Origin of the sequence: Neoactinobaculum massilliense (assembly GCF_900604955.1) — a bacterium.
In the GTDB taxonomy this organism is placed as follows: Bacteria; Actinomycetota; Actinomycetes; order Actinomycetales; family Actinomycetaceae; genus Neoactinobaculum; species Neoactinobaculum massilliense.
Map to the genome: position 1 here is coordinate 920621 of NZ_UWPE01000001.1, position 57671 is coordinate 978291.

Genomic DNA, 57671 nt, shown 5'->3' on the forward strand with positions numbered 1-57671 from the left:
CCGTCGCGAGCGTCGTCGGAGAGAAGATTCTCCACCACACTCACCATGTTTGTTACACGCGTGCGCGCCACGGCCTTCGTGGCCGCCTGCGTATCCGTCCCGTTCGGCAGTCCCGCCACGTCGTCCTGGGCTGTTTGCAGCGTCCGGAGCACAACCATGAGCGCATCAATAACGGCGTCGGGAAGCTGCGCCAGCCGCCCCTCCGGCACCTCCTCAACGGCCTTCCCAAACGCGGTACCGGCCTCCTCAAGATGAACCGCCTCGATCTTTGAAGCGCGTAACACCCGCGCCAGGCCCGCGAGTTCGCCGCGTGAAATACTCACGGTGAGCTGCGAGGTCACGCGGTCCGCGAGCGCGTGCGCCTCATCTACCACGACGGCGTCCGCGTCCGGCAGTACCGGGGTACCGCCCGCTTGCACGCCCAGCATGGAATGATTGGTCACCACGATATCGGCGTCCGCCGCTGCGGCCCGAGCTGCCATGGGGAAACAGGCGTCGCGCAGTGGACACTTCGCTCCCACGCACTCCGTTTTATCAATGGACACCTGCCGCCAGGCACGGTCCGAGACACCGGGCACCATATCGTCTCGATCCCCGGTATCCGTACTCATCGCCCACTCGCGCGCACGCACCACCTCGGTGCCGAGCGCCGAGGCACCAAATTCGCCCTCATCGCGGGAGAAGAGTGCATCCTCCTCCGGATAGCCGCCTCCTGCCTTCCGCAGACACACGTAGTTGTTCCAGCCCTTAAGCACGGCAATCTCCGGGCGCTTACCGGTTTCCTTCTCTACCGCGTCGGCCACACGCGGCCCGTCACTGAGCTGGATTTGACGCTGAAGCGCCAGGGTTGCCGTGGAGACAATGGCGCGCTTCCCCGTCCGGGTGGTCCACTCTGCCACCGGCGCAAGGTATCCGATGGATTTTCCGGTGCCCGTACCGGCCTGGACCAGGAGATGGCCCTCGTTTTCCAGCGCATCACTCACCGCGTGCGCCATCTTGTCCTGGCCTTCGCGGCGCCGCCCGCCCAGTTCACTCACGATGGCATCCAGAATCTGGTCCACCGCGTTATCCGCTACCGGGTTCCCGCTCGTCTCCGTGCCGGGTTCGACGTCGTCCGCATTCGCGTCTGTACTCCGCCCGGCGTCCTGGCTCTCACTCATGGATCATCTCGATGCCGGCCTCATCGAGCGCACCGGCCAGAGCGGGCGTGAGATAGGCATGAATAAGCGTGCCGTCGCTCTCGTACGTATCAGCATCGAGCAATTCGCCCTCCTCGTGGATGCGCGAGATAAGGTCACCACGATTGAAGGGCACCACCGCGCGCACTTCGACCGCAGGCCGGGGCAGGCGCTCGTCAATCGCTTCCTCAAGTGCGTCGATGCCCGCACCGGTGACCACCGAAACCGGCATGGTATGCGGGAACGTAGAGCGGAGCGCGGCAACAGCCGCTGCCGGCGCAATGTCAATCTTGGAGGCAACGATCAGCTCTGGCACATCGAGGGCGCCGTCCACACCGGCAAGTACCTCATGGACCGCTGCCACCTGTGCCATCGGGTCCGCATTCGAGGCATCCACCACGTGCAGCAATAGGTCCGCACCGGCCACTTCCTCCAGCGTGGAGCGGAACGCCTCCACCAGCTGGGTGGGGAGATTGCGCACAAATCCCACGGTGTCCGTGATGGTGTATTCCCTGCCCGACGGCGAGGTGGTGCGCCGTACGGTCGGATCCAACGTGGCAAATAGCGCGTTCTCCACCAGCGCGTCCGAATGCGTGAGCGTATTGAGCAGCGAGGACTTACCCGCGTTCGTATATCCCACCACTACCACGGACGGCACGCCCTGGCGCACGCGCTCGGCACGCCGAGTATCTCGCGCAGGCTTCATCTTCTTAATGTCCCGGCGGAGCTTGGCCATGCGGAAGCGAATACGGCGGCGATCCAATTCGAGCTGAGTTTCGCCGGGGCCACGGGAGCCGATACCGGCACCGCCTGCCACCTGGCCGCCCGCCTGCCGGGACATCGATTCGCCCCAGCCGCGCAGCCTGGGGAGTAGGTACTCGAGCTGCGCTAGTTCCACCTGCGCCTTGCCCTCCCGAGACTTGGCGTGGTGAGCGAAAATATCGAGGATGAGCGCGGTACGATCAATAACTTTAACGCCCACCACGTCCTCCAGCCCGCGGCGTTGGGAGGGCGCCAGTTCGGTGTCCACGATGACCGTATCCGCCTTTTCGCTTGCCACGAGGTCCTTGAGTTCCTGGGCTTTGCCTTTCCCCAGGTAGGTGGCCCGGTCCGGCACCTCGCGACGCTGAATGACGCCCGCAAGAACCACGGAACCCGCCGTATCAGCAAGAGCCGCCAACTCCCGCAGCGATTCCTCGGCTTTCTCCCGCGAATCGGCGTAAATGCCCACCAGGATCACGCGCTCCAGCCGTACCTGGCGGTATTCAAGCTCAATGCCTTCCTCGCGCTCCACACCAGCTTCGAGTCCCTGCACGCGCTGAAGGGAGGAGCGTTCCTCCCTGTCGAGGGCATTACCGGCCCACCGGCCCGCATAGGCCGGATCTGCCTGTAATGCCGTGCCGCGCCGACTCCGAATATCCACCGATTCGTTCTTCGTTTTCATACCGTCCTATCGTCTCATGTCTACTACCCGCCACGCAGGGCTGTTCCACCACGGATCCGCCGTGAAACGCGCCGCCGCCCGCCGCACCGCCAACGTCCATGGTGCCGTTCGCTCAGCAGCATTGCCGTTCACCGCCCGCCACGCCGGTACACTGACCCCGTGTCGCACTATTTCTCCGAGCATCCTGACGCTCCCTCACATCCCCACTCGTATCCGGTGACCCTGCGTGGCAACGTCTACCAGGTGACGGGAGACACCGGGGTGTTTTCCGGTCACCGACTGGACCGAGGCACCGAGGTGCTCCTGCGGAAGGTACCGGCACCCGGTCTGCCCGCCGGCGGTATCGCGCTGGATCTCGGGTGCGGCTGGGGACCAATTACGCTGGCCCTTGCCGCCGAACTTCCCGCCACCGCCGAGGTATGGGCCGTGGACACCAATGAGCGCGCCCGTCATCTTGCCGCCCAGAACGCCGCCGCGGCCGGCTTTTCGCCGGTGGTGCTTGATCCCGATAGCGCTTTGGATCGACTTGGCAACCGCCGCATCTCACTCATCTGGTCGAATCCGCCCGTGCGCATAGGTAAGGAGGCCCTCCACAAGCTTCTGCTCACCTGGTTCTCCCGTCTTTCCGACGACGCCGAAGCGTACTGCGTGGTCCAGCGCAATCTAGGTTCCGATTCGCTTGCCTCCTGGCTCACCGATCAGGGCTACCCCACCGAAAAACTGGCCAGTCAGAAGGGCTTCCGAGTACTGCGCACGGTGCGCGGTTAGAGGCCAAGCCGGCGGCCACAGTGGACCACCCGGTGCTCTAGACCCTTGCCCGCCGGCCGGCAGCGCGGCTCGACCGGTGAATCCTCGCCCCGGCCGCCTCACACACTGCCAGCCCTGAAATAGCATCACCGTCCTACGCCAGGCGCTCGGCTATCTGTTCCGCCGGATTCCCTCTTTCCGGATTGATCCATTCAATACGCGGATCCGCACCAAACCACGTTCGTTGTTTCTTCGCCAGGCGGCGCGTGGCCCGCGAAATGGAGGCTCCCGCCTCCTCTATGCTCATACGTCCATCGATAACGGCAATCGCTTCCCGGTACCCGGTGGCGCGGGCGGCTGTCGGTGCGGTGCGAAGCCCGCGATCCAGCAGTGCATGCGTCTCTTCAATAAGCCCACCCGCCAGCATCTGTTGCGTGCGTGTGGCGATGGCCGCCTCCAGCTCATCTTTTGGCCGGTGAATACCAAAAATTCGCACATCCGGATAATGGAAAGTATGCCGCGGGAATACGGGAGTGAAACGTTCCCCGGTCAAGCGAATGACCTCCAGGGCCCGAATCACTCGGCGCGGGTTGCATAGATCCACACGGCGATAGGCCTCGAAGTCTGTGGCGCGCAATTCAGCTCGCAGGGCCGCCGGATCGTCCTCCCATTCCCGCTCAAGCTGCCCACGGATGTCAGGATCCCAGCCCGGAAAACGAAGCTCATCGAGTAGTCCCGACACATAGAGCCCGGAGCCGCCCACCACCAGTGGAGTGCGACCCCGCTTCTCAATGTCGGCGAGATCTTTCCGAGCGTGACGCTGATAGGCCGCGACGGAGGCGGACTCAGAAATATCCAGCACATCAATCTGATGGTGCCGTATACCCCGCGCCTCGCTAGCCGTCACCTTCGCCGTACCCACATCCATGCCGCGGTAAAGTTGCATGGCATCCGCCGAAATGATCTCTACGCGATCCCGTCCTCCCAGTAGCTCGGCGAGCGCTATGGACGCACCCGTTTTTCCAGAGGCCGTGGGCCCAACAATTCCGATAATGGTCATGCCCAGCCTCCTGCCATGCCGCTATCACCACGTTCCAGGTTTTCTCTGGCCTGCCGAAGCGCCGCGCTAACCAGAGCGGGTGCGAAGCCGCGCCGCGCCAATGCGGCGAATGTACGCCGCTCCAACGTGTCCGGGTTGCCTGAAGCGATACGGAGTTTCTTTTCGGCAATCGATACAGCCGCATCAAACTCTGCCTCGGGCTCCACTTCCTCCAGCGCGGCTTCGATGATGCCGCGTTCTACGCCTTTCCGTGCCAGTTTCTGCCGCAGGGCGCGACGCGAGGTGCGTGAGATATGCATGTGCACAAAGGAACGGGCAAAGCGTTCATCGTTCACCAGGTCCGCGCGTACGAATTTCGCGAGGATTTCCTCACGAACGTCCTCGGGTACCTCCCGGCGTTTGAGTGCACCATCAAGCTCCGCACGGCTGCGATCCATGTCCCCCAGCTGCCGGTAGACGATGTCCCGAGCCTTTGCCAATTGCTGCTCTCGCGGCAAATCGGCAATACTCCGGCGGGTGCGGCGCCGCCCGCGCCGTGCCCTGTCCGGATCGAAGAAATCAGTCACTTAGAAATCCACGGTTTCGGTAGTTTTCTGCCCGGTAGCACCCTTCGCAGGCGCCTTGGCCGCGCCTTTGGATTTCGCACTTCCTGTACTCGGTTTCGCAGCGGACTTCGCATTCGAGTTGGCGGTACCCGCCTTCTTAACGTCCTCCTGGTCCGTGGCTTCATCGCCCCCGCGGATACCCACGGCACGGAGAATCTTATCCTCAATCTCCGCGGCAAGATCTGGGTTATCGCGAAGGAACTGGCGGGACTTTTCCTTACCCTGACCTAGCTGATCGCCCTCGTAGGTGTACCAGGCACCAGACTTACGTACCACGCCCTGTTCCACGCCCATATCCAACAGGCTGGATTCACGCGAGATACCTTCCCCGTAGATCATGTCAAATTCGGCCTGCTTGAAGGGCGGCGCCATCTTGTTCTTCACCACCTTGACGCGGGTGCGATTACCAATGGCCTGGCCACCATCTTTAAGCGTCTCAATACGGCGCACATCCAGGCGTACCGAGGAGTAGAACTTGAGCGCCTTACCACCGGTGGTGGTTTCGGGATTACCAAAGAATACGCCAATCTTTTCGCGCAGCTGATTAATGAAGATAGCCGTTGTTCCGGTGGACGAAAGCGCGCCGGTCATTTTACGTAGTGCCTGACTCATCAAGCGAGCCTGAAGACCCACGTGGGAATCCCCCATTTCGCCTTCAATTTCCGCCTTTGGCACCAGCGCGGCCACCGAATCGATAACCACAATGTCAATAGCGCCGGAACGAATAAGCATATCCGCGATCTCCAGGGCCTGTTCACCCGTATCCGGCTGGGACACGATCAGCGCATCCGTATCCACTCCAAGCCGCTTGGCGTATTCCGGATCCAGTGCGTGCTCCGCGTCAATGAACGCGGCGATCCCTCCGGCCTTCTGCGCATTGGCCACGGCATGCAATGCCACCGTAGTTTTTCCGGAAGATTCCGGGCCGTAGATTTCCACCACGCGGCCATGCGGCAATCCACCAATGCCCAGTGCGATATCGAGGGCGATGGAACCCGTGGGAATGACGGCCACACGCGCATGCGGGTGATCGCCCAGACGCATTACGCTTCCCTTGCCGAACTGGCGATCGATCTGCGCCAACGCGGCATCCACCGCCTTCTGGCGGTCTTCTTGCTTCTTCTCAGCCACCGGAGCTCCTTCCAGAACATGAACAGTCCAGGTCCTTTAATAAGGCCGGCCCTCTCCGAGCCACCTCAAGATTCACGTTATGCCCGACCTGCGACATAAAACCGCTCCGTCGCTCCCCTGTGGGAAACACATGCACGGCAGAATCTGTGCATAAGTCTAAACCGAACACTTGTTCGAGTGCGAGCCTCATACTCACGACGCTCATCACCGCTACTCACCACGGCGCCGGAAACCGCCCGGTTCGGTGCCAATGCTTACTACATTCCCAGTTCCTGGCGATCCTCAGGTTTTAGCCGATGAATGAACCTGTAATGCTCAGGAAGATCCTGCACAGCCACGATCGCATCCCACACGCGTTGGGGATCAACGCCGTCGTCCAGGGCCTGCTGAGGCGAGCGTTCGCCGAGGGCAGAGAGCACCAGATCCTGCGCCAGCGAACGTCCACGCCCACGCGGGTACACATAGTCGATGGCGGCCCAAAACTCTGACTCTCGCATGTCTCTCCTTCTCACCATCGCCGACGGCGGCACCACGCCCGGATCCTAGAGTAGGCGACATATCAGTGCAAGCAGAGGGGTGTGGGCGAGACTCGCGAGTCTCGCCCACACCCCTCCACGAAGCGATCCCAATCGCTGCCTTTACTAGCGCGCGTTCAACCATCACACGCCCAATACCAGCAGCGAGCAACGCTTTAGTTCAGCGCCGCCATCTCCGCCTGCACCATGGAGTCCGGTACAGAATCCGGCACGCGCATATACGGTGGGACCCGTCCTTCAGACAGATCCATACGATCCGCCACCAGGCGAAGCACGTGGCTGAGTGGAACATTAAGGGCCCGCGCGATCGAGGCAAGGAGCTCCGAGGATGCTTCCTTCTGACCACGCTCAACCTCTGAGAGATACCCCAGTGACACACGGGCATCCGAGGAAACTTCCCGCAGCGTACGTCCCTGGCGCTGTCGATAGCTACGCAGTACCTCACCCAGTTCCTCACGCAGGAGCGCCTGGTGAGATCCACGCGCCACATACGTGCGGCCGGTCAGCTCATTCTTCCGGGTAACGCCGGTACGTTCTTCCATTGTCATCACTTACCACAACGCTTCTATATCAATTTTGTTCCCCAGCTAGCGAACACGCCGCCGCCCGGGTTGATTTCCAGTTGTTATTAATACATCCCCGCCTGAAAGTTTTCTGGATATGTTCCGCATAATGGCCCTACTTTTCCTACTGCTCAGCTTTCCTACTGCTCTGGCAGCATGAGATGTGTACCGAGCAGCCGGAACGCCTCGTTCACGGTGTCCCGCCTAATTTCGGATCGGGAACCGCTGAGACGCAATAGCCGGGCCTCCTCCCCCAAGCTGCCCGCTATGGCAATCCACACGGTGCCGGCAGGTTTACCCTCACTGGGCCCCGGTCCCGCCACGCCCGTGGTAGCAAGCGCCACGTCAGCAGAGAGCACACGGCAGGCGCCGCGTGCCATGTCGAGGGCCACCTGCCCATCAACGGCACCGGTCTCCCTGAGCCGCTCCACCGATACACCCAGCACAGAGGCCTTGATATCCGTGGCGTAGGAAACCACCCCACCGCGGAAAATCGCCGAAACCCCAGGAACGGTCACAATGCTGGCCGCCAGTAAACCACCCGTGAGCGATTCTGCACACGCAAGCGTAATCTCGCGCTCCATGAGCCGCTTCATGAGCGCCTCTACCACGTCACTCATGTCACTCCTCATTCTCCGCGAATACGGCGTGCATCCCGCGTGTATTCCACCGCGGATACCAGTGACATATATAGCGATACGCCCACCAGAATCCACCCAATCCACAGGCCCAGCTGGGTGAGCCATTCCCAGGGCCAGGCATACTGCGGGAAAATTAGGCACCCGGCCCCGAGGCACTGAAACGCCATTTTCACCTTGCCGTGCCAGCCGGCCGCCATGACCTCTTTTTTCACCACTGAGAGCCGCATGGCGGTAATGAACACTTCACGAGCAATCACCAGAATGGTCACCCACCACCACAGCATGCCGTGAACCGACAGCATAATGAGCGCCACCGCGATAAGGCCCTTGTCCGCAATGGAATCACCGAGCTTGCCAAAATCTGTGATGAGGTTCCGCGAGCGCGCCAGCTGGCCGTCCACCTTATCGGTCCCGGCGGCCAGTGCGAAAATCGCAAACGCAATCAATCCGCGCCCCACCGGCTCCGGCTCCCAAAACGCCCAGATGAACAGCGGGATCAGTATCACGCGAACCACCGTCACCATGTTGGCGATGTTCCACGTTGGCGCCTGCTCCCCCGGCTTCACGCGCCAAAAATTACCCTGCGGATCACTCATGCATGTCAGCCTACCTGTGCTGACTCGACTCCGGACGCGTCAATTACCTGGCCGCACCCGATCCCGCCTACCGACGCCCCGTTAATTGCCAGGCGTCTTCTCCGCTAGATCCCTCCGCACCCGGATCGTCATACCAGGTATCCTCCACGTCCGTTTCGTGCTCCGCCAATGGGTCTTCGGCGTACCGGTCATAGGACGCCCCACCGTTCCCGGCACCGCCACCCTTGCTGTCGTCCCCGTTTGCAGCCGCAGCTACAGTGCCGTCCCCGCCGGTACGTTCTTCTTCCGCGCTACCGGAGGTCGGGGTGCCGCTGGCGGCGTCGTCGAAAATGTCTTCCTTCTCCCCGCGCAATACGGCGAGCGCATCCTCAAGGTATTCGTCGGTCACCAGGACATCGCGCGCCTTGGAACCCTCGGAGGGCCCCACAATTCCGTACTGCTCCAGGAGGTCCATCATGCGGCCGGCTTTCGCGAAACCGATACGCAGCTTGCGCTGCAGCATGGAGGTGGAACCGAACTGGGTGGTGATAACGATTTCGGCGGCCTGCAGGAGTGTGTCGAGGTCGTCGCCGATCTCCTCGCGCTGCTTTTTCTGCTGCTTGGATGCCTCCACCGTGGCCTCAAAATCGGGGCGGTACTGGGGCTGAAGCTGATCGCGCACAAAATTGGCGACGCCCTCAATCTCATCCTCATCCACCCAGGCGCCCTGGAGACGAATCGGCTTCGAGGCGCCGGCCGGCATAAACAGCGCATCCCCCTGGCCAATCAGCTTTTCCGCACCAGAGCCGTCCAAAATGGTGCGCGAATCCGCCAGGGATGAGGTCATGAACGCAAGCCGCGAGGGAATATTCGCCTTGATAAGGCCTGTCACCACATCCACCGACGGCCGCTGCGTAGCGAGCACCAGATGGATACCAGCTGCACGCGCCAGCTGGGTGATGCGCTGAATCGAAGCCTCGACATCACGGGGAGCCACCATCATGAGGTCGGCCAGCTCGTCCACCACCACGAGGAGGTAGGGGTAGGGCGCCAGTTTGCGATCCGGATCCTTCGGCGTCACCTTTCCGGCACGTACAGCGGCATTAAATTCCGCGATGTTCTTGAAGTGGTAGGTGGCCATGTCGTCGTAGCGCGCGTCCATTTCCTTTACCACCCATTCGAGGGCCTCGGCCGCCTTTTTCGGGTTGGTGATAATGGGTGTAATGAGGTGCGGAATGCCCGCGTAAATAGAGAATTCCACGCGCTTGGGGTCCACCAGGATCATGCGCACCTGATCCGGTGTAGCGCGCGTCATGATAGAGACGATCATCGAATTGATGAACGAGGACTTGCCCGCGCCCGTCGCACCGGCCACCAAAAGGTGGGGCATCTTAGTCAGGTTGGTGAGCACGAATTTGCCTTCGACGTTCTTGCCCACAGCCACCGTCATCGGGTGGCGGTCCTTCTGCGCCGGGCCCGAGCGCAGCACATCGCCCAGCAGCACGGTTTCGCGGTCCGAATTCGGAATCTCAATGCCAATGGCGGACTTCCCGGGAATCGGGGAGAGAATTCGCACGTCCGCGGACGCCACCGCGTAGGCAATATCCGCCGAGAGCTGGGTAATCCGTGACACCTTGGTGCCCGGCCCCAGTTCCACTTCGTACTGAGTAACCGTCGGGCCGCGCGAGAAACCCACCACCTGGGCATCCACGTCAAAGTCCGTGAACAGTTTCGTCAGTGATTCGACGACGGCGTCGTTCGCGGCCGTGTGCGAAGCCGACGGCTGTCCCTTCTTCAGTAGTGACAGCGGTGGAAGCTTGTAGGACACGTTGGAATCAAGGACCAGTTGCTGTCCCGCGGCGGGCAGTTCCGACGTCGCCGGCGCGCTTTCCTGCGGATCCACGCCCGCAAGAGGTTTCTTTGCCTTTGCCTTGACGGGTTTGGGAAGCACCCTGGTGGCGGCGGGCAGCACCTCGGTGGGGGCGGCCGCTTCCGCCGCGTCATCGCCGGCCTTAGCCGCAGCATCTTTGAGGTCCTTCATAACCTTCGTGGCGGCGCTGTCAGCAGCCTTGGCCTCGGCTTTTGCGGCGCGCTTCTGGCGCCGGCGTTCCAGGAGGGAGGGCTTCACGCCCACATCCTCGCCATCCGCTCCCCGATCCTGGACCGACTTATCATCGGCATCCTCAATGATTGCGGCCTTCTCATAGGGCTTGGAACGGGCCGCCTCGGCGTCCGCAGCATCAATACGCCTGGCCTCGCGCTCCTGCTGGTGGCGCCGGGCGCGGTCCGCGAAGCCACTAAACAGGTCCACGAGGGAAATACGGAACATATACAGCACAGCGAACACGATGAGGAGCACCAGCACAGGTACGGCTCCCCATGGGGAGAGCAGCTGCGTCAGTGCGCCACCCACCAGCCAGCCAAGCAACCCGCCGGCATGCTCAACGCCCATGATGTCCACGCCCGGGCTGACCGGTTGAATAATTGCGTGGATAACGCCCGTGAGGCCGATGAGCGTGAGGAGAAGCCCACGCGCGGCGCGGCTGGAGGCCGCCCATAATCCCGGCACCACCACGAATATGGCAATGCCTAGAAACAGCAGCGGGCAGATGACGGAAAGCACCCCCACCGGTGCCGCCGTCAAATGATGAAGTAGAGTCCCGAGTGACCCGGAGAGCCCGAACCATTCCCGCAGCGCCACCACGATGGCCAACGCCAGGAAAAACAGGAACCACCCGTTGCGAGCGTTCGGCGATAGGCCGCGCTTTGCCTCGGCAGCTTGCCGGGGCGCGCGCTGTTGAGTTCGGGATTTGCGTGAAGCCACAGATAAATCTTAGTCGACATAGCACCGCCCACCCGGGTGGCACGCCACACGGGTGGGCGGAACCCCGATTGCCTGATGCTCCTAGACCTCGACGATCTTCGGAACAATCAACGGAGAACGGCGGAGCTTGCGGCCCAGCCACCGGCCAAGCGAACGGCGCATCGCCTGTTGCATGCCGTATGTATCGTCCCCCTTCTCGAGGGAATCCTGAAGTGCCTCCGTGACGTCGGGCAGAACGGCGTCGAACACCGAATCATCCTCCGCAACCGCGCGGCCCTGAATAACCGGGCCGGAAACAATCTGGCGGCTCTGGCCGTCAACCACGGCGATGACGGCAACGAAGCCCTCCTCGGCCAGCGTGGTGCGATCCTGGAGTTCAGAGTCCGTGATCTCTCCAATGGAGCCACCGTCCACGTAGATGTTGTGGAAGTCCAGCTGCCCCACAATCTTCGATTCGCCATCCACCATGTCTACGACGGAACCGTTGCGGGCAATGATGACGTTATCCTGCGGCACGCCCGTCTTGAGGGCGAGAGAGCCGGAGGCCACCAGATGCCGGGTCTCACCGTGGATCGGCATGGCGTAGGCCGGCTGGATGATGTTGTAGGCGTAGAGCAGCTCACCCTGCGCCGCGTGACCAGACACGTGCACGCGCGCGTTGCGAGAGCTCACCACATTAACGCCCAGGCCGATGAGATTGTTGATCATGCGGTACACGGAGGTCTCATTGCCCGGAATGAGCGAGGAGGCCAGTAGCACCGTGTCTCCCTTACCGAAGGAGATCTTCTGGTGGGACTGGTTAGCCACACGGTTGACCACGGCGAAAGGCTCACCCTGGGAACCGGTGGCCATGTAGAGGCGACGGTTCTCCGGGATCGAGTTCATGTCACGCATGTCGATGAGGACACCATCGGGTACGTCCAAGAATCCCAGGTCCTCTGCAATGTCCATGTTGCGCACCATGGAGCGGCCCACGAAGGCCACCCGGCGCCCGTGGTGAGCGGCCGCGTTAATGATCTCCTGCACGCGATGCACGTGGGAGGCAAACGTGGCGACCATTACCTGGCCGGTGGCCTTGCCGATCACGTCATCGATCACCGGGGCGATATCGGATTCAGAGGCAACAAAGCCCGGCACCTCCGCATTCGTGGAATCCATCATGAGAAGATCCACGCCCTCTTCGCCAGCGGCCGCGAAGGCGCGCAGGTCCGTGAGGCGCCCGTCAATGGGGAGCTGGTCCATCTTGAAATCGCCCGTAATGAGGAGGTTGCCCTCCGGGGTGCGCACGAACACGGCCAGCGCGTCCGGGATGGAGTGGGAGACGGCGATAAATTCGAATTCGAAGGGGCCGATCTTATTGACGTCCCCTTCCGCCACCACCTTGGTGTTGGGGACGATGTGATGCTCCTGCATCTTCGCTTCCACCAGGGCAATGGTGAACTGGGAACCGATCACCGGGATGTCCTTGCGCATCTTGAGCAGGTAGGGCACCGCGCCGATGTGGTCCTCGTGGCCGTGGGTGAGCACGATGGCCTCGATATCATCCACACGGTTCTTGAGGTAGTCAATGTTGGGCAGAATCTGGTCCACGCCCGGTTGATCGTATTCGGGGAACAGCACGCCGCAATCGACCACCACGAGGTGCCCCTGGTACTCCAGGACGTTGCAGTTGCGGCCCACCTCCTCAAGGCCGCCCAGCGGCACTATACGTACAGCGTTATCCTTCAGCGCCGGAATTTGGTTTTTCTTGGACTTCTTTTTCACAGGTCCCATTGTGACACGTTGCCGCGACATTGTGCGACGCCGCGGGCGAAAGGCACGCCCGTGGGCCGGGGTTCACGTAGTTATTTTCCGACGTCGAACGGGGTGCGCGCGAGTGCGGCCGCGCCCGCGAGACCGTCGCGGTATTCCACCGCACGCGCCGTCCGAATCGGTCGCCGCCAGTGCCTCCCGCCTCCGCTATTTCGCCGGGCCGACCGTTACCGTGGAGCGCGGGCCCGCCGCCAGTTCCACCGCGAGCGCCTGAATATCCGCGGCGTTCACCGCCCGGGCGCGGCGAACATGTTCATGCTGTGAGATGAGCTCACCGCGCACCAATTCCGAAGTAGCCATGCGGTTCATGGTGGAGGCGATATGTTCGCCATCAAACACGATATCCGCGCGTTGACGCCGGAAGGCGGATTCTACTTCTGCCTCGCTCACACCATCACGCGCGATACGGTCCAGTTCGCCGTTCATGATGCCGGCTACTTCCTCCGTTGCGGCCGGGGCGCAGGCGGCAAACATGCCGAACAGGCCGCCCTCACGGTAGGCGGCGGGGAACGCGTAGGTGGAGTACGCCAAGCCGTGTTTTTCTCGGATTTCCTGGAAAAGACGAGAGGAGGTGCCCCCACCCAGGATGGTGGAGAGCGCGAATTCGGTGGAGAGCCGCGAATCCTGCAGGGCGATGGCCGGCACACCGAAGGTGACGGCAGCCTGCTCCACGTCCCTCGTGAGGCTGACCGTGGTGCCCGCCGGATAATCAATATCGCTCACCTGGCGACGCGGCGCGGGCACCGCGTCGTCGCGAAGCTCCCACCCGCCCTTTGCCAGTTCGGTGAGCACCATGTCCGCCAGCCGGTCATGGTCCACGGCGCCCGCCGCAACCACCACCAGTTCTTCGGGCCGATACACGCTGCGATAGTGGCGAAGTAACGCCTCGTGCTGCAGCGCACGGACCGTCTCCGCCGTGCCGCCCACCGGGCGCCCGAGCGGATGGGAACCGAACACCTGCTGCGGGAGCTGCTCCTGGGCGACGTCCGCGGCGTCGTCCGCATACATGGCCAGCTCCTCGAGGATCACTCCGCGTTCAGTGGCGAAATCCTGCGCATCCAGACGGGCGGAGGTGACCATGTCCGCCAGGAGATCCACGGCACGGCCCATGTCCGCTTCGAATACGTGCCCGTAGTAGGCCGTGTGCTGTCGTCCGGTGGCAGCGTTAAAGGCGCCGCCCATGTAATCGGATTCCTCGGACACCTGGAGGGCCGTGCGCCGGCCCGTGCCCTTAAACAGTAGGTGCTCCAAAAAATGAGTGGAGCCGTAGGTGCCCGGCGCTTCGTCTCGCGAACCTGCGCCCACCCAGAAGCCAATAAAGGCCGAATGGACATGCGGAAGTGCCGAGGTAAGGAGGCGCACCCCGCCGGGGAGAACGGAACGGCGCAGGAGAGCGCCGTCGTCAGAAATGGTGAATTGCGCACCCGCCTCTAGAGGAAGCGAGGCCACGGAAAAACTGCTCACTGTTGCCTTTCACTGCGTACTAATCGCCCCAGTGTACGCCCCGGCTTTTGCCAATCCATCGCGCGTTCGCCCGCCGCTAGCGCGTACCTGTGCCGGCATTCTTGGGTCTGGACGCGATGGCGGCCCGGAATTTAGCGCGTACCGTCTGCGTGCGGTGCCGTCCCCAGGCTCTCACGCATGTCCAGACGCATGGGCACCAGCGCGTTCTCGGGTTTTGCCGCGGAGCGGTGGTCCAGCAAAAAGCGCATGAATGTGCCGGCGCGGCGCCCAATTTCCCAATTCGACGGATTCAGCGAGGCAAGCCTCGGGGTGGTGGCCGCCGTCAGCCGCGAGGAATCAATCCCCACCACGGACACGTCCTCCGGGACGCGCACGCCCTGCCGCTCAGCCTCCTGCAAGAATGCGGCCGCATAACCGTCGTTGTAGCCAAACACGGCCGTGGTGGGATGCTTGGACCAGGCCGCAAATACGCGCTTTCCCACATCCCGGTCCATGACACCCGCGGAAATGCGCCGGCACTCCAGGCCTCCACGCGCGGCCGCATCCTGGGTGAGGCGCCACCGTACACCGCTTAGCCAGAGTGATTCGGGGCCAGAAATAAAGGTGAGCGAGCGGTGTCCGCGTTTTTTCAGCGCATCGACGACGGCGTCCACCCCCGCCGCGGTATCGGAGGTCACCGAGTAGATGCCTTTTTCTGCTCGATGCACCAGCACAAGGGGGCGTTGCTTACCCAGTTGCACCAGCTGTGCGGAGGAAAGCACCGAGGTGGCCACCACCAGTCCGTCCACGGTTTTTACTATGCGGGAAAGCGCCTCCCATTCGAGTGCGCGGGAGGCGTCTGATTCTACGTAGAGCGGAGTAAGCTCCGCCCCCTTCATGGCCTCGGTGAATCCCGCCACGAGTTCCCGGTAAATCGGGAAAAATATGTCCGGTACGGCAAAGAGCACCAGATGGGTGGATGTAGCACCGGAAAAACTAGCAACACGGGGCCGGTAACCGAGGGCGTCCATCGCTTCGTGGACACGGCTCGCTGTTTCAAGGCTTACACGTCCGGGGCGCGAAAGCGCCCGGGATACCGTCGAGGCGGATACGCCCGCTTCCCTTGCCACGTCATAGATCGTCACGCGAGTGCCCATGCGCCCTCCTACTACTCATCCCGATTGTAGGAGCGTAGCAGGCCCACCCGCCCCGGCTGGGCCGGGGCGGGCCAGGAATCGACGCCGAGCCGGGCGCATCCGGGCACCGACGTCGTGAAAGCCGGCGAAACTAGAAGCCGAGCTTCTCCTTCATCGCGAGCCAGCGATCACGCACCACGTATGCGTTCGGCTTCGGCTTGCGATCGCGGGTGAACATGCCCTTCTTGTTGCCGCCCACACGCATGATGCCCGGGGTGGTCTGGAAATCAGCGAAGTTCCACATCTGCTCGCCCACCACATTGGCGTAATCGTCGAAGACGCGGTGGAACATGCCGATGTTGTCGATCTGGAATTCCTCGGACCACGGGCGGCGGAAGAAGTCCGAATTGCCTTCCATCGTGTCCGGGCCGTACTCGGTGAAGATGATCGGATGATCCGGGAGGCGCTTCACCCACTTGTCTAGCTCCTCGCGCAGGTGCTTCTCCGCGTCCTGCAGGTTACCCGTGTCCAGGTACCAGCCGAAGTAGCGATTGAGCATCACGACGTCGAAGAGCTCGGCGATCTTGTCCTTGTCCGCCGGTGCCATCATCACGTTGGTGTAGGAAATCGGGCGGGTGGGATCAGCCTCGCGGGCGACCGCAGCGAGCGGCTTGAAGTAGTCATAGGAGGCGTCCGTGTCCGATTCGGGCTCATTGGCGATGGACCAGATCACCACGGACGGGTGGTTCTTATCGCGCGCAATGAGATCACGGATCACCTGGGCGTGCACCTCGCGGGTGGCGTCATTGACCGTGTCCGGCGAGAACGTGGTGTAGCCCTGCGCGCCGGCAATACCGCCGCCGATGCCCATGTTAATACCCACGGCCGGGGTTTCGTCAATGACCACGAAGCCCTGCTCGTCCGCGTAGTCCATCTCCTCTTCCGCGTACGGATAGTGGGAGGTACGGAAGGAGTTCGCGCCCTGCCACTTCATGATCTCGTAATCGTGGATCATGAGCGCATCCGAGTGGCCCTTGCCAACCGTGTTGTTGTCCTCGTGCCGGCCGTAGCCACGGAAGTAGAACGGCTTGCCGTTAATGAGGAACTGACCCTTGCTTACCTCGACCGTGCGGATGCCGAACGGCTGGACGTACACGTCACCGTCGGCGGTGATCTCCAGGCCGTACATGGCACCGTGCCCCGGCGCCCAGAAGTCCGCGTTTTCCACGCGCACCTCGCCATGGGCACCTTCGGCGGCGGCCACTTCCTGACCGGACGCGTCGAGTACGCGCACCTTGACGCTCGCGGCACCCTCAGCGACGACGTCGTACGTGACGGTCCCGTCCGCCCCATCGATACCGGTAGTGATCGTCACGTCGGAGACGTGGACGGCCGGACGCGTATAGAGCGTGACGGAGCGGTGAATGCCCGCGTAGTTATAGAAATCGTGCCAGTAGATCTGCTTGTCGTTGCCGGAATCATCCTTGGTTACCAGCCCCGGCGGGATGGTCTGCCAGGAGAGGCGGTTGTCCACGGCAACGGTGAGGCGGAACTCCTCGCCCGGGTTCACATAGTCCGTGATGTCCGCTTCAAACGGCAGGTAGCCGCCCGTGTGGCGAGCCACCTCCGTACCGTTCACGAACACCACGCCCTCGTGGGTGACGGAACCAAAGTGGAGGATGAGGCGATCGTCGCCGTATAGCGGCGCAAACGCCGTGCGCTCGTAGAATACGTAGCCCACGTGGTCGTGGATCTTGGTATCCACGGTGATGTCGTTGTAGGAAGCGGGAACCGGCATAGTAATCGGATCCACCAGCGGGGCGGCGGCCCAATTGTTCTCCAGGCCGTTGTTATCCCAGTCCACCTTGAAGTTCCACACACCATCCAACACCGTGGAGTGGCGCGAGATTGAATCGCGGACTCTCAGCATGAGGCACCTTTACCTTTCACATGTTGTAACGGACATCTCTATTGTTTCGAACGGTTCCGTGCGGACGGGGAGTTGCCGGTTGTTGCATGAATAGTGGGCCGGTGGACGGTGGGCGGGCCAGTGGACGGATCGGGCGTGGGAGTCAATCCGGCTAGAAAGGGCATGGATGGACGGACGCGGGTACCAGCCCCGCACGCGGCCATAATCCGCCAGGCAACGCGATACGTATACACGCCAAGAACTCCAGAGTTGGCCTTTAGTCCCAGCGCCGCGGCATGTGGCGCGAGGTCACGAAAATTCCGCATGCAACAGATGGCAACTGCATTTTTGCCGTCAGCGGACGCGCGAAAGTTCAAGTATTAACCCGCAAAAGGGTTTGATATCCAAGCAAGGGTGCTTGTAGGAGGTAGCAATAATGAGTCAATCGGCCGGCGTACCGAGCGTTCGCCCGTTTGGTATTCGCGACAAGATCGGCTACATGTTTGGCGATTTCGGCAACGATTTCACCTTCATTCTGCAGTCGTCGTTCTTCCTGGTGTTCTTCACCAATGTTGTTGGGATCGAAGCCGCGCACGTCGGCATCCTGCTCCTCATTGCGCGTCTTCTTGACGCGTTCGTGGATGTAGCGATCGGCATCATCGTTGACCGCCTCTCGGTCAAGAATCACGGCACCAAATTCAAGCGCTGGATTAAGTGGTTCGCCCTCCCGGTAGCCATCTCCTCCGCTCTCATGTACATGTCCTTCGTGGCTGATTTCAACTCTTACGGCGGCCGCGTGCTGTGGATGTGCATTACCTACTTCCTGTGGGGCAGCTTCTGCTACTCAGCCATCAACATCCCCTACGGCTCCATGGCCTCCGTGGTGTCCTCGGATCCGAATGATCGCGCTCAGCTATCCGTGTGGCGTTCGACCGGCTCCACCCTTGCTTCCGCGGTCATCACCGCTGTTATTCCGCTCTTTGCGATGACAAAGAACTCCGCTGGCGTATCCGTCATGGTGGGCAGCCGGATGACCATCGCGGCGGTGGCCTGCTCCATCCTGGCAGTCCTCTGCTACACGATCACTTACCACAACGTTGAAGAGCGCGTGCACCCGACCGAGGTGGAAGGCGCCAAGCGCCCGAGCGTCGGCGCGATGCTCAAGTCCGTCTTCTCCAACCGTGCTCTGCTCGGCCTCATCGTGGCGGCCCTACTTCTGCTGCTTGCCATGCTGTTCATGAACTCCATGATGAGCTACCTGTTCCTCTCCTGGTTCGAGGCTCCGAAGGCTCAGAGCGCCGCGGCCCTCGCCGGCTCGCTACCCGCCATCATCCTCATTGTGCTGGCCCCCGCGATGGCCAAGCGGTGGGGCAAGGCCGAGGTTGGCATTGTCTTCATGATTATTGGCGGCGCGGTATTCATCGTCGCCTACTTCATGCACATCAAGAGCGCCGTGCTGTGGACCATCTTCTACGCGGTCGCCATGTTCTGCATCTTCGTGTTCAACTACCTCGTGTGGGCGTTTGTCACGGACGTTATTGACGACCACGAGGTGCACACGGGCCAGCGCGACGACGCCACCACTTACGCCGTGTACTCCTGGGCTCGTAAGCTCGGTCAGGCTCTCGCCGGCTGGCTTGCTGGCCAGACGCTCACCTGGATCGGCTACGACTCCGCGGGAGCCAAGGCCGGCGCAGCCCAGGCCGATAGCGTAATCAATTCGATCTACATGCTCACTAACCTGCTGCCCGGCGTGCTGTGCCTGGCCGTGGCTCTGGCACTCATTTTCCTCTACCCGCTCAAGAAGAATGTGGTATTGAAGAATCAGCAGATCCTCGAATCCCGCCGTGCGGAGCAGCAGGTTGCGCTCTCCAAGCAGCGCGGTATTGATCCGGGTGTGCGTGGCAACGTCAAGGCCCCTGGTATGGACTCGCTGCCTGGTTCCAACGGCCCGATGCGCTTCGACAAGGAGCGTTTCGATAACCCGGAGGAGCACATTAATCCTTCGGCGTCAGGCTCTGATAAGTAACGCTGACAAATTAGCCTGAATGACGTGGTGCCCGCCGATTGGCGGGCACCACTTTTTGTCGAAAGTGGGCCGCTGCTCTTAATCCGGTGCATGCGTTCCGGTCTCTATCCGAGTCCAACCAATACTGCCCGGAGTCCCGATACCCCGCCGATACAATGGACTTGAGGTAGCCTCACCATCGTTCAAAGGAGAACTATGAAAGCCTGGCAATTTACCGCAACGCACGAACCGCTACAGCTGGCGGACATCCCCGTCCCCACCCCCGCACCCGGTGAGGTTCTACTCAAAATGAGGGCGGCCGGTCTGTGCCACTCGGATGTCGGTGTCATGGAGGACGAGGGCTGGATGCCGCTCCTCGCGCACACTCCGATCACCATCGGCCATGAAAATGCAGGGGAAATTGTGGAGCTCGGCGAGGGCGTCACGGACTTCAAGGTTGGCGACCGTGTGGGCGTGTGCCCTACCGCCGAGGGCGCGAAGAACGGCGCACCCGGCTACGGATTCGACGGCGGTTTCGCCGAGTACATGGCCGTCGAGGCGGCTGACCTGGTACCGATGCCGGACCAAATTTCCTTCGCCCAGGGCGCCGCGGCCACGGACGCCGGCATGACCTCCTACGCGGCGGTCATCACGAACGGCAAGATCAAGGCCGGCGACACCGTCGGCATCATCGGTTTTGGCGGGCTCGGTCAGATTGGTGCGCGCGTGGCCGTCATCACGGGCGCCACGGTGTACGTCGCGGAGATTAACAGGGACATTTGGGACGACGCGCGGGCCGCCGGCGCGAAAGACGTTCGCGCCTCGATCAAGGATTTCCCGGAGGTCACCTTTGACGTGATCGTTGACTTCGCGGGCTTCGGTACCACCACTGCCGACGCCGTTGACGTCATTCGTCGCGACGGTCGCGTAGTACTGGTGGGCATGGGCCGGTTGGAGGCAGCGATTAATACGAAGTCGCTCATCCTCAACCAGTGCGAGCTCAAGGGCTCCAACGGTGGGTCCAAGGCCGATATCGCCGGCATCTACGAGCTCATGGCGCAGGGAAAGCTCAATCCAACCATCACGGAGATTGGCTTCGAGGACATCCCGGACGGCCTAGAGCGGCTGAAGGCGGGCCAGGTGCACGGGCGCCTGGTGGCCACGATTGGCTAGGCGGACGTAAGCGCTGAATATGGGGGGTGCCCCGGCCGTATCGGCCGGGGCACCCCCCATTTAGCGCGCCTTACTCCTCGGTGCGCGTGCGGCGGCGACGCCGCGTCCCGCCACGGGACCCGCGGCTACCACGGGATCCACGCGAACCGCGAGCGGTGCGAGCCGGACGCTCCACTTCGGCGTCGTCCGAATCATCGGCCTCCACCTTTGCGTCCTCATTCGCATCCTCATCGTGCTCCACGTGCGTGCGCCGGCGAGCCCGCGTACGGCCACCCTCGCGGCGCCGAGAACGGGTACGAGGCGCCTCATCCTCGTGATCGTCAGCTTCCGGCTCCGCGGCACCCTCACGATCGCCTTCGTTATCCGCTTCGGCATCCTCAACCACGGCCAGGAGGGAGATCTTTCCGCGCGAATCAACCTCGCCGATCTCCACTTCCACCTTGTCGCCCACGTTGAGCACATCCTCCACGTTCTCCACGCGCTTGCCACCCACCAGGCGGCGAATCTGCGTGATGTGGAGCAGGCCATCGCGGCCCGGCGTCAGCGACACAAACGCACCAAACGTGGTGGTCTTAACAACCGTGCCCACGTAGCGCTCCCCCGCCTTCGGCAACTGCGGATTGGCAATCGCATTAATGCGGTCGCGCGCCGCTTCGGCGGAAGCACCATCCGTCGATGCCACATACACGGAACCGTCATCCTCCACGGTGATGTCCGCGCCCGTCTCATCCTGGATCGTGTTGATCATCTTGCCCTTCGGCCCGATTACCTCACCGATCTTGTCCACCGGAATCTGCACCGTGAGCACGCGGGGCGCCGTCGGAGCCATGTCATCAGGCTCCGGGATGGCTTCCTGCATGAGGTCCAGGATGGCCAGGCGAGCATCCTTGGCCTGCGAGAGTGCGCCGTCCAGAATATCGGCGGGAATGCCGTCCAGCTTGGTGTCCAACTGCAGCGCGGTCACGTAGTCGCGCGTACCGGCCACCTTGAAGTCCATGTCGCCCAGCGCATCCTCGGCACCGAGAATGTCCGTGAGCGTCACGTACTTGACCTTGCCCTTCACCTTCGCGGAGATAAGGCCCATGGCGATACCGGCCACCGGGTTCTTGAGGGGCACGCCAGCGTTCAGCAGGGACAGCGTGGAGGCGCACACGGACCCCATCGACGAAGAGCCGTTGGAGCCCATCGTCTCGGATACCTGGCGAATCGCGTAGGGGAACTCCTCGCGGGAGGGCAGCTGAGATTCCAGCGCCATCTCCGCCAGGTGCCCGTGACCGATTTCGCGGCGCTTCGGGGAGCCTACGCGGCCCGTCTCACCGGTGCAGAACGGCGGGAAGTTGTAGTGGTGGATGTAGCGCTTGTGCTTGATCGGCGAAAGGTTGTCGATCTGCTGCTCCATCTTGAGCATGTTGAGCGTGGTGACGCCCATGATCTGGGTTTCGCCACGCTGGAACACCGCGGAGCCGTGCACGCGCGGGAGTACACCCACGGCGGCGTAGATGGAACGGATATCCGTGGGAGTACGACCGTCCATACGTACGCGCTCGGTGAGCACATGCTTGCGCATGGTCTCCTTGAAGGCGGCGTTGACGGCGGCGGCCAGGGCCGCACCATCCTCCTCGTAGCTGAACTCGGCGTCATCACCGTCGGTCAGCTCCGCAACCACCTGGTCCGTGAGATCGTTCAGCGCGTTGTCGCGCTCCATCTTCTCCACGATACCCAGCACCGAGTCGAAGCGATCCCCGATCTGGTCCTTGACGGCCGCCAGCTCATCCTCTGTGTAATCCGGGAACAGCGGGTAATCCGCGGTTTCCTTGCCGTACTTCTCGATGAGGTCCAGCTGCGCCTCGCACAGGGTGCGAATAACAACCTTGGCGGCCTCCATACCCTGGGCCACCACGGCCTCGGTGGGGGCAACGCCACCGGCGGCGATGTTCTGCTCCGTGCGCTCCGGAGCCTGCGCCTCAACGGTGGTGATCACAACGTCGTCGCCCACAATGCGGCCCGCAATGTCCATGGAGAACGTGGCCCGCTCCAGTTCAGAGTAGCGCGGGAAGGCCACCCACTGGCCACCGATGAGCGCCACACGCGTACCGCCCACGGGACCCGCGAAGGGCAGGTCAGAAAGCGAAGTGGACAGCGAGGCCGCGTTAATGGCCAGGGCATCATACGCATCGTCCGGATCGATGGACAGCACCATGGCTACCACCTGCACCTCGTTGCGCATCCCCTTGGCGAACAGCGGACGCAGCGGACGATCAATGAGACGCGCTGCCAGGATCGCATCCGTGCCCGGGCGACCCTCACGGCGGAAGAACGAGCCGGGGATACGCCCCGCGGCGTAGGAGCGTTCCTCTACGTCAACGGTGAGCGGGAAGAAATCGAAGTGATCCTTCGGGCTTGACGACGATGTGGTGGCGGAGAATACGGTGGTTTCCCCGTCCAGGTAGGCGAGGGCGGAACCGTTCGCCTGCTGGGCCAGCAGGCCCGTTTCGAAGCGCACGGTGCGCTTCCCGAAGCTTCCGTTGTCAATAACGGCCTCAGAAGCATGAATGTTAGGACCCTCCAAGGGACCCTCCTTCCGGTCCCGCGCGGCCTCCAGTGATTACCCACGAACGAGCGTTCGTGAACCACCACCGAAAACCGAGCCTGGACCCTTGTCCAATGCGCGGCGGTAACGCGACGCGCGAATACAGAAACGGCCCGCCTTTTCAAGCGGGCCCGAAGCGCTAGCGGCGAATGCCGAGACGCTTGATCAGCGTGCGGTAACGCTCAAGATCCTCGCCCTCGAGCCAGTCGAGGAGACGCCGGCGCCGGCCAATGAGAAGCATCAGGCCGCGACGGGAGTGGTGATCATGCGTGTGCGTCTTGAAATGCTCGGTCAAATCCGAGATGCGACGCGACAGCAGCGCCACCTGCACCTCCGGTGAACCCGTATCACCCTCGTGGGTGGCATATTCCGCGATAATCTGCTGCTTAACCTCAGGCGAGAGTGCCATGGGATTCTCCTTCATACTCGTTGCACGGAGCGCCAGGCCTCTACCTGGGCATACTGCCGTGGCCGATGAAACGGCGCTGCTACTTTAGCACGGGATGGTGCGCTTCATGACCAAGGTCGCTGTGACCTTCACCCGGTGCCAGGTACGACGACGTCGAACCACGCGAACCGTTGCCCCGGACCGGGCGCACCTATCGGTCCGCCCGATACCAGAACTCCACGCCGCCGCCGCGCACTACGTGCCCGGCGCGAATACCCCGCTCCTCATACCTGCCCCGCAGGCTCCCATCCAGCAGCCGATTACACAGGTCCAGATAGGCGAGGATGCGATCCTTGGGCGCGGGCGCGTCCTCATGACCGGGAAGGATAGCGTCAAAATCCGCGTAGCGGGCGGCAAGCGTCTGCATCGTCTCCCGCAGTTGCGCTACGCCCTCACGGGTGCCGTGACCTTCATCCAGCACAATAATCGAGTCATTAAGCGTGTCCCCGGAGAAGAGCAGGCGGGAGCGGGTATCGAGGTAGCACAGCGATCCGGATGTATGCCCAGGCGTGGCAATTACTTCGAGCGTGCGCCCGCCCAGGTCAAGCCGGTCTCCTCCACGCACGGGCGCGAATGCGAACAGAGGACGATCCTCACGCGGCACCAGGGCGAGCAACTCCGCCTCATGTCCCGGGTAGCGTACAGGCGTGCGCGTGCGGACAAACCAGCGAGTCTTGTCTGCGTGACCGAAGTGCTCGCGGGCCAGAGCGGCGTCGTCCGGATGCATGAGCACACGCGCGAACTTATCCGCGTTCCCGCAGTGGTCCATGTGCCCGTGGGTGAGTGCCAGCGTGACCGGCTTAGACGTAAGAGCGCGGATCTCCGGCCAGGGATCCCCAATGCCGGCACCGCAGTCGATCAGCAGTGCCCGGTCCTCCCCCTCCACCAGGTAGTAGTTATCCAGGTGGTAGTCGGAGATGAGATGGATGCCGGGCGCCACCTCGGTAACCGGACGCCCGCCGGCCGCGGCAGTGTCGTGGAACATTACGCGGTCACGTCCCGGGGGTTCACACGGCGCGATACCGGCACGCCGAGAATCCGGGCAGTTTCACGCAGGTCCTGATCCATTCGGTGCAGCAATTCCTCCACGGATGCGAAGGTGAGCATGGGGCGGATACGCTCCACGAAATCGATGGCCACACGTTCGCCGTACAGATGAAGGTCCGCCCGGCCGAGTACGTGGGCCTCCACGGTGCGGGTAACGCCGTTGAACTGCGGATTAGTGCCCACCGAGATAGCCGCCGGCAGGTATTCGGCGGCCTCTGTACCCGGCACCTCGCGAACCAACCAGCCCGCGTAGACGCCGTCCGCGGGCACCTCGCCAAGGTCCGGGCCCTCCAGGTTCGCCGTGGGGAATCCGAGTTCGCGGCCGCGCCGTGCCCCGTGGCTCACAACGCCCACGATGCGATGCGCACGGCCAAGCACGGCCTGTGCGCCGGCCATGTCCCCCGCGGCCAAGCACTCACGCACGCGGGTTGAGGACCAGCGGTGTCCATCGGCCCCAAACTGGTCTGGAATGAGTTCCACGCTGACGCCCAGCCGCCGGCCCTCGGCGCGAAGGAAAGCCCCATCTCCAGTGTTGGCGCACCCGAACCGCACATCCTCACCCACCACGATGGCACGTGCGTGCAACTGGCCAATCAGCTGTCCCTCCACGAATTCAGCCGGGCTGGCCTGGGCGTACTCCAGCGTGTACTGCTGTACGAACACCGCGTCCACGCCGAGCGCTTCGATCCGGTTAAGTCGATCCTCCAGCGTTCCAATGAGATGAGCGGGGTGGGAGGGATTGTGGACAGCCGAGGGGTGCGGATCAAACGTCAGCACCACCGAGGTGAGTCCGCGCTGCCGCGCCAATTCCACCACTCGACCCAGCACCGCCTGGTGCCCGCGGTGAACACCATCGAAGACGCCCACGGTCACCACTGTTCCGCCCAGTTGCTCGGGAATATCCTCGGGCGCACGCCACACCTGCATTCGGCCTCCTTTGACCGATTAAGCCTAACCGTATTGCCTGGGCCGGTGGGGATGGCGGCCCACCCGCGGCGCTACACCTGCAGCAGTACGTCCGATTTCAGTTGCCCGCGAAAAGGTATGACGACGGCGATGGCCTCACCCTCACGCACGGCCACCGCGCGGCCGTCCTTGCGCTGTCCACCCGTGAGAAGCCGCGGCTTGATGAATTGTCCGTGCCGGAGCAGCCACGCCTCCTCCTCGCTGATCTCCACGGAGGGGAAGAACGCCGTAGCAGTATCCGTGAGACTCGCCGTGGTGATATGTCCCTGCGCGGACACCTCAGAGGCGAGTTCCTCCACCGTTCGTGCCGCATCAATCCGCCATGCGCCCACCCGCGTGCGCCGCAGCGCACGCAGATGTCCGGCCGTACCGAGCTTCGCACCCAGATCCCGAGCGAGCGCACGCACGTAGGTTCCTTCCGAGCACGTCACCGCGGCAGCAAAATCAACCACGGGCACGGTATCGGTGCTGCCGGTGGAGGCGGTAGTCGCGCCGGAAATCCGCTCCCTCTGTGCACCATCCAATCCCGGATTAGCAGCCACCTCATTCAGTGGTGACAGTCGCTCGAACCGGTCCACCCGGATCGGCACACCGGCTAGTTTCACCGCCTGACCATTGCGCGCCAGATCATAGGCCCGCTGACCGTCTACCTTCTTTGCCGAAAATGCGGATGGCACCTGTGTAAGCGGCCCGGTCAGGCTACGCAGGGCGGCGTCGATCTGAACGTCGGTGAGGCCCGCCGCGCCGGGTGCTTCCACCACTGCGCCCGTGAGGTCCTCGGTATCCGTCCCTATGCCGAGGCGGATATGCGCCCGGTAGTCCTTATCCGCCGCCGCCACAAACCGGAGTAGTTTCGTGGCGCGCCCGATGCCAATCACCAGCACGCCGGTGGCAAAAGGATCCAGGGTGCCCGCGTGACCCACTTTCCGCGTGCCCGCGAGCCGTCGAATCGCGCCGACCACGTCATGCGAGGTGACGCCCACCGGCTTGTCAACAACCACCAGGCCATCCGCGGCCGTGGTACCACGCGGTATCTCGCCCCACGGCATGGCGGGACGACGCCGTGCGCCGCCCCGCTCTGAATCCTGCGCGCTACCGCGACCCGGCACGCTAGCGCTCCTGCGCCGACGTGTCGTTCTCCACGGCCTCGCTGACGCCCTGCTCGTGGGCAGGAGCCGCTGAGCCGGCATCCCAATCCGCGGGAGCGTTGGCAGGCACGGACTCGTCCTCGCCGCCGGCATCCGTCACCTCACGCGGCTTCCGGTAGGGATCCGGGTCCCCCGCGTAGGTGGTGCCACGGTGCTTGGCGAGCTCCTCATCACGGCGCCGTGCCTCGGAAAGCAGCTCCTCAAAGGAGCGGACGGTGTCCGGAAGCTCGTCGCGCACGAATTCGAGCGTGGGCGTGAGCCGGAGCCCCAGCTGGTGTCCCACTTCGCTACGGATCATGCCGGTGGCGGCCTTCAGCCCGCGGCCGGCGTCATCCGCCACGTACTGGTCACCCAGCACCGTGTAATACACGGTTGCGTGCTGGAGATCCCCCGTTACCTTCACGTCCGTGATGGTAACCGGTTCCACCCGCGGATCCTTGACCCGACCGCGCAGCATTGACGCCACCGTTTGCAGGATGCGCTTTTCTACGCGTCCGGCACGTGAATTAGCCATGATTCCTCCCGCTAGTCACGCGGCTTCTCGCGCATCTCGAAGGTTTCAATGACGTCACCTTCGTGGATGTCCTTGTAGCCGAGCGTGATGCCGCACTCGTAGCCTTCCTTGACCTCCGTGACGTCATCCTTCTCGCGGCGCAGGGAAGCGATCTCGAGTTCCGGCGCCACCACGACGCCGTCGCGCACCAGGCGAGCCTTGGAGCCGCGCTTGATGGAACCGGAGCGGACAATCGAACCGGCAATCGTGCCGGCCTTGCCGGAGTGGAACAGCTGGCGTACTTCGGCGGTGCCCGTCTGGGCCTCCTCGTACTCCGGCTTGAGCATGCCCTTGAGGGCAGCCTCCACATCCTCGATGGCCTGGTAGATGACCGAGTAGAACTTCATCTCCACACCCTCACGGTCCGCCATTGCCTGAACGCGTTCCGCCGGCCGCACGTTGAAGCCGATGATGACGGCGTTATCAACGGTGGCGAGGTTAACGTCGTTCTGGGTGACAGCGCCCACACCGCGGTGGATCACATCCAAGCTCACCTCGTCGGGCATCTTGATCTCCAGCAGCGAGGACTCAAGAGCCTCGACAGAACCGGAGGAATCGCCCTTGATAATGAGGTTCAGGGTCTCAGTGGCGCCCTTCTTCAGGGCATCATTGAGGTTCTCCAGCGAAATGCGCTTGCGGCGCTTCGCCAGGGTGGCCGCACGCTGGGCCGCCTCACGCTGTTCCGCGATCTGGCGAGCCGTGCGCTCATCATCCGTGACCAACAGGTTGTCACCGGCAGACGGCACCGTGGACAGACCGATAATCTGCACCGGCTGAGAGGGTGTTGCCTCCTCCACGTTCTCACCGTGGTCATTGAACATGGCACGCACGCGCCCGTAGGCCGTACCCACCACCAGCGGATCGCCCACGTGGAGCGTGCCGGACTGAATGAGGGCGGAGATGACAGAGCCGCGGCCCTGATCCAGCTTGGCCTCAATAGCCGTACCACGCGCCGGGCCATCCGGATTCGCCTTGAGCTCCAGTTCCGCGTCAGCCGTGTAGAGCACGGCCTCGAGGAGGTCATCAATGCCCATACGCTGCTTCGCCGAAATATCGACAAACAGCGTGTCACCGCCGTACTCCTCGGCCACCAGCCCATATTCAGTGAGCTGAGAGCGCACCTTCTGCGGGTTAGCGTTGGGCAGATCAACCTTGTTGACAGCCACAACGATCTTTACGCCCGCCGCTGCTGCGTGGTTAATCGCCTCCACCGTTTGCGGCATCACACCGTCGTCGGCGGCAACAACCAGTACCGCAATGTCCGTGATATCGGCACCGCGGGCACGCATCGCCGTGAACGCTTCGTGACCCGGCGTATCGATGAACGTGAGCGTCCGGCGCTCGCCCTCATAGGTGATGGTGGTCTGGTAGGCACCGATGGACTGGGTAATACCACCGGACTCCGTTCCCTCCACCGCCGTGTGGCGGATCGCGTCCAGGAGCTTCGTCTTGCCGTGATCCACGTGGCCCATGACGGTCACCACCGGCGGACGAGACACCATATTGGCCTCGTCCTCCAGGATCTCCTCGTTCTCCAGGTTGATATCGAAGGACTCGAGGATTTGACGATCCTCATCCTCCGGGGAGAGAACCTCAATGCTGTACCCCAGCTCATCGCCGAGCAGCTTGAAGGTATCTTCATCGAGGGACTGGTTAATGGTAGCCATCTCCCCCATACGGAACAGCACGGTGATGATATCCGCCGAGGACGCGCCTATCTGGTCCGCAAAGTCCGCGACGGAGGCACCCTGACGGATACGGACCGTCTTGCCGTTGCCATTGGGGATCCGAACGCCACGCGCCATCGGCGAGGACTGCGCTTCGATCTCCTCGCGACGATTACGGCGGTGGGAGCGGTTGCCACCGCGCCCGCGGCCACGGCCAAACGCACCGGCGGTAGAACCACCGCGTGCCTTGCCGCCGCCCCGAACGAATCCTGCGCCCGGACGTGAGCCATTCGCGGACCCTCCGTGACCGCGCCCGCGGCCACCACCGCGACGTCCACCGGCGTTGGGCGAGCCCGGTGCGTGCAGCTGCTGATTAGCCTGATGCGGCATCATCGCGGGACTGGGGTGCGCACCATGACGCTTCCCACCGTTCTGGCTCTGCGGCTTACCGCGGCCGCCGCCCGGACGCGGCATCCCCTGGGACTTCGTAAACGGATTATTCCCCGGACGCGGACCACGCTTGTGGCCGCCGCCCGGACGCGGCATCCCCTGGGACTTCGTAAACGGATTATTCCCCGGACGCGGACCACGGCGGTGCTCCGCCGCCTCCTCCCGCGCCTGCTGGGCGGATCGGTGCGCACCCATCGGGGTGGGAATATTTGACCGCTTAGGCTGGGCAGGCGCGACCGGCTTCGGAGCCGCGGGCTTCGGCGCCGCAGATTTAGGCGCGGCCGGCTTCGGGGCAGCAGGCTGAGGCGCCGGCTTCGGAGCTTCCTCCGCCTTCACCGTGGCAGGCTTTGCGGGACCGGGCTTCGGCGCCGCCGGCTTCGGAGCGTGATTACCCGGCTTTGGCCGGGGACCGGGCTTGGGGGCAGCCTTCTTAGGCGCTTCCTCGACAATAATGTTCTCCGAGCGCGTTTCCGGCACGGCCGGCGCCTTCTTACGCGCGGGGGTCCGCTTGACAGCGGACTTCTTCTTCCCACCGGCTTCCTCGGGATGGGCCTCAAAATACTGGCGTGCCTTTCGCACGACCGGCGCCTCAATAGTTGACGAGGCAGACTTTACAAATTCGCCATTATCCTTCAGCACCGCCAGCAGCTTCTTGCTGGTGATGCCCAATTCCTTGGCGAGTTCATGGACGCGGACTTTTGCCACAGTTCTCCTTGGTATTCGGCCTGGGCAAAAGTGCGCCAGGCTATTGTGTGCAGCTCATAGCTGGGTACTCATCGGGTGCCCATCGGCTTTCAACCCGCTTTCTCTATCGGGTGTCACCGCCTTTGCGGCGAACGGGATACCACGCACGGATGTGCGCAGCTGAGCAGGCGTATCACCGCCAAATTGCCCAGCACATTCTACTAGGTTCCGCGTAAAAAGACACGGAGGTGAGTAGTACGACGTCGTACTATATACGACGCCGCACAAAACCCGCACCCTTCACGCTACTGGGCGTTATCCTCCGAGACCTTACGAATATCGATTGACCACCCCGTGAGCTTGGCCGCAAGGCGCACGTTCTGCGCTTCCTTACCGATGGCCAGCGACGCCTGATCATCCGGCACGATGGCGCGTGCCGAGCGATGCGCCGCGTCCACGATATCCACTCGCACCACATTCGCGGGCGACAATGCCGCGGTAATGAAGGCGGCCGGATCATCGGAATAATCCACGATGTCGATTTTCTCCCCGCGAAGCTCCGCCGTGATCGCACGTACCCTCTGGCCGTTATGCCCGATGGCCGCACCCTTCGGATTAACATCCGGATCATCCGAATAGACGGCAATCTTCGAGCGATGCCCCGCCTCGCGCGCGAGCGCCACAATCTCCACGGTACCGGATTGGATTTCGGGCACCTCGGCCTCGAAGAGCCGGCGCACAAAATCGGGATGGGTGCGGGAGAGACGCACCGAAGCCCCACGGGGACCCACGGCCACCTCCGGCACCAGCGCCTTAATATGATCGCCGTGCCCCAGGTGCTCGGTTGGCACCTGCTCCGTTGCACGGAGAATGGCTTCATGCTCACCGACGTCCACTAGCAGGTCACGGGACTCCGCATCGCGGCCGGCGTGGCGAATAATGACGCCGGATACCACCTCACCGCGCTTGTGGCGGAATGACCCCAGCACGCGATCCGCCTCGGCATCCCGAAGATGCTGCGTGATGACGGACTTCGCCGTTGCCGTAGCAATGCGATCAAAGTTATTCGGGGTGTCATCGAATTCACCGATAACATTCCCCTCCTCATCAAACTCCGGGGCGATCACACTGATGGCACCCGATTTCTGGTCCAGCTCCACCCGCGCACCATGCACAGCGCCGGGCATGCGAAGGTAGGCGTGAAGAAGCGCATCCTCGATCGCCTTCACCAGGACATCGAGGCTAACGCCGAGGTCACCCTCGATGGCGCGAAGCTCATTCATCTTGATATCCATCGCTACTCCTTCTGCCCAAACTCCGGTTGCATGGCCCCGCGTTTCACGTCCGCCAACGCGACGGGGCGTTCACTTCCGTCGATGCAAAGAATTACGGTATCACCCTCGGCAGCCTTCACGCGGCCCGAAAGCACAGTTCCATCCGTGAGCGTCACATCCACCAGATGTCCCTCCGCCCGCGAAAATTGGCGTGCATCCCGAAGCGGACGGTCAATACCCGGTGTGGAAACCTCCAGCACATAGGCTCCATCAATGACATTCGCCTCATCTAGGCGGGCGGAGATGGCCCGCGAAACCTCCGCGAGCGCATCACTGCCCACTCCTCCGGGGCCGCTGGGAAGATCCACAATCACCTCAAGTACCGCCCGAGCTCCGCCACGCATGCGCAGGTTTTCCAGATAGAGCCCGGCGTCCTTCACCACCGGGGTGATGGCCTCTTTCACAGCCGCAACTACCTCGCGGCCCGCATGCGCGCCGCGAGGCACGCGCTCGCCACCGGCGCGTGCCAGCCCACTGTTCCGGCCAGAACCGCTGCTTCTTCCACGCATCCCGCGGCCACCATGCCCGCGACCACCAAAGTTCCTCTTTGCCATGCCTCCAGCCTAGTGGGAGGCTCCGACGTGCGCCTGCACGCCCGCAGTTTCCATTTCGCTCTGGCAGAATAACCGGGTGATATCTCGGCGAAAGGTGTGGGGCACGGCAGTCACCGCGGTGGCCTGGGTGCTGGCAATCATTGGCATTCTCATTGCGATCGGTGCGCATCCCACGCACGTGGACCTCTCCCCGGCCCCGGCCTCCACCGCCGAGCAGCAGCGCCAGGATGTCGCCGTTCTGGCCACTCGCATCGCGGCGAGCACGCGTGCACATCACAATGAAGAATTGGCCACCCAGGCGGAGCAGTGGGCTCAGGCAGCCGGGGGCGTATGGGTGCCGTGGCCCAGTGGTGCACCCTCGGGCTACACCAATCCTGTTGAAGCCACCTCCGCCGCACCCGAAAAGCTCACCGCGGATCTTGCTTCGCTTCGCGACGCCGCCATTACCGCCGCCCCGGCGGAGCCGCTTACATACCGGTCCATCGCTGTTGCGGCCGGACACGCGCTCGCCGCGCAGCAGCACCAGGGCACGGCCTCGGCGCCGGCCGGCCAACTCGCACCGATCGCAGCGTGTGGGCCCGTGGATACCGACGCCGTGGCGCGCGGCCTCTCCGCTGACGCCCTGGCCCGCTTCGACGCGGCTCGGCAGTGGTTCGAGGCCGCGGCCGGATCTGGGAAAGCCGATAAAACAACCACTGCCACGCGCGTGGCCATTCTCGACGCCATGGAGGAGGCCGCCCTTACCGACGTGCGCGACGCCCGCTCCCCCTTCGCTGCGCTCCCCGCGAGCGATACCGAAAAAGCGGCCACGGAGACGCTCACCGCCGCACTGCTCACGTCCAGCGCACCCGATCGAGAGGTCGTAGGTACCGCGTGCGCACTCACCATCGCTGATTCCCTGGACGCACTCCCCGGCGTCGAACCAGAGAACACCGCGCCGGTTCGATAGCGCGGGTTCTCAGCCCGCGATGATCTGCATGAGTAACGAAATATTGAGCACGCTCAACACCGTCGCGGCCACCCAGCCCAGCACGGCGACAACGGGCCGGTTGGCGTAGGAACCCATGTACCGTTTTGAGGACGTGAAATACACCAGCGGCACGATGGTGAACGGTAGGGCCATGCACAGGAACACCTGGGATCCCACCAGGAGGCCCTCCAGCCTCGCCTCGGACCCACCGTAGGCAACGGTGAACGCCAGCACCGGCACCACGGCGACGAGGCGTGTAATGAGGCGTCGCGCCCACAATGGCATGCGCAGGTTGAGGAAACCCTCCATCACCACCTGGCCGGACAGTGTGCCCGTGATGGTGGAGTTTTGACCAGAGGCGAGCAGCGCCACCGCAAACAGGACGGAGAGCACCGGGGAGGCAACGGCGCCGGCCACGGCGGGATTCTCCAGGGCGTCGTAGAGGGAACCAAGCGAGGAAAGATCAGCGGACTTCCCGTAGAACAAGGCCGCACCCAATAGCAGGAGCAGCGAATTCACCACAAACGCAATGCTTAACTGAAGGTTGGAATCCCACGTCACGAAACGCACCGCGTTGCGCGTCTCCTCCGAATCACCGCGATCGTAGGCGCGTGACTGCACAATGGCCGAGTGCAGATAAAGATTGTGCGGCATCACCGTGGCCCCCACGATCCCCAGCGCCATGGTGAATTCCCCCGGTGCCACCACGGCGTTAGAGGGCAGGAACCCCAGCCCAACGGCACCCCAATCGGGACGGGCAACGGCCACCTCGTAGGCGAACACCACCAGAATGGTGAGAATCAGGGTGGTGACAATGGCCTCCACTTTCCGGAAGCCCACCTTCATGAGGAGGAGAAGCAGCAGCACGTCCGCCACGGTGATGAGTACGCCCCACAGCATGGGGATGCCAAACAGGAGCCGGAGGGCAATGGCCGCACCCACCACCTCCGCAATATCGGTGGCCATAATGGCTAGCTCGGCCAGGACCCACAGCGCCACGGCGGCCGCCCGTGATACGTGCCGTGCCGTCGCCTGCGCCAGATCCAGTCCCGTGACAATCCCCAGCTTGGCGGCCATGTACTGAAGCAGCATGGCCGTGAGGCTGGAGAGAAGGATCACGCTGAGCAGCGTGTACCCGAATTGTTGTCCGCCTCCGATGGACGTCACCCAGTTGCCGGGATCCATGTACCCCACGGCCACAAGTGCACCGGGCCCCGCGTATGCCCCGAGGTTTCGCCAGAATCCCGCACTGGCGCGCGGCACGGTGACGGTTGAATTGATCTCCGCGAGTGACTGCCCAGTCGAAGGCTGAAACAACCGCACTTAGATGCGCTTCTCCTCTTCGATGGCACGCACCAGTCGCTCCACGGCCTCGTCGACAGGCACGTCCGCGCTCTCGCCCGTGGCACGACGCCGTAGTTCCACCTGGCCGTTCTTCAGCCCGCGTCCTACCACCATGCCGTAGGGCATGCCCAGCAGTTCGAAGTCGGCAAACTTGACGCCGGCGGACACCCGCTTGCGGTCATCAAGCAGCACGGTGACACCGCGCTCCTCCAGCGCTGTGGCCAGGCGCTCGGCCGTTTCCGTAATCTCGGCGCTCTTGCCCGCCTGAATCACGTGCACCTGGGCCGGGGCAATGCTCACCGGCCAGCACAGGCCCTTTTCGTCCGCGGTTTCCTCCGCGATAGCCGCCATGGCCCGGGAAACGCCGATGCCGTAGGACCCCATGGTCACCACGCGCGTTTTCCCGTTCTCGTCCAATACCGTGAAGTCCAGCGCATTCGTATACTTACGGCCCAGCTGGAAGATGTGGGCGAGTTCAATACCGCGGGAAATAGTGAGTGGGCCGGAGCCGTCGGGCGCCATATCGCCCTCGCGCACCTGCACCGCTTCGATCTGCCCGTCCGCCTCAAAATCACGGCCGTAAACCAGGTTGAAGGTGTGTTCTTCGAACGTGTTGCCACCCGCGATCCAGCGGGAGCCGCGTGCCACGTGCGGATCGAGCAGGAAACGTAGCGGGAGCATATTCGCGGTGCTCTCCTCACCGGCCTCATTCTCCACGCCGCTGCGCCGGGCAGACTGCGGGCCGATCGCCATTGGGCCGATGTACCCGGGCACCAGCTCCGGGAAGTCCTTCATGTCCTCCGGCGTGGCCATTTCCACTTCGGCGGGCGCCAGGTTGGCCTCCACGCGGCCCATATCCACCTCGCGGTCACCCGGCACGCCGACGATCACGAGCTCACGCTCCCCCGACGGCTGTACCGCCACGCATACCACCATCTTGAGAGTATCGGCGGCCTCCCACGGCCTGTCCTCACGCGGGTGAACCCGGTTCGCCACGTCCACCAGGTCCGCAATGGTTTTGGCGTTCGGGGTGGCCACTTGCTCCGGGGCCGGCACGCCGGCGAAATCCTGCTCCGGCACCGGCAGGGTGGTGACCGCCTCCGTATTCGCGGCATATCCACCGGCGGATTGGACAAAGGTGTCCTCGCCAATCTCCGTGCCGTAGAGGAATTCCTCCGAGCGTGAGCCACCCATCGGCCCGCTCATCGCCGAGCAGATGACAAACGGGAGTCCCAACCGCTCGAAAATGCGCTGGTAGGCGCGTCGCATCACCTCATAGGAGGTGTCCAACCCGGCGTCGTCAACATCGAAGGAGTAGGCATCCGCCATGACGAATTCGCGCCCGCGAATAATCCCCGCCCGAGGCCGCGCCTCATCGCGGTACTTCGTCTGGATCTGGTGGAGGATCACCGGTAGATCCTTGTAGGAGGAGTAGAGATCCTTGACCAGCAGCGTGAACATTTCCTCATGGGTGGGCGCCAGCAGGTAATCGCCCTCCTTGCGGTCCTTGAGCTTGAACAGGCTGGGGCCGTATTCCTCCCACCGGTTCGTCGCCTTGTACGGCTCCGCTGGGAGCAGCGCGGGGAAGAGCACCTCCTGCGCACCGGCGGCCGTCAATTCCTCACGCACGATGTTTTCGATGTTGGTGAGCACCGTGAGGCCCAGCGGGAGCCAGGTGTAGATACCGGGCGCCGCGCGCCGGATGTAGGAGCCGCGCACCATGAGCTTGTGGCTGGTCACCTCAGCATCGGCCGGGTCTTCGCGGAGGGTTCGGACAAACAGGGAGGACATTTTTAGCACGGCCCTAGTGTAGCCGCACCCCCGTTGCGGGCGGCGGTTCCGATTCAGCGCCGCGATGCCGTTCCCGTCACGTTACGACGCCGTACGCGGCATGCCGCACGCCCATCCGGCCGGACGCCTCCCCGGTGGCCGCTAAATAAGCACGGTGGCCCAATCCGCCTGACGTCGGAAACCCACCCGCGTGTACACATGCACCGCGGGGTGGTTAAAGTCATTGACGTAAAGCGATACCGTGGGTGCCACCTCCGCCAGCAGAATATTGACCACGGCAGCCATAGCCCGGGTGGCAATACCATGCCCGCGATACTCAGGCGCCGTCCACACCCCTTGAATTTGGGCCACACCGCCACCGCGTGCACCAACATCCGCTTTGAAAATTACCCGCCCGCCCTCACTATGAATGAATGTGCGGCCCTGAGCGAGAAGCGTGGCCACGTGACGAGCATACTGGGGGCCGGCCTGGGTGGGGTCATAGCCCACCTCCTCGGTGAACATGGCCACGGCAGCAGGAAATACGGCGGCGTGCTCCTCCGGGCGTGCGCGGCGCAGGGCAGGATCCGGACGTACCTGCGAGGGCGTAGTCATGACCATCGAATACTGCACCGGCCGAATCTCACGTGGCGCACCCCAGCGTGGTTCCAGCCGCTGCCACAGGCCGAGCACCTGCGCGGCAGGACCCACCAGGGACGACGCGTATCGGTGCCGAGACAGGATGTCCGCCGCAAGAAAATCGAGACCCTCGGCGTCGAACCCCAGCGGAATAAGGTTGCCCGAATCCCACGCGACGGCCGCAAGCCGCCCATCCTCACCGCGAATACCCAGTGCGCGGGAGGCACCGCCAAGCCCCATGCGCTCCACCGCGTCCCGTACCAGCACCGCATCAACCGGACGCCGTCCGAGAAACTCGCGAATAGCGGGCATTTCTGGGGTGTAAAGACGCCGAATAGGCGTACGAAGGTGACCCCAGTGCACTTACTCGACCGAGACGAGGACGGCCACCGCGCGCTCGATGTAGACGTCCACTATTGCTTCGTCATAAGCCTTCCCGTCTTTCGCCTCCGGGAACGAGGCGCCCCGCAACTGATCGGCGGTGAGTTTCACGCTGCCGTTGAAGTAGGCGGCGAGACGGTTGAGAAGCTTATCCACGTCTTCCTTGCGGTAGCCCCATCCTTCGGCGTCACGGAAACGCTCGCCGGCAGGGCGCAGCAGGCGCGGGTAGAGGGCGGTAGCGGCGTCGTACGTTTGGTTGAGCCAGGCTTCCTCACCACTTTGCTCAATGACCGCCGCACGGGTGAGGTGCACGAAGGCGGCAGCGAGCCGGTCCAGAGCCGCATCCACGTCCGCCACCTCGTAGCCTCCGCGTTGCGGGGAGAAGGCCGCAGAACTGATCTCCTCCACCTCCATGGGAGCGCCCTCACCCGAGTATGCCCGCTGGGCGCGCCGAAGAAACGTGTCCACTTCCGCAACGTTGTAACCCGTCTTGAAGCGACCCACGCGCGAGAAGCTCTTCTTGCTCTGACTCATAGCACCAACCTAACCGATTTTCTCCGCGCTACCGGCCCGACGCGGCGTACCGACCAATGTTTCGTTTGCCGCACCGGCCACCGCCGGCGGACCGCAACCCGCATGAGAATCGTATGGGCCCGGACCTGCCACGAACGTGGATTCCGGGCCCAGATTCAACCGACTACTTTGCCTCTGCGGGATCCGGGAGGCCCACCGCCGCGCACATGTCCGCACGCACGAGCTCCAGCCGGTGCGCCGCCGCGTCGTGTGGAACAGTCGGTCCGTTCTTCCCCGGGGAAAATTCCTCCACCGGGATATGAACTTCCAGGTAGCACTTAAGCTTCGGCTCGGTGCCGGAGGGGCGTACCACCACGCGCGAATCATCCTCGGTGAGGAATAGGAGCGCGTCCTGCGGGGGCAGCCCGAGACCGCCGTGAGCAAGGTCTACGACACGCACAACCTTCGAACCAGCTAGCCGGTCCGGTGGGGTGAGCCGCAGGCGCTCCATTCCCGCCGTGATCGTATCCAGGTGCTCCACCCGGAACGTGAGCGGGGCCGTTTGGTAGAGCCCGTAGGTCCGCGCCATCCGGTCCAACTCCTCCGCGCCGGAGACGCCGCGCGCTTTGAGCGAGGCGAACAGGGAGGCTGCCAGCACGGCCGTGGCCATGCCGTCCTTATCCCGCACATGAGCCGGATCCGGGCACGTGCCAATGGCCTCCTCGTAGCCGAAGTAGAGCCCCTCCGTGCGCCCAATCCACTTGAAGCCCGTGAGCGTGTGCGCGTAGCCCAAACCGTGGGCGGAGGCGATAGCCGATAGCAGACGTGAGGAAACGATTGAGTTCGCGAGCACGGCGCCCTTGGGCGCCTGGCCGGCAGCAAATTCGCCCAGGATTGACCCCGTCTCATCGCCGGAGAGCTGCCTCCAGCCCTCCCCTTCCGGAATCACCAAGGCGCAACGATCCGCATCCGGATCCACCGCGATAATCAGGTCCGAACCATGCGCGGAGGCGTAGGCCTTCGCCAGGTCCAAGGCGCCGGGTTCCTCCGGGTTCGGGAAACTCACCGTGGGGAAGAACGGATCCGGAATAGCCTGCTGCTCCACGATATCTACGTTGGTGAAGCCGGCCGCTTCCAATGCGCGCAGCGTCAAGTGTCCGCCCACCCCGTGCATGGGCGTGAGCGTAATACGCAAAGCCGCGCGCTCGGCCCGGGTAGCACCGCCGCGTTCCGCCAGCCCCGCCGCATCGTGTACGTAATCCTCGCGCGGATCCACCTGCCGAATACCCTCGGCAGTTTGCGGAATCTGGTCCGCAAACGGTTGGGCCGCAATTTCCCGTTGGATTTCAGCATCCGCCGGCGAGACCAGTTGTACCCCCGCGGCCGGGCCCGTGGCGACCGTGCCACCCAGGTACACCTTGTAGCCGTTGTCGCGAGCCGAATTATGGGAGGCCGTCACCATGATGCCGGCGTCCGCATCCAGCTGACGCACCGCATAGGAGGTGAGCGGGGTGGGGTTGATGAGCGGAAGGAGGAGTGCCTCCCCGCCCGCGGCCGCCACCACCCGCGCCGCTGCGTGCGCAAAATTCACGGACCCGAATCGAGCGTCTGAGCCAATCACCACGCGCGGAGCACGCGTCGCCTTTTTCCTGAGCCATGCCATGAGCCCAGCGGTTGTACGCAGTACAACGGCCTCATTGAGACGAGATTCGCCGGCACCGATTTGGCCGCGCAGTCCGGCGGTGCCAAACGCAAGAGGCCCGGCAAAGGCACGCCCGAGTTCCTCGACCGCGGATGCCATACCATCCTGTGCCGCCTCCAGTAGCCAGGTAATCTGGGCGCGCGTGGTGGGATCTGGATCATGGTCACGCCACGCCGTAGCGCGGGCAATATCCGGCGTTATCATTCTGCGGCCTCCGGTAGTCCCTCAAGAATCTTGACGGTGGCGGATACGCCCAGCCGGTTCGCCCCCGCCTCGATCATGGCTAGTGCTGCCTGTGCATCACGAATACCGCCGGATGCCTTCACGCCCATCTCCGGCCCTACCGTTTCGCGCATGAGACGCACCGCGTGGACGGAGGCGCCACCCGCCTTGTGGAAGCCCGTCGAGGTCTTCACATAATCCGCCCCCGCGTTCTTAGCCGCACGGCACACGCCCACAATCTGCTCATCGTTGAGCACAGCGGATTCAATGATCACCTTGAGAACACCCGGTACAACAGCGCGCACGGAAGCGATCTCCGCCTCCACCGCTTCGTAATCACCGGTCACGGCAAGCGCCAGGTTAATCACCATGTCGATCTCGTCGGCACCGTTTGCCACCGCCTCTGCCGCCTCAGCCGCCTTGATGGCCGGCGAATGTGCGCCTGAGGGGAAACCAATCACCGTGGCTACATGCAGGCCTGCGGGAACAGTAAGCGGGAGCATGGTGAGGGAAACGCACACGGCATACGTGTGATACCGCGCCGCTTCCTCCACGATGCGAGCCACGTCCTGCGCCGTAGCCTCCGGAGCCAGAAGCGTGTGGTCAATCATTGCGGCCACTTCGGAGCGATTCATTCTGATCCTTTCCTCCCAATTCCCAGGGGACCATGACAGGTTCCCAGGGGTCTATTACAGGGCAGCCAGCGGAAGAGCCAATTCCATCATTTGTGTGAACGCACTTTGGCGTTCCTCCGGCGTGGTTTCAGCGCCGGTTACCACGTTGTCCGAGACCGTAAAGATGCCCAGGGCCTCCGCCCCGGCTTCGGCGGCAACCGCGTAGAGTCCCGCCGTTTCCATCTCCACCGCCAGCACACCCATGGATGCCCAGCGCTGGTTAACCGTCTCATCGTGGTTGTAGAACGCATCCACGGATGCCACGTTCCCCACGTGTACCGCAACCTTGTTCTCCCGCGCGCGGCGTACGACGTCGTCAATCAACGTGAAGGAACCGATGGGCGCAAAGTCGCCGGGCAGGCGGTACTGGGAGAGGAAATTCGAGTCCGTGCACGCGCCCTGGGCCACCACGACGTCGTACAGGTTGAGATCCGTCTGGAGCGCGCCGCAGGTGCCCACGCGAACCAACCGCTTTGCGCCGAACGCGTGAATGAGTTCCCAAGCGTAGAGACTAATCGAGGGAATGCCCATGCCCGAGCCCATGACGGACACCGGCGTGCCCTGATAGGTGCCCGTATAGCCCAGCATGTTACGCACCGCGTTGAACTGGACCGGGTTATCAAGGTAGGTATCCGCGATGAACTTCGCGCGGAGTGGGTCCCCTGGAAGAAGAACCGTTTCGGCAATGGGAACGCCGTGGGGATCAATGTGCGGAGTGGATGTCATAATGTCCTTTCATCTGCGCCGATGGCGCAAGGTCTGGCGAAACCGCCGAGGTGTGAGCGAGACAATGCGCTCATAAAACTAGGGGAAGATAGATGGCCAGCAGGTAGCAGATCGGCGCCCACATCAGGATCGAATCAAGCCTGTCTAGCATGCCACCGTGACCCGGGAAAATGGAGCCCATATCCTTCACGCCCAGGTCCCGTTTGAGGAGGGATTCGGAGAGGTCCCCCACCGTGGCTGTCAGCGTAGCTGCCACGGAGAACACGACGGTGGCGGCCCACGACCATCCGAGCCACACGTGCGCGAGCACCGCGCCGACCGCGAGTGTGAGAAGCACGGAGCCCGCAAACCCCTCCCAGGACTTCCCGGGCGAGATGGCGGGCGCCATCTTGTGTTTGCCGATGAGAATACCCAGACCCCAGCCGCCAATATCGTTCGCCACCGGCATGAGGACAAGGAGCGCCACGTATGCGAGCGGGGCAGGGAACAGTGCCAATTGGAGGGCGAATGCACCGAGGAAGCCAATCCACGCCACCGCGAAGAATCCGGCCAGCACCGGTAACGTTCCGTCTCTCCGCACCGTGCATACCGCGCTAATGGCGATACCAACCGCGATCAGCGTGAGGAACGCCAATTCCAGGCCGGCCAGCCAGCCGACCAGCGCCGTGCCGGCCGCGCCCACCACACACGTCACCCAGGGGATACGAACGCCGCGGTTAAGGAAGGCACCCGCCGCCTCCCACACGCCCACCCCGATGGCGCACAGCGCGATCCCTAAAAAGATGCGCGTGTCCGCCAGCACGGAACCGGCCACCACCGCCAATAGCACAATGGCCGTCGGAACCGCCTTGGTGAGGTCTCGACCAGCGCGGGATGCCGAAGGCGCCGGCGGAGCAGGCGGATGCGGCAGAATCTGGGCGCGCAAACCACGCGCGCCGGCTTCGGGAGCCGCCGCGTGGGTGGTGGGTGCGGCACCCTGGCCGCCGGGCTGGACCGTCACTAGATCTCCAACAGGTCCTTTTCCTTGACCTCAAGCATGTGGTCAATGCGCTCCGTGGCGGCCTTGGTGAGCTTGTCCACCTCAGCTTCGCCGCGCTTCACCGCATCTTCGCCTTCGTCGCCGTCCTTCTGGAGCTTGGCGAGGGCGTCCATAGCCTTGCGGCGCACGCCGCGGACAGCGACGCGACCCTCCTCGGCCCGGTTGCGAGCCATCTTTACGTATTCCTTACGGCGCTCCTCCGTGAGCATGGGAAGGTTCACGCGCAGGTGCTGCCCGTCATCTGCTACGGACACGCCCAGGTTGGATTCCGCCAGCGCCTTCTCAATAGACTTCTTAGCACCCGGATCAAAGGGCGTGATGTTCACCGTGCGAGGCTCCGGGATGGCGATGGTGGCCAACTGTTGGAGCGGGGTGGGCGTGCCGTAGTAATCCACCAGAATGGGGTTGAACATGCCCGCCGAGGCGCGGCCGGACTGAATACCGCCAAAATCTTCACTGGCGGAGGCCTCCGCCTTGCCCATTTTTTCCCGGGCCTCGTCAATAATTTCCTGGATTGCCATGTGTTTCTCCTACTTGTCAGCCGTGACAATAGTTCCGATCATCTCGCCGCGGAGAGCCGATGTCACGTTCCCGGCTCCGGACATTCCAAATACACGCATGGGCATACCGTTATCCCGGCACAGCGCGAACGCCGCCGCATCCGCCACCTGAATACCGCGCACCAGCACTTCCTGGTAGCTGATCTCATCGAATCGCTTGGCGGTGGGATCCTTCTTCGGATCCGCCGTATAAATGCCGTCCACACCATTCTTACCCAGCAGCAGTTCATCACAGCGTAGTTCAAGCGCCCGCTGCGCGGAGACGGTATCCGTGGAGAAGTAGGGCATGCCCGCCCCGGCACCGAAGATCACCACGCGCCCCTTCTCAAGGTGCCGGATCGCCCGAAGCGGAATATAGGGCTCTGCCACCTGGGTCATTTGGATGGCCGTCTGCACGCGAGCCGGCGTACCTGCCTGCTCAATGAAATCCTGTAGCGCAATTGCGTTCATGACGGTGCCGAGCATCCCCATGTAGTCCGCGCGAGCCCGGTCCATCCCCTGTTCCTGGAGTTCGGCACCGCGGAAGAAGTTTCCGCCGCCCACCACCACGGCAACCTGGACACCCTCACTTACCGCCACCGAAATTTCATGAGCCACCCGCTGAAGTACAGCCGCATCAATGCCGACGGCACCGCCGCCAAACATTTCTCCGGATAGCTTGATGAGCACCCGGCGCACACCGTCCTCCGGCGCAAACTCGTGGGCACGGCCCTGCGGAACGATCCCTCCTACGTGATATGAATCGGTGTCCTGTTCTACAGCCACGATGCTCCCTCCGCGCTCGCTGATCATTCCTCCCTAGGTTACCAGCGCAATCCGATTCTCTGGCGTCCGTGTGCTGCGCTGCCTACCATCCGGCGTCCGGCACGTGCCTCGGGTCCCTACGCGTGAATCCGCCGACGTCGTCCGCAACGTACATGCAACGGTTTCATACCTGCCAACCCGCCCCTACGACGTCGGTCTCCACGAACGTACGGAGCTTACGTACCTGTGCTGCGCCGCTACGGCGTCGCCGGCAACGTCCGTACCTGCGTTGCACCCGCGTGGGGCGAGCGGAATGGGCTGGGCTTTAACCCATCAATGCGCGCCTACCGACCAGGCCGATTCGTCAGCTCTCGCCTTTCATCGCGGATTTCGCCGTATTCGGGAGTCCGCCTGAGCCGTTCATCGTGAATCCGACGACCTCGGTGCAGACCGGGATCAACTCGGGGCACCGACTTGCCGCAGGTCTGGACGGGTGTTCATCCGTCCAGGTGACTGCCCGTAACTGCCCGACCCCGCTGAGATGACGGAAAACTGTTCAGTGGACGGAAAACTTCCGGTTGCGACCCAGATTTCGGCCTCTAACCGGAGGTTTTCCATCAACTCAACAAAAAACCATCAACTCAGCGCCACCCGGGCGTCCACGACAGTGGACAGCATGCACCGGGCAGCCACGACACCATGCGGACACGGCACCAGCACAACCCGCCGCGATTCGACACCGGCCCGTCACCAGCCAGCCGGCCGGGGTCACTCGCGCCCTGCCCACTCACGCAGGCAAACGAAAGGGGCGACGGGATTACCCGCCGCCCCTGTGTCTCGGCTAACCGCGAGCCTTACTCGGCGTCGGCCTCGGCTTCGGCGCCCTCACCCACGCGGATGCGGGCGAAACCGGTGACAACGGCGTCGTTCTCCTTGAGGAACTGCTTCATCTGGACCTTCGGGTCACGTGCGGTGCCCTGCTCCAGGAGCACCACCTCCTTGTAGAAGCTTTCCATGCGGCCGGCCACGATCTTCGGGATGATCTTCTCCGGCTTGCCCTCAGCGCGCGTGGTTTCGGTGACGATGCGCTCCTCACGCTCGCGCACCTCGGCCGGCACGTCCTCAATTGCGAGGTAATCCGGGGACATGGCCGCAATGTGCACGGCGACGTCATGCGCCACACCGGCACCGGCGGCGTTGGTGGCCACCAGGACGCCCACCTGCGGCGGGAGGTCCGGATCAGACTTGTGAAGATAAACATCCACATGCTCGCCCTCAATGATGGCGAGGTGAGAAACGTGGATGTTCTCGTGGATAACGCCGATTTCCTCCTTGATGCGGGTGGCCATCGTGCGGCCATCCTGCTCCACCTCGAGAAGGGCATCCACGTCACTGACGCCGGACTCCACGGCGGCGCGAAGCACGTCAGCACCGAGGGCAACGAAACGGTCCGTCTTGGCAACGAAATCGGTTTCGGCGTTGACCTCAACCATGATGCCGCGCTGGCCATTCTCCGTATCAACCACCTGGGCGGCCACGAGGCCATTGGCGGCCGTGCGGCCCTCGCGCTTGGCGGCGGACTTGATGCCCGCTACGCGGAGGATCTCCTCGGCCTTCGCGGCGTCTCCGTCAGCTTCGTCGAACGCCTTCTTGACGTCCATCATGCCGGCGCCCGTCTTATCGCGCAGAGCCTTAATATCTGCTGCGGTGTACTTAGCCATTGTTCTCCTATAACTAATTCTGGTGAGGCTTAGGCCTCGGTGGATTCGGCGGCTGCTTCCGGCGCTTCGGAGGACACAGCTCCAGGAGCGGCCTCGGCTTCGGAGGCTGCCGCTTCCGGCGTGGCGGTTTCGGCTGCGGCATCCGCGGAGGCATCCTTGGAGGACTCGAGAACGTCGCGCTCCCACTCCGGCATGGCCTCGTTGTTGTTACCGCCGCGGGCCAGGAGGCCCTCCGCTACGGCGTCACCCACGATGCGGGTCAGGAGCTGGACGGAGCCGATGGAATCATCGTTGCCCGGGATCGGGTACTGGACCTCATCCGGATCGCAGTTCGTATCAAGAATGGCCACCACCGGGATGCCCAGCTTGTTGGCTTCTGCAACCGCCAGGTGCTCCTTGGGGGTATCCACCACGAAGATCGAGGTGGGCACGTGGCGCATATCGCGCAGGCCGCCGAGAGTACGCTCGAGCTTCTCCTTCTCGCGGCTCATCATGAGGAGTTCCTTCTTGGTGTTCTTGGAACCGGCCACGTCATCGAAGTCGATTTCCTCGAGCTCCTTCATGCGAGCAATACGCTTGGAGACCGTCTGGAAGTTGGTGAGCATGCCGCCCAGCCAGCGGTGATTGACGTAGGGCATACCCGTGCGCTCCGCCTGCTCCTTGATGGCGCTCTGAGCCTGCTTCTTGGTGCCCACGAAGAGGATGTTGCCGCCGCGGGCAACCGTTTCCTTCACGTAGTCATACGTCTTGTCAATCTCCGCCAGGGTGAGGCGAAGGTCAATGATGTAGATGGAGTTGCGATCCGTGAGGATGTAACGCTTCATCTTCGGGTTCCAACGCTTGGTCTGGTGTCCGAAGTGAACGCCAGCTTCAAGCAGCTGGCTCATAGTAACGACGGCCATTCGGCGGTCCTTTCTCAGGCACAGGTATCCCTGCGCATATCGGTTCTTGCTGAGCGGCAGGATTGCTACCCAGCCCTGGTGCCCGCACCGACCGTTTCTCTTTCGAGACCGATACGACCAGCGGTTATTCGGGCACGCGAAGTCAACCAGCGTGAAGCCAGTTGCTGCTTCATGGTACGTGATACGCGGGCCGGAGCGCCACCGGAATTCGCTCACTTTTCCGCGATACGACGCCGTGGGTGCACAGGTACCGGGGCGTATCCTCTATCCACAGGCCCGACGACGACGCCCGCGCTCACGTCCGTCCTTCACCAGGCTAGTGGACATAAGATTCCTCTCGCTTATAGCTGCGCTTGCCGTCCTGTTCATGCCGCTTCCTGCTGCGTCTACGAGCACTCTTCGTCACGCCGCGTCCACAGGCATCCTTCATCAGGGCCCCGTGCCGATGGACTCCGAGGTTCACGTTGATCCGAACGGGTACCTCTCGCCCACGGGTTCGGATCGGGTAACCGTGGTCCGTCCATTTGACAAACCATTGAGAAACTGGCTGCCCGGACATCGGGGTATTGACCTAGCGTTAGAGGTCACCTCGCCGGTGTATGCACCAGCAGACGGAACGGTGGTGTACGCCGGCCTGCTGGTGGACCGCCCCCTGGTGTCCATTGATCACGAAGCCGGCTACCGCACCAGCGCGGAACCAGTTTTCCCGCTGGTACAGCGCGGCGAACATGTGCACCAGGGACAGGTCATCGGCTACCTGGTGGCCGGCCACACCGAGGAAGGCCCAAGTGTTATTCACTGGGGTGCCCGATTGGACGGGGACTACATCAACCCGCTTTGGCTCCTCCAACGGCGCAAGCTACGGCTGTACGGCGCTGGAGATTCGGCCCCGGGTGCCTCAGGCGCGCGGGTAAGCCACCGAGCGAGCTCACCGGGACTTTTGCCTCAATGTAACTCAGGCGCGCGGGTGAGCCTGCGTGAAAGCGGCTCGGAGCCGGTCCGCCGTTACATGGGTGTACCGCTGGGTGGTGGCCAGACTGGAATGCCCAAGAATCTCCTGTACCGTGCGTAGATCCGATCCACCTTCAAGCAGGTGTGTGGCTGCCGAATGTCGTAAATCATGCGGCCCGATATCCGGCACTCCTGCCGCCGCAGCCAAACGGTGCACCACCGCACGGATGGCACGCGGCCCCACTCGATGTCCCTTTGCGCCGAGAAAGAGTGCGACGCGTGCATCAGCATCCGTCGAATCAACAAGCGATTCGCGCACCTCGAGGTAGCGCGCAATCGCGCGGCCGGCCGGCCGGCCGAAGGGCGCAATGCGTTCCTTGTTGCCCTTACCAACCACGCGCAGTGTGGAGTCAGGGCGAACGGAGGTGAGATTGAGAGCGCATAGTTCGCTTACACGCAGTCCGGAGGCATAGAGCATCTCGAGTGCAGCCCAGTTGCGCGTATCAATAGCTGTCCCCTCTCGCGCACGTTGATGAGCGAAATTGAGGAGCGTGGCCGTCTGCTCCTGGGTTAATACGTGCGGAAGGGTGCTGGCGCCTTTCGGCGCCTTGAGGCGGGCGGCCGCATCCTGCTCGCTATAGCCGGCCCTATAAAGCCAGGACGAAAATGTACGAATGGCCGCCGAGTGACGAGCAAGCGACGTGAGCGCCTGACCCTCGGCCCGCGACCGAGCCAACCAGGTGCGAATATCCGCCAACTCAAGATGCGTGAGATCCAGTGGCCCATCCGGCGTGGCACCCACCTCCCCGGCTAGGAAACTAAGGAGGGAGGCAGCTTCTTCCTCGTATGCACGCACGGTATTGGCTGAAAGTCCGCGCCGCAGCGCCAGTTCACGGCGGTAAGCGGCCAGAATCTCTTCCGATGTGTGCATGCGTCCACCCTAGTGCGGCGTCTCGGCGCTCAGTGATACGCCACTTCGCGAATCGAGAGCGCCAGACGGCCCGCCCGTAATAGCCCGGTCATTACGAATGACGGACCAGCCGCCAGTCACCCGCCTGCTGCTCAGCAATGCCGGCCATCTCCAACCTTCCCAACCCCACCAGCGTCTCCTGCGGACTGAGCCCCGCCGTGGTAGCGATGCGTCCGGCCGCGGCGGGGCGTACAGCCGGCAGAGCATCCCGTACTCGCACCGCGAGCACATCCCCCGCCATGGGATCACTGAGGGAAAGCGCGAGCTGGGCGGGAGAGGTATCACTGCGCGGCACACCCAGCAATTCAATGAAATCCTCCGATGAGCTGAGGCAGATGGCGCCCTCGCGGAGGAGACGCAAGCATCCGGCGGAATGGGGTGCCGTTATGGGGCCGGGGACAGCGCCCAGATTAATGCCACGTTCCAGCGCATGATGCGCGGTGGAAAGGGCTCCGGATCGATAGGCCGCTTCCACCACGGCCACACCGGCGCCGAGGGCCGCAATAATCCGATTTCGGGCCAGAAAGCGGTGCCGGTGCGGGGCTGCACCAGGAGGTGATTCGCTCAGTAGCAGCCCGCCAGAGTCCAAGATTTCCTTAAATAACCCTCGGTTCGAGGCGGGATAGGGACGGTCCAACCCGCAGGCCATAACGGCAATAGTGCGTCCGCCGGCGCGGAGCGCGCCCGTGTGCGCGGCCGCATCAATACCCACCGCCCCGCCGGAGACGACACTCATGCCGCGCTCCGCCGCAGCGTAGGCAAAATCAAGCGCCACTCTTGTTCCATAGGCGGTGGCAGCACGGGACCCCACCAGCACCCCGCACGGGGCGTCAAGCGCAGCCACATTGCCCCGGTACCACAGGCCAAGCGGCATCGTCCCGTCAAGGCGGCCCAGTCCGGGCGGAAATTCGCCGGGGTGGAGGAATCCGGTGTCAGCACCCATGAGGAAGTGATCCATGGCAGCGGTGGATATGCCATCTAACCGGTTTCGCCAACGTGCTAGCGCCCGCTGTGATCCTGTCGTGTCCACGCCCGGTAGTTCGCCGGTGCGTTCTTTGATACCGCGGAGGGCACCCGCACTGGTCACCGCTCGGGTCGCGGCTACCGCATAGGTATCTTCGCCTTCGGCAATGGCCGTCCAGATCATGGCTGCGCGCCGCTCCTCCTCGGAAATCTCCCGGGACGTGCTAGTCATTGTTCACTCCCATCACTCGCATCGTGTAGGCCAGGTCAAAATCATCCGAGCGCGGTGCGGAGTGTCCCACTAGATCGGCTACGGTCCAGGCGGCGCGCAGTAGCTTGTCCACCCCGCGGGCGGAAAGCGCACCGGTCGTGAGTGCGCGCCGAATGGCCCGTCGCATCCCCGCGGGGACCTCGGTGTGACTACGCAACCATTCCCCGGGCGTGTGCGCATTCGTATCCCAGGCTTCTTCGCTAAACCGAGCTGCCTGGCGCCGGCGTGCGGCCTCCACCCTTGCCCGCACCGCCGAACTGGGCTCGCCTGCCGGGCCGGTTAATTCGGCTGCGCTAGGACGCCGAAGCCGCACCTTGAGATCGAAGCGATCCATGAGTGGTCCGGAAAGCCGCCCCCGGTAGGCACGTAGTGACGCGGGTGAGCAGGTGCACCCGCCGTCGAATAGCTTCCCGCAGCGGCACGGGTTGGCCGCGCCAACGAGTTGAAACCTGGCGGGAAATACCACCGCCGTGCGGGCACGGGAAATGTGCACTCGTCCCGTCTCCATGGGCTCGCGAAGTGCTTCGAGGGCGGCGGGAGCAAATTCTGCCAGCTCGTCCAGAAACAGGACACCATGGTGGGCACGAGAGATGGCGCCGGGACGCGGAGAGCTCCCGCCGCCCACCAACGCAGCGGCCGAGGCGGTGTGGTGTGGATCCGCGAACGGCCGCCGCGTGGGAAGCCGACCATCAAAGCTACCCAGCAGCGAACGAACGGCGGCCACCTCAATGCCCTCCGAGTGCGTCAGCAGCGGCATTATTCCGGGGAGACGTACCGCCAGCATGGACTTTCCCACCCCGGGCGGACCCACCATGAAAAGGTGGTGTTCGCCTGCGGCCGCCATTTCGAGAGCTAGGCGTGCCTCCGCTTGACCGCGCACGTCTGCCAGATCAGGTTCCGCCGTGGGCTCCGGCTCCCCCACCGCCCCGATCTCCTCGCACGGCGGCACCGGATTCGCCCGCACGCCAAATGCGCGTGCCACCTGGGTAAGGTGCCAAACCCCGCGTACCCGGCTCCTCGCCAGTTCGGCTTCGCTCACCGCCTCTACCGGGACCACCGCGCCCGTGAGGCCACGGTGGATGGCACCCAGGCAGGCGGGAAGCACACCTCGCACGGGCCGTACTGAGCCATCCAGGCCGAGTTCTCCGAGCACAATGCTGTTTGGCGGACCGGCATGCCCGGCGAGCGCAGCGAGGATGGCACAGGCAATACCTAGATCAAAGGCGGTGCCGTACTTGGGAATATCCGCCGGGGATAGATTCACGGTGATTCGCGTATTCGGGAAATCGATGCCCGAGGCGGCAAACGCCGCACGGATACGCTCGCGTGACTCTGAGACGGCTGTATCCGCTAAACCAACGATCGAAAAGGTGGGAAGTCCCGGTAGTAGCGCGGCCTCAATTCTCACGGGATGGCCCTCGATACCCACCACGCTGGCCGCCGTGGCAATACCAAGTTTCATATCCGCCACACCATGTTCACGGTGGTCGCGCCCTGCTGCACGGTGATTGCACACAGGTCAACCGCGATCTCTGGAGCATGCCGGCCAGCTTCCACCAGCCATATGCACAGTAGCTTGCGTAGCCGCGCTCGCTTTTGAGGAGAAATTGCCTGAAGCGCGGGAACCCGGCCGCCCAGCCGGCGGGTTTTCACCTCCACGGCGTGGATCGATTGCGCGTCCGCGCACACAATGTCCAATTCACCCCATCGGCACCGCCAATTACGTGCCAGCACGGTGAAACCGTGCTCCTCCAGGTAACGCGTGGCGATCTCTTCTCCCCACGCGCCAAGTGTGCGGCCGGTGGCGTTGGGTGCCAGTACCGGCGGGTCTGTTTCTCTCATGCGCCCAGCATCGCGCCGACCGCCACATTCTGCAGCAGCGGGTTTTCGCCCTGTGGATTACTTTCGCACGCTAAAACCTGTGCACCGACGCCGAGACGCGCACGCTAGCGACGTCGTACCCGAACGCCGGCAGGTCCCTGCGCCCGTAACCCCGGTCCACCGAACGCGCACCGAGCGAGAAATCCTGCGGCGCCCATCTCGGTAGCTCAAACTCCCGCTTACTCGGGTAGCTCAAGCGCCCATCTACTCCGGTAGCTCAAGCTCCCGCGTGATGTCGGTCTGATTGAGTTCCTCCACGTTGACGTCCTTAAACGTCACCACGTGGACGGATTTCACAAACCGCGAGGTACGGTACATGTCCCATACCCAGGCGTCTTTCATCGTGACGTCAAAGAACACGTCCCCGCCCTGGGAGGAACGGATGGTGACATCAACGTCGTTCGCCAGGTAGAAACGACGCTCTGTCTCCACCACGTACTTGAAAATCTTAATGACGTCCCGGTACTCGCGGAAAAGTTTGAGCTCCTGGTCGGCTTCGTACCCGTCAATATCACTCATGCGTACTCCTCCGTGTGGGCAGATGCCACGAGATCCGGTGATGGGGGCTGGGCCCGAGCGCATCAAGCGCCTCAACGTGCTCTCGAGTGGCGTACCCCTTGTTCTTCGCCCAATGGTAGCCAGGATATGCCCTGTCCAGTTCGGTCATGATTGCGTCTCGCGCCACCTTCGCCACCACACTGGCTGCGCTCACCAGCGCGCAGCGCGCATCCCCCTTGACCTGCATGGTGACGGGGAGTTGCGGAAGCACCGGCGCCGGGCTCTCCTCACTCCACCAATTATGGGAGCCGTCCAGCAGAATGAGCGTGGGGGCGTTGCCGCGTGCGGCAAGCTCGGTGAATGCCCGCTGCGCCGCTAGCCGAAGTCCACCAATAATCCCGTGCGCGTCAATTTCATTGCTATCCGCGTGCCCTACGGCAACGTCCTCCACCCACGTCTTAATCTTCGGCACCAGGGCCTCACGTCGCCGCGCGGTCAGCTGCTTAGAGTCCGCGAGTCCGGCGGGCAGTGGTCGATCAAACCCCGCGCGCATAATCGCGATGCCTACGCTTACCGGGCCAGCGATGGGACCGCGCCCCACCTCGTCGACGCCGCCCAGCACGGCACCGTTCGGTGCGGCCGCAAGTAGGTTCCGTTCGAGTTCTAGTGTTGGTGGAATACGCACTTAATTCCCCACATCGGCGAAGGCGGACGTGTAGTCAGGGATTTTCCCGGCGCGGTCCAGCGGCGAGAAAATGAAGAAGGCCCGGCCGGTGATGTTCTCCGCCGGCACAAAACCGTTACCCGTCTCCGCCTGGTGCCAGCGCGAATCCTTCGAGTTGGAGCGGTTATCTCCCATCACCCAGTAGGAGTGGGCGGGCACGGTGACACTGAATTCCTGCAGCGAGGGGGCCATGCCCGGGGCAAGGTAGGGTTCCGTGATCTCCTTGCCATTCACCTCGATCTTGCCGTTGATGGAGCAGCAGGAGACGGTGTCACCGCCCACGCCAATAATGCGCTTGACCAGGTACTCCCCATTATTCGCGGGCAGTACCCCGATCGTTTCCAGTACGCGCGTGGCGCCGCGCTGGAACGGCGTGTACTGGCGTTCGGTGCCCTCCAGCCAGCCGCCCGGATCCACAAACACCACCACGTCCCCGCGGCGCAAATCCTTCTCCCCCGCGGCCTGTCGGTTAACGAAGAACTTATCCCCGGGGATCAGCGTGTTTTCCATAGAGGCCGACGGCACGTTAAACGCCTGCACCAGGAACGTCTTAATAAGAGTGGATACCACCAGAACCGCCACCACAATTCCAAGGATCTCGAGCACCCCCACCCACCACGGGCTCTTTTTGAGCGCCTTGGGGGCACCTTTACGCCAGTCCGTATATTTTTTGGGCGCAAACGACGGCGGCACCTCACGCGAGCGAAGATCCGCCCGCGCATCGGCGTCGTAACTAACACTCTTAGAAGCAGATACGGGAGGATTTGGACCTTCTACCGGCGTTCCGTCATTCCTCACCCTGCAGCTCCGTTCTGGCGTTCCACTGCGCCCATAGTACAGAAAAAGGTTCCGCCCACACTGGACGGAACCTGAACCGCGCCCCTTGCGGGCAGGATCGCCTAGCGGCGCTCCTTAATCTTCGCGGCCTTCCCGTGGCGATCGCGCAGGTAGTACAGCTTGGCGCGGCGCGCCTTGCCGTGGCGAAGCACCTCGATGGATTCGATGGCCGGGGAGTGCAGCGGGAACTTACGCTCCACACCCACCCCGAAGGACACCTTGCGCACGTCGAACGTGGCGCGAATGCCGTCACCCTGGCGGGCGATTACCACACCCTGGAACGCCTGGGTACGCGTGTTATTACCTTCAACTACCTTGACATTCACGCGCACCGTGTCACCGGCGCGGAACTCCGGAATATCAGTGCGGAGCTGGGCAGCATCCACAGAATCGAGCGTCTGCATGTTTCTTCTCTTTCCGCCCCTGCGCGCAGGTCAGAAGCAGTTAGTTTCGAATAGGTCTCGCTGATACGTAACCCCCTGCGGCAGGTCATACGCATTGGAATAGCGAGGAAGCCCCATAATTATGCCACACGAAGAGGACGCGCCATCACCACGTCGGAGTTACGCTCCTCACCCACGAGGAACTCCCGCGTAGTCACCTTCTCGAACCCCGCCTTCCGGTAGGCGTGCTGAGCCCGGCGATTACCGGCATTGGTTCCCAGCCACACGACGGGACGCGGGTAATCCGACGTCGCCTCATCCAGGCGCGCGAGCGTTGCGTCCATGAGCCACGCGGTAGCTCCGGTGCCGCGGTAGGCGCGGTCCACGTACACCTTGGAAAGTTCCACCAGCGGTCCGTCCCTCTCGACGACGCCGTCCGGGGCACCATCCTCCGCGCCCGCCACCCCGTTTCCCTCCGGTAGTAGCGCAAGCGTGTATCCCGCCGGGCGTCCGCCAGAAATAAGCACCGTGGTCACCCAGTGGGGATCCGCAAGGTATTCGGCGAATGCCCGCTCCGAGAGGTGCTCATTAATAAAAGCGGCGATGGAGGCGGGCGACATTGCCGGCGGGCAGGCGTCGGGGAACGTGCGCGCGGCAAGAGCAACAAGAGCGGGCACATCGCTGGCGCTGGCGGGCCGAACTTCGGCGCGTTCTGGATGGGGGGCGCTCTTTGGTACCAGGTAGCCGAGGCTGGCCAAATACCGGCGATCCTTCTTGTCCAGCGTGGCGGCGTCCAGGGCGGCGATCATCTCCGGACGCCGCTCCACCGTCCGGTCAAGGGCGCGGTCGCGGCGCCACCGGCGCGCCGCACCGTGGTCCCCCGACGTCAGTACGGAGGGAATGGTCAGGCCACGCCATTCTTCAGGTCGCGTATACACGGGATACTCGAGCAGGCCGGCCTCAGAGAAGGATTCCTCCACCAGGGACTGGGCATTTCCCACCACGCCCGGAATCAGCCGCCCCACGGCCTCCACCAGCGCAACGGCAGCAATCTCGCCACCATTGAGTACGTAATCCCCCAGCGAGAACTCAAACACTTCGGCCTGCCCCGCGTAATGCTGCGCCACCCGGGCATCGATGCCCTCGTAGCGCCCGCACGCGACAATCACCTGATCCGCATGGCTCAGGTCCTCGCAGGCGCGCTGGGTGAGTGGTGTGCCGGAGGGGGTGGGAATAGCAAGGACCTGCCGGCCGCTCCCAGCCCGGAGGGCCGTGTCAATCGCCTTACCCCAAATGTCCGGCCGCATCACCATACCGGCACCGCCACCCGCCGGCGTGTCATCAACGGTGCGATGCGGATCGGTGGTCCAGTCGCGCAGGTTATGCGCGTGAATATCCAGCAGGCCGTGCTCGCGTGCCTTCCCTACGAGGGAAAGCTTCAGTACGTCGAAAAATTCGGGGAATACCGAGATGAGGTCGAAACGCACCGTTACCTCTCCTCGCTAGGACGCGTGCGAATCTCATGCTGTGGGGACGCCGCCGCCCCACCTCGAGCGGCGTCCTCACCGGCGTTCATGTATTGCGCGTTGGACTCAGACGCATCCGGCGGCTCAATCTCCAACTCATCCTCGGAGAACAATCCCGGCGGCGCATCAATTACCACGCAGTTATCCGCAATATCTACATCGGTGACGATGGCCTTGACGAAGGGAACACGTGCAATTTTCCCGTCCGGTTCACGCACCACCAGAATGTCCTGGGCCGCCCCAAACTCCAGTCCACTCACGGTACCGAGCGTGTATCCCTCCGGATCCAACGCCTCCAGGCCCACCAGTTCGGATTCGTAATAGGCGTCCTCCTCGGGCTCCTCCTCGTTCGTCTCCACCACAAGGTCCGTTCCTCGGAGTGATTCGGCGGCCGTACGGTCCCGGCACTCGGCAAATTGAACAAAGAGTCCGCCCTTATAGGAGCGTGTACGGGCGATGGTGAGGGGCCCGTTTTCCGCGGGATCCGTTTCCAGCGTGTTTCCCACCTGGAAGCGCACCTCGGGCGAATCCGTGCGGACGGTAAGGCGCACCTCCCCCTTCAGGCCCTTCGCCGCACCGATGGTTGCTACAACTACCTGCATGGTTCCTCCTTCGGGCGATCCCGTACCCTATCCCGTTCCGCATCGGCATTTCGCTGACGCCTGCACGTTGACCGAACGCCTCCTGCCCGGTCGCCACGCATACGCGGCCGAACCCGTGACAAGCGGATATAACAAAGGGGCCGGCACCCGGCCGGCCCCTTGAAACTACTAGTCCTGATCGGTTTCCACCACGTCCACGCGAACGCGTGTTCCACCGCCCAGCGCATTCATGACGCTTCGCAGCGCCTTCGCCGTGCGACCCGAACGGCCGATGACGCGCCCCAGATCATCCGGATTCACCCGAATTTCCAGGAGCTTGCCGCGTCCGTTTGGCTTCTCAGTGATATCCACATCCTCGGGGAAGTCCACGATGCCGCGGACTAGATGCTCAAGCGCCTCGCGAAGCATTAGGCCTCGGCCTCTGCATCCGTGGCCGCTTCAGCCGGAGCCTCTTCCGCCGCCTTAGCGGCTTCAGCTTCCGCCTCAGCCTTTGCCTTCGCGGCAGCGGCGCGACGCTTCTCAGCCGCGTCCTGCACCTTCTGCACGGCCTCGGCACGCTCGGCCTCCGTATCCACGGCCGCCGCGACCTTAAGGTGGCCCTCGGCACCCGGGAGACCCCGGAACTTCTGCCAATCACCAGTGATCTTCAGCTGGGTGAGCACAGCATCCGACGGCTGAGCACCCACGCCCAGCCAGTACTGAGCACGCTCAGAATCAATGCGGATGATCGACGGATTCTGGTTGGGATCGTAGAAGCCGATCTCCTCAATCACGCGGCCATCGCGCTTCTTGCGCGAATCCACTACCACGATGCGGTACTGGGCCGCACGGATCTTACCCATGCGCTTCAAACGAATCTTAACTGCCACTGTTGTGGTCTCTCCTGAATCTATAGGGATGGACCGCGCGAGTACGGTGGGAGACGCCCCGCAACGTTCCGTGAACAAACGAGCGGCCGGTTGAGAGGGACCCGCCACCTCGAAGTACAACTGGCTATTATGCCATGCTCCGGCGGACCTCTCTAGGAATGTAGGTGAGTCTCCAATCACCCGGCATCGCGCGTGCGATGCCCAGCACGGTCCCTACCACCACCCACCGGAATGGTCCACACTTATATGGTGCAAAACGTCAATCTGGAAAAGTACGCGTGGCTGTCCGTCGGAGCGGCTCTCACCACCATCGTGCTGAAGTTTGGCGCCTACCTGCTCACAAATTCAGTAGGTTTTCTTTCCGACGCCGCCGAATCCACGGTTAACCTGGCCGCCGCCGTGGTGGCCCTGCTAGCGCTGCGCGCCGTGGCAAAACCAGCGGACGCCCGTTTTAATCAGGGGCGCTCAAAAGCCGAGTATCTCTCGGCCGCGCTCGAAGGCACCATGATTTTCGTGGCCGCCGTGGTTATTATCGCCACCGCTATCCGCCGCATTATCATTCCGGAGCCCGTTGGAAAGCTCGGGATTGGCCTGGTCATTATGGTGGCTGCCGCGGCTGTTAATGCTGCCGTGGGCACCGTGCTACTGAGTGCGGGGAAAAAACACCGCTCTCCCACCCTGCACTCGGACGGCGTGCATCTTATGACGGACGTCATCACCTCCGCCGCGGTGCTAATCGGCGTGGGCCTGGTGTGGCTTACCGGCTGGCAAATCCTTGACCCGATCGTCGCACTTTTGGCGGGTGCCAACAACATTCTCCAGGGCTCGCAACTGGTGCGCACCGCTTTGGCCGGGCTGCTGGACGTCACGCTACCGGATGAGCAGAACGCCGCTCTTACCGCCGTATTACGCTCCTACAACGGACGTGGCGTGGCCTTCCATGGCCTTCAGACGCGTCAGTCCGGCCGCTCCTCATTCGCCTCCGTGGACATGCTGGTGCCCGACGAATGGACCGTGCGGGCCGGCCACGAACTCTCAGAGGAAGTCGCCCACGCCATGCACC

At 63.2% G+C, this 57671-nt stretch carries 53 protein-coding genes (2 of these 53 running past the window's edge); 6 read left to right on the forward strand and 47 right to left on the reverse strand.

Going from position 1 to position 57671, the window contains the following annotated elements; translation table 11 throughout:
• Positions 1-1160 carry the 5' portion of an ATP-dependent DNA helicase gene (locus EIH27_RS04005; RefSeq protein ID WP_124039653.1) on the reverse strand. 874 nt of this gene lie to the left of the window's left edge, so 1160 of the gene's 2034 nt are visible here — the first part of the coding sequence; it begins with the start codon at positions 1158-1160; its stop codon lies off the left edge, out of view.
• The gene (gene hflX, locus EIH27_RS04010) at positions 1153-2622 is read right to left on the reverse strand and encodes a GTPase HflX (protein ID WP_124039654.1); all 1470 of its coding nucleotides are present in this window, start codon (positions 2620-2622) and stop codon (positions 1153-1155) included. The genes EIH27_RS04005 and hflX overlap by 8 nt, the downstream gene beginning before the upstream one ends.
• A 159-nt stretch (positions 2623-2781) precedes the next feature.
• Between hflX and EIH27_RS04015 the strand changes: the two genes are divergently transcribed.
• Positions 2782-3390: a class I SAM-dependent methyltransferase gene (locus EIH27_RS04015; RefSeq protein ID WP_124039655.1), complete on the forward strand. Its 609-nt coding sequence runs from the start codon at positions 2782-2784 to the stop codon at positions 3388-3390.
• Positions 3391-3523: 133 nt separating this feature from the next.
• On the opposite strand, the gene miaA is transcribed toward EIH27_RS04015, so the two are convergent.
• The 12 genes from miaA to uidA all read right to left on the reverse strand — a co-directional run bounded on the left by miaA (position 3524) and on the right by uidA (position 17625).
• On the reverse strand, positions 3524-4429 hold the full coding sequence (miaA, locus tag EIH27_RS04020) for a tRNA (adenosine(37)-N6)-dimethylallyltransferase MiaA (protein WP_124039656.1): 906 nt from the start codon (positions 4427-4429) through the stop codon (positions 3524-3526).
• The gene (locus EIH27_RS04025; RefSeq protein ID WP_124039657.1) at positions 4426-4995 is read right to left on the reverse strand and encodes a regulatory protein RecX; all 570 of its coding nucleotides are present in this window, start codon (positions 4993-4995) and stop codon (positions 4426-4428) included. Before EIH27_RS04025 ends, miaA begins: the two co-directional genes overlap by 4 nt.
• Positions 4996-6165 carry a recombinase RecA gene (gene recA / locus EIH27_RS04030; RefSeq protein ID WP_124039658.1) on the reverse strand — a complete coding sequence of 390 codons (1170 nt, stop codon included), beginning with the start codon at positions 6163-6165 and terminating at the stop codon, positions 4996-4998.
• 257 nt (positions 6166-6422) lie between these two features.
• The gene (locus tag EIH27_RS04035) at positions 6423-6662 is read right to left on the reverse strand and encodes a DUF3046 domain-containing protein (protein WP_124039659.1); all 240 of its coding nucleotides are present in this window, start codon (positions 6660-6662) and stop codon (positions 6423-6425) included.
• 194 nt (positions 6663-6856) lie between these two features.
• Positions 6857-7249, reverse strand: a complete 393-nt coding sequence (locus tag EIH27_RS04040) for a helix-turn-helix domain-containing protein (protein ID WP_124040141.1) — start codon at positions 7247-7249, stop codon at positions 6857-6859.
• 155 nt (positions 7250-7404) lie between these two features.
• A complete protein-coding gene (locus tag EIH27_RS04045) occupies positions 7405-7884 on the reverse strand; it encodes a CinA family protein (protein WP_241152960.1) in 480 nt (159 codons plus the stop codon).
• Between the two features lie 8 nt (positions 7885-7892).
• The gene (gene pgsA / locus EIH27_RS04050) at positions 7893-8501 is read right to left on the reverse strand and encodes a CDP-diacylglycerol--glycerol-3-phosphate 3-phosphatidyltransferase (RefSeq protein WP_124039661.1); all 609 of its coding nucleotides are present in this window, start codon (positions 8499-8501) and stop codon (positions 7893-7895) included.
• A gap of 67 nt (positions 8502-8568) precedes the next feature.
• On the reverse strand, positions 8569-11304 hold the full coding sequence (locus tag EIH27_RS04055; protein WP_124039662.1) for a DNA translocase FtsK: 2736 nt from the start codon (positions 11302-11304) through the stop codon (positions 8569-8571).
• Between the two features lie 81 nt (positions 11305-11385).
• A complete protein-coding gene (locus EIH27_RS04060; protein WP_241152961.1) occupies positions 11386-13068 on the reverse strand; it encodes a ribonuclease J in 1683 nt (560 codons plus the stop codon).
• Between the two features lie 195 nt (positions 13069-13263).
• Positions 13264-14580 (reverse strand): M16 family metallopeptidase, encoded by a 1317-nt coding sequence (locus EIH27_RS04065; protein WP_124039664.1) that lies wholly within the window; start codon positions 14578-14580, stop codon positions 13264-13266.
• Positions 14581-14711: 131 nt separating this feature from the next.
• Positions 14712-15716 (reverse strand): LacI family DNA-binding transcriptional regulator, encoded by a 1005-nt coding sequence (locus EIH27_RS04070; RefSeq protein ID WP_124039665.1) that lies wholly within the window; start codon positions 15714-15716, stop codon positions 14712-14714.
• Positions 15717-15846: 130 nt separating this feature from the next.
• Positions 15847-17625 (reverse strand): beta-glucuronidase, encoded by a 1779-nt coding sequence (gene uidA / locus EIH27_RS04075; RefSeq protein WP_124039666.1) that lies wholly within the window; start codon positions 17623-17625, stop codon positions 15847-15849.
• 415 nt (positions 17626-18040) lie between these two features.
• Between uidA and EIH27_RS04080 the strand changes: the two genes are divergently transcribed.
• Both EIH27_RS04080 and EIH27_RS04085 read left to right on the forward strand, forming a co-directional pair.
• The gene (locus EIH27_RS04080; RefSeq protein WP_124039667.1) at positions 18041-19633 is read left to right on the forward strand and encodes an MFS transporter; all 1593 of its coding nucleotides are present in this window, start codon (positions 18041-18043) and stop codon (positions 19631-19633) included.
• A gap of 195 nt (positions 19634-19828) precedes the next feature.
• On the forward strand, positions 19829-20785 hold the full coding sequence (locus EIH27_RS04085) for a zinc-binding dehydrogenase (RefSeq protein ID WP_124039668.1): 957 nt from the start codon (positions 19829-19831) through the stop codon (positions 20783-20785).
• 70 nt (positions 20786-20855) lie between these two features.
• Here EIH27_RS04085 and EIH27_RS04090 read toward each other — a convergent pair whose 3' ends face one another.
• The 9 genes from EIH27_RS04090 to EIH27_RS04130 all read right to left on the reverse strand — a co-directional run bounded on the left by EIH27_RS04090 (position 20856) and on the right by EIH27_RS04130 (position 32226).
• Positions 20856-23354 (reverse strand): polyribonucleotide nucleotidyltransferase, encoded by a 2499-nt coding sequence (locus tag EIH27_RS04090; RefSeq protein ID WP_124039669.1) that lies wholly within the window; start codon positions 23352-23354, stop codon positions 20856-20858.
• Between the two features lie 160 nt (positions 23355-23514).
• Positions 23515-23784: a 30S ribosomal protein S15 gene (gene rpsO, locus EIH27_RS04095; protein WP_124039670.1), complete on the reverse strand. Its 270-nt coding sequence runs from the start codon at positions 23782-23784 to the stop codon at positions 23515-23517.
• Between the two features lie 190 nt (positions 23785-23974).
• On the reverse strand, positions 23975-24808 hold the full coding sequence (locus EIH27_RS04100; RefSeq protein ID WP_124039671.1) for an MBL fold metallo-hydrolase: 834 nt from the start codon (positions 24806-24808) through the stop codon (positions 23975-23977).
• Positions 24808-25797, reverse strand: a complete 990-nt coding sequence (locus EIH27_RS04105) for a bifunctional riboflavin kinase/FAD synthetase (protein ID WP_124039672.1) — start codon at positions 25795-25797, stop codon at positions 24808-24810. The genes EIH27_RS04100 and EIH27_RS04105 overlap by 1 nt, the downstream gene beginning before the upstream one ends.
• Positions 25798-25868: 71 nt before the next feature.
• Complete coding sequence (truB, locus tag EIH27_RS04110) at positions 25869-26945, reverse strand: tRNA pseudouridine(55) synthase TruB (protein ID WP_206424876.1); 1077 nt, start codon at positions 26943-26945, stop codon at positions 25869-25871.
• Between the two features lies 1 nt (position 26946).
• Positions 26947-27498 (reverse strand): 30S ribosome-binding factor RbfA, encoded by a 552-nt coding sequence (rbfA, locus tag EIH27_RS04115; RefSeq protein WP_124039674.1) that lies wholly within the window; start codon positions 27496-27498, stop codon positions 26947-26949.
• An 11-nt stretch (positions 27499-27509) separates the two neighbouring features.
• Complete coding sequence (gene infB, locus EIH27_RS04120; RefSeq protein ID WP_124039675.1) at positions 27510-30359, reverse strand: translation initiation factor IF-2; 2850 nt, start codon at positions 30357-30359, stop codon at positions 27510-27512.
• A gap of 284 nt (positions 30360-30643) precedes the next feature.
• Positions 30644-31633: a transcription termination factor NusA gene (gene nusA / locus EIH27_RS04125; RefSeq protein WP_124039676.1), complete on the reverse strand. Its 990-nt coding sequence runs from the start codon at positions 31631-31633 to the stop codon at positions 30644-30646.
• A gap of 2 nt (positions 31634-31635) precedes the next feature.
• A complete protein-coding gene (locus EIH27_RS04130; RefSeq protein WP_241152962.1) occupies positions 31636-32226 on the reverse strand; it encodes a ribosome maturation factor RimP in 591 nt (196 codons plus the stop codon).
• Between the two features lie 76 nt (positions 32227-32302).
• Between EIH27_RS04130 and EIH27_RS04135 the strand changes: the two genes are divergently transcribed.
• A complete protein-coding gene (locus EIH27_RS04135; RefSeq protein WP_124039677.1) occupies positions 32303-33175 on the forward strand; it encodes a hypothetical protein in 873 nt (290 codons plus the stop codon).
• A gap of 9 nt (positions 33176-33184) precedes the next feature.
• Here the strand turns inward: EIH27_RS04135 and EIH27_RS04140 are convergent, their stop codons facing one another.
• The 12 genes from EIH27_RS04140 to rpsB all read right to left on the reverse strand — a co-directional run bounded on the left by EIH27_RS04140 (position 33185) and on the right by rpsB (position 46133).
• Entirely contained in the window at positions 33185-34519 is a 1335-nt protein-coding gene (locus EIH27_RS04140; RefSeq protein WP_124039678.1) for an Nramp family divalent metal transporter, read from the reverse strand.
• On the reverse strand, positions 34520-36331 hold the full coding sequence (locus tag EIH27_RS04145) for a proline--tRNA ligase (RefSeq protein ID WP_124040143.1): 1812 nt from the start codon (positions 36329-36331) through the stop codon (positions 34520-34522). It lies immediately after the preceding gene.
• 141 nt (positions 36332-36472) lie between these two features.
• The gene (locus tag EIH27_RS04150; RefSeq protein WP_124039679.1) at positions 36473-37261 is read right to left on the reverse strand and encodes a GNAT family N-acetyltransferase; all 789 of its coding nucleotides are present in this window, start codon (positions 37259-37261) and stop codon (positions 36473-36475) included.
• Between the two features lie 51 nt (positions 37262-37312).
• Complete coding sequence (locus EIH27_RS04155; protein ID WP_124039680.1) at positions 37313-37864, reverse strand: DivIVA domain-containing protein; 552 nt, start codon at positions 37862-37864, stop codon at positions 37313-37315.
• A gap of 163 nt (positions 37865-38027) precedes the next feature.
• The gene (locus tag EIH27_RS04160) at positions 38028-39749 is read right to left on the reverse strand and encodes a phospho-sugar mutase (protein WP_124039681.1); all 1722 of its coding nucleotides are present in this window, start codon (positions 39747-39749) and stop codon (positions 38028-38030) included.
• Positions 39746-40402, reverse strand: coding sequence for a deoxyribose-phosphate aldolase (deoC, locus tag EIH27_RS04165; RefSeq protein ID WP_124039682.1), 657 nt, complete (start codon positions 40400-40402; stop codon positions 39746-39748). The genes EIH27_RS04160 and deoC overlap by 4 nt, the downstream gene beginning before the upstream one ends.
• 54 nt (positions 40403-40456) lie before the next feature.
• Positions 40457-41167, reverse strand: a complete 711-nt coding sequence (gene deoD, locus EIH27_RS04170) for a purine-nucleoside phosphorylase (protein ID WP_124039683.1) — start codon at positions 41165-41167, stop codon at positions 40457-40459.
• Positions 41168-41237: 70 nt separating this feature from the next.
• Positions 41238-42167: a phosphatidate cytidylyltransferase gene (locus EIH27_RS04175; RefSeq protein WP_241152963.1), complete on the reverse strand. Its 930-nt coding sequence runs from the start codon at positions 42165-42167 to the stop codon at positions 41238-41240.
• The gene (frr, locus tag EIH27_RS04180; protein WP_124039684.1) at positions 42167-42727 is read right to left on the reverse strand and encodes a ribosome recycling factor; all 561 of its coding nucleotides are present in this window, start codon (positions 42725-42727) and stop codon (positions 42167-42169) included. Before frr ends, EIH27_RS04175 begins: the two co-directional genes overlap by 1 nt.
• 9 nt (positions 42728-42736) lie before the next feature.
• Positions 42737-43489: a UMP kinase gene (pyrH, locus tag EIH27_RS04185; protein ID WP_277424095.1), complete on the reverse strand. Its 753-nt coding sequence runs from the start codon at positions 43487-43489 to the stop codon at positions 42737-42739.
• 875 nt (positions 43490-44364) lie between these two features.
• Positions 44365-45231, reverse strand: coding sequence for a translation elongation factor Ts (tsf, locus tag EIH27_RS04190; protein ID WP_124039686.1), 867 nt, complete (start codon positions 45229-45231; stop codon positions 44365-44367).
• Between the two features lie 29 nt (positions 45232-45260).
• Complete coding sequence (rpsB, locus tag EIH27_RS04195; RefSeq protein ID WP_124039687.1) at positions 45261-46133, reverse strand: 30S ribosomal protein S2; 873 nt, start codon at positions 46131-46133, stop codon at positions 45261-45263.
• A 445-nt stretch (positions 46134-46578) separates the two neighbouring features.
• Here rpsB and EIH27_RS04200 point away from each other — a divergent pair, with 445 nt between their 5' ends.
• Complete coding sequence (locus EIH27_RS04200; protein ID WP_124040145.1) at positions 46579-47205, forward strand: murein hydrolase activator EnvC family protein; 627 nt, start codon at positions 46579-46581, stop codon at positions 47203-47205.
• Here EIH27_RS04200 and EIH27_RS04205 read toward each other — a convergent pair.
• From EIH27_RS04205 to rpsP, 12 genes are all read right to left on the reverse strand, one after another.
• Entirely contained in the window at positions 47089-48015 is a 927-nt protein-coding gene (locus EIH27_RS04205) for a tyrosine recombinase XerC (protein WP_124039688.1), read from the reverse strand. The genes EIH27_RS04200 and EIH27_RS04205 overlap by 117 nt on opposite strands.
• Before the next feature lie 91 nt (positions 48016-48106).
• Positions 48107-49249 (reverse strand): DNA-processing protein DprA, encoded by a 1143-nt coding sequence (gene dprA, locus EIH27_RS04210; RefSeq protein WP_124039689.1) that lies wholly within the window; start codon positions 49247-49249, stop codon positions 48107-48109.
• Positions 49242-50750: a YifB family Mg chelatase-like AAA ATPase gene (locus tag EIH27_RS04215; RefSeq protein WP_124039690.1), complete on the reverse strand. Its 1509-nt coding sequence runs from the start codon at positions 50748-50750 to the stop codon at positions 49242-49244. The genes dprA and EIH27_RS04215 overlap by 8 nt, the downstream gene beginning before the upstream one ends.
• Positions 50747-51130, reverse strand: a complete 384-nt coding sequence (locus tag EIH27_RS04220; protein ID WP_124039691.1) for a YraN family protein — start codon at positions 51128-51130, stop codon at positions 50747-50749. Before EIH27_RS04220 ends, EIH27_RS04215 begins: the two co-directional genes overlap by 4 nt.
• A 243-nt stretch (positions 51131-51373) precedes the next feature.
• Positions 51374-51688: a DUF2469 domain-containing protein gene (locus tag EIH27_RS04225; protein WP_124039692.1), complete on the reverse strand. Its 315-nt coding sequence runs from the start codon at positions 51686-51688 to the stop codon at positions 51374-51376.
• Complete coding sequence (locus EIH27_RS04230) at positions 51681-52352, reverse strand: ribonuclease HII (RefSeq protein WP_338133967.1); 672 nt, start codon at positions 52350-52352, stop codon at positions 51681-51683. Before EIH27_RS04230 ends, EIH27_RS04225 begins: the two co-directional genes overlap by 8 nt.
• Entirely contained in the window at positions 52353-53189 is an 837-nt protein-coding gene (gene lepB, locus EIH27_RS04235; RefSeq protein ID WP_206424877.1) for a signal peptidase I, read from the reverse strand. It lies immediately after the preceding gene.
• Between the two features lie 101 nt (positions 53190-53290).
• Positions 53291-53632: a 50S ribosomal protein L19 gene (rplS, locus tag EIH27_RS04240; protein ID WP_124039693.1), complete on the reverse strand. Its 342-nt coding sequence runs from the start codon at positions 53630-53632 to the stop codon at positions 53291-53293.
• 119 nt (positions 53633-53751) lie between these two features.
• Positions 53752-55098, reverse strand: a complete 1347-nt coding sequence (gene trmD, locus EIH27_RS04245; RefSeq protein ID WP_124039694.1) for a tRNA (guanosine(37)-N1)-methyltransferase TrmD — start codon at positions 55096-55098, stop codon at positions 53752-53754.
• A 2-nt stretch (positions 55099-55100) separates the two neighbouring features.
• The gene (rimM, locus tag EIH27_RS04250) at positions 55101-55739 is read right to left on the reverse strand and encodes a ribosome maturation factor RimM (RefSeq protein WP_124039695.1); all 639 of its coding nucleotides are present in this window, start codon (positions 55737-55739) and stop codon (positions 55101-55103) included.
• A 168-nt stretch (positions 55740-55907) separates the two neighbouring features.
• Positions 55908-56147: an RNA-binding protein gene (locus EIH27_RS04255; RefSeq protein ID WP_124039696.1), complete on the reverse strand. Its 240-nt coding sequence runs from the start codon at positions 56145-56147 to the stop codon at positions 55908-55910.
• Positions 56147-56608, reverse strand: coding sequence for a 30S ribosomal protein S16 (rpsP, locus tag EIH27_RS04260; RefSeq protein ID WP_124039697.1), 462 nt, complete (start codon positions 56606-56608; stop codon positions 56147-56149). Before rpsP ends, EIH27_RS04255 begins: the two co-directional genes overlap by 1 nt.
• Before the next feature lie 249 nt (positions 56609-56857).
• Here rpsP and EIH27_RS04265 point away from each other — a divergent pair, with 249 nt between their 5' ends.
• Positions 56858-57671, forward strand: the 5' portion of a protein-coding gene (locus EIH27_RS04265; RefSeq protein ID WP_241152964.1) for a cation diffusion facilitator family transporter. The gene runs 140 nt beyond the window's last position; only the first 814 of its 954 coding nucleotides appear in the window; its start codon is at positions 56858-56860; its stop codon lies off the right edge, out of view.

Bases quoted from the DNA above. Each gene is read 5' to 3' on its own strand.
- EIH27_RS04100 (WP_124039671.1), bottom strand. From the start codon at position 24,808: ATGTTCCACGACACTGCCGCGGCCGGCGGGCGTCCGGTTACCGAGGTG.
- tsf (WP_124039686.1), bottom strand. From the start codon at position 45,231: ATGGCTAAGTACACCGCAGCAGATATTAAGGCTCTGCGCGATAAGACG.
- nusA (WP_124039676.1), bottom strand. From the start codon at position 31,633: ATGGATATCAAGATGAATGAGCTTCGCGCCATCGAGGGTGACCTCGGC.
- deoC (WP_124039682.1), bottom strand. From the start codon at position 40,402: ATGAATCGCTCCGAAGTGGCCGCAATGATTGACCACACGCTTCTGGCT.
- frr (WP_124039684.1), bottom strand. From the start codon at position 42,727: ATGGCAATCCAGGAAATTATTGACGAGGCCCGGGAAAAAATGGGCAAG.
- EIH27_RS04085 (WP_124039668.1), top strand. From the start codon at position 19,829: ATGAAAGCCTGGCAATTTACCGCAACGCACGAACCGCTACAGCTGGCG.
- rpsB (WP_124039687.1), bottom strand. From the start codon at position 46,133: ATGGCCGTCGTTACTATGAGCCAGCTGCTTGAAGCTGGCGTTCACTTC.
- EIH27_RS04255 (WP_124039696.1), bottom strand. From the start codon at position 56,147: ATGCTTCGCGAGGCGCTTGAGCATCTAGTCCGCGGCATCGTGGACTTC.
- EIH27_RS04200 (WP_124040145.1), top strand. From the start codon at position 46,579: ATGGACTCCGAGGTTCACGTTGATCCGAACGGGTACCTCTCGCCCACG.
- EIH27_RS04045 (WP_241152960.1), bottom strand. From the start codon at position 7,884: ATGAGTGACGTGGTAGAGGCGCTCATGAAGCGGCTCATGGAGCGCGAG.
- EIH27_RS04040 (WP_124040141.1), bottom strand. From the start codon at position 7,249: ATGACAATGGAAGAACGTACCGGCGTTACCCGGAAGAATGAGCTGACC.
- rbfA (WP_124039674.1), bottom strand. From the start codon at position 27,498: ATGGCTAATTCACGTGCCGGACGCGTAGAAAAGCGCATCCTGCAAACG.
- EIH27_RS04080 (WP_124039667.1), top strand. From the start codon at position 18,041: ATGAGTCAATCGGCCGGCGTACCGAGCGTTCGCCCGTTTGGTATTCGC.
- rimM (WP_124039695.1), bottom strand. From the start codon at position 55,739: ATGCAGGTAGTTGTAGCAACCATCGGTGCGGCGAAGGGCCTGAAGGGG.
- EIH27_RS04160 (WP_124039681.1), bottom strand. From the start codon at position 39,749: ATGATAACGCCGGATATTGCCCGCGCTACGGCGTGGCGTGACCATGAT.
- uidA (WP_124039666.1), bottom strand. From the start codon at position 17,625: ATGCTGAGAGTCCGCGATTCAATCTCGCGCCACTCCACGGTGTTGGAT.
- miaA (WP_124039656.1), bottom strand. From the start codon at position 4,429: ATGACCATTATCGGAATTGTTGGGCCCACGGCCTCTGGAAAAACGGGT.
- deoD (WP_124039683.1), bottom strand. From the start codon at position 41,167: ATGACATCCACTCCGCACATTGATCCCCACGGCGTTCCCATTGCCGAA.
- dprA (WP_124039689.1), bottom strand. From the start codon at position 49,249: ATGACTAGCACGTCCCGGGAGATTTCCGAGGAGGAGCGGCGCGCAGCC.
- EIH27_RS04205 (WP_124039688.1), bottom strand. From the start codon at position 48,015: ATGCACACATCGGAAGAGATTCTGGCCGCTTACCGCCGTGAACTGGCG.
- EIH27_RS04215 (WP_124039690.1), bottom strand. From the start codon at position 50,750: ATGAAACTTGGTATTGCCACGGCGGCCAGCGTGGTGGGTATCGAGGGC.
- EIH27_RS04225 (WP_124039692.1), bottom strand. From the start codon at position 51,688: ATGAGTGATATTGACGGGTACGAAGCCGACCAGGAGCTCAAACTTTTC.
- EIH27_RS04220 (WP_124039691.1), bottom strand. From the start codon at position 51,130: ATGAGAGAAACAGACCCGCCGGTACTGGCACCCAACGCCACCGGCCGC.
- EIH27_RS04155 (WP_124039680.1), bottom strand. From the start codon at position 37,864: ATGAGTCAGAGCAAGAAGAGCTTCTCGCGCGTGGGTCGCTTCAAGACG.
- hflX (WP_124039654.1), bottom strand. From the start codon at position 2,622: ATGAAAACGAAGAACGAATCGGTGGATATTCGGAGTCGGCGCGGCACG.
- EIH27_RS04130 (WP_241152962.1), bottom strand. From the start codon at position 32,226: ATGGCAAAGAGGAACTTTGGTGGTCGCGGGCATGGTGGCCGCGGGATG.
- rpsO (WP_124039670.1), bottom strand. From the start codon at position 23,784: ATGGCACTCTCGCCTGAGGTTAAGCAGCAGATTATCGCGGAATATGCC.
- EIH27_RS04035 (WP_124039659.1), bottom strand. From the start codon at position 6,662: ATGCGAGAGTCAGAGTTTTGGGCCGCCATCGACTATGTGTACCCGCGT.
- EIH27_RS04105 (WP_124039672.1), bottom strand. From the start codon at position 25,797: ATGCAGGTGTGGCGTGCGCCCGAGGATATTCCCGAGCAACTGGGCGGA.
- pgsA (WP_124039661.1), bottom strand. From the start codon at position 8,501: ATGAGTGATCCGCAGGGTAATTTTTGGCGCGTGAAGCCGGGGGAGCAG.
- rplS (WP_124039693.1), bottom strand. From the start codon at position 53,632: ATGCAGACGCTCGATTCTGTGGATGCTGCCCAGCTCCGCACTGATATT.
- EIH27_RS04070 (WP_124039665.1), bottom strand. From the start codon at position 15,716: ATGGGCACTCGCGTGACGATCTATGACGTGGCAAGGGAAGCGGGCGTA.
- EIH27_RS04145 (WP_124040143.1), bottom strand. From the start codon at position 36,331: ATGTCCTCCCTGTTTGTCCGAACCCTCCGCGAAGACCCGGCCGATGCT.
- EIH27_RS04150 (WP_124039679.1), bottom strand. From the start codon at position 37,261: ATGCCCGCTATTCGCGAGTTTCTCGGACGGCGTCCGGTTGATGCGGTG.